The sequence below is a fragment of the Schwartzia succinivorans DSM 10502 genome, assembly GCF_900129225.1.
Taxonomy (GTDB): Bacteria; Bacillota; Negativicutes; order Selenomonadales; family Selenomonadaceae; genus Schwartzia; species Schwartzia succinivorans.
The window spans coordinates 1-57,671 of the sequence record NZ_FQUG01000003.1; the positions used below are offsets into that span (position 1 = coordinate 1).

Genomic DNA, 57,671 nt, shown 5'->3' on the forward strand with positions numbered 1-57,671 from the left:
TATGGAAATCGGCATTTTTGGTGTCGTGGGTATTATGTTGACACAGTTGGTAAATACGAAAACGCGATTAAAGAATATATACAGAACCAATTGCAGGATGATATTGCAAATGATCAATTAAGTTTATTTGAATCAGTGGACCCGTTTACGGGGAAGCGAGAGAAAAAAGGCTAAGAAAAAAGCCCCCGAGTAGGGGGCTGCCAGTGATAATAGTGTGATTGCCAGATTGTTTCGATGCGCCCTTTAGGGTGCTACCACAGGTAATTGGCCCTTATAGGGCCTGAGCAAACCACCCGTTTCACGGGTGGTTTTGATTATGCTATCCACAGTTGCTCAAAGTTGACGATGGTTTTTGCCTGCTGTAAGCTTTAGGAAAGAATAACTCGGAAAAGGTTGAGCATTATGAAGAAACTGGTCTATGTACATGGTAAGAACGGCAATGCCGCGGAAGCGGAGCACTACAAGTCCTTTTTTCCGGAGTATGATGTTATTGGTTTCGACTATAAGGCCGAAACACCCTGGGAGGCAAAGGAAGAATTCAGAGGTTTTTTCGATTCCTTGGACGCTGGATACACTGATATTGTGATAATCGCAAACAGCATCGGGGCTTTTTTTACTATGTGCGCGTTAGGTGACAAGCGAATGGAAAAGGCTTATTTTATTTCTCCGATTGTTAACATGGAGAGTCTTATTGCCGATATGATGAAGTGGTGCAGCATTTCCGAGGCTGAATTGATGGAAAAGGGAACTATAGAGACAAGCTTTGGAGAAAGGCTGTCGTGGGAGTATCTTTCATGGGTTAGGAGTAATCCTTTGTCATGGGTGACGCCGACGGCTATACTGTATGGTTCAAAGGATGAGCTGCAGTCCGTTGATACGATTCGGGCATTTGCTGAGAATATCGGGGCATCTGTTACTGTAATGGAAAATGGCGAGCATTGGTTTCATACTGACGGGCAGATGGAATTTTTGGACAGATGGATTCAGAAGAATTTCGAAGGAGATTCACACGAAGGCTGAGCTAATCGTATGAAAGTTGACGTTGTTTCGCGTGTGCTGTAAAATTTATAATGCCTTCAATCGAAGTTTGCCATAGGCAAACTTTCCTCTGCGGCATTTCAACGAGGTGGGAGATATATGCTTCTATCATATTATTTGTTACTAACCCCCACTTGCAGAAGTGGGGGACATCTTTTACCGAGTTATAGAAGTATTTTTTCGGAATAGTTGGGAGGACGGTCTTTTTTGCAGAATTTTTTTGAGGCTACTGTGGCGTTTGATAACCAGCAGGAGGCGTATGCACTCCTTGGCGGACATGATGAATTTCTGCATCTGCTTATGGAGGCGTTTGCGTGCAGATTTGTGAGCCGGGGAAATGAGCTCAGGATTCGTGGAGATGAGGATGAGGTGCGTGCGGCCTCCCTTGTTATTGGTGAGCTTCAAAATCTGTACCGTCAGGGTTCGCCTGTCACAATGCATGAGGTCCGATATAGTATCGGATTGGCAAAGGAAGGGCAGGGGGAAGCCCTTCGCGCAATGATGCGTGAGACGGTGCTGGTTACTGCGAAAGGGCGTGTGGTGCGTCCGAAGACCGTCGGACAGCAGAAGTATCTTGATGCAATACGCCATCATGCTGTGACCTTCGGTGTGGGGCCTGCAGGAACGGGAAAGACATATCTGGCGGTTGTAATGGCGGTAGCGGCTCTCAGAAATAAGCAGATAAGCCGTATTATACTTACGCGCCCCGCAGTAGAGGCAGGAGAGCGCCTTGGATTTCTGCCGGGTGATATGCAGGAAAAGGTTGATCCGTATCTGCGCCCTCTTTATGATGCGCTTGAGGATATTTTCGGGACGGAGACATATCAGCGCCTCGTTGCCAAGGGAACTATAGAAATAGCGCCCCTTGCTTATATGCGCGGACGTACTCTTGAGGACGCATTTATTATTCTTGATGAGGCGCAGAATACTACAACTAAACAGATGAAGATGTTTCTCACACGTCTTGGTATAGGTTCAAAGATGGTTGTTACCGGTGATATGAGTCAGATTGACTTGCCGCACGGTACTGCCAGCGGACTTCGCGAGGCGGTTGAGGCTCTTTCTGAGGTTCGGGATGTGGCAATATCTGTTTTTGACGGGACGGATATAATACGCCATGAGGTTGTATCGCGTATAGTTGCGGCCTATGACAGATACGAAGCAAAGAAGGCTTCAAAGCATACGCATGATGAAAGGAAGTAAAGCATGAACGTAATAATGAGCAATTATCCTGAGGAGCTGAGCTTTCCTGAGGAGATTGCAGCAACTGTTGAAGAAGCGGCAAGGAAGGTTGGGGAGCTGTATGACCTTCCTGATGCAGAGGTTAGCATCACACTGACGGACAATGAGTATATTCATACCTTGAATAAGGAATATCGTAAGATAGACCGTCCGACGGATGTCATTTCCTTCGCCCTTGACGAGAGTGAGGAGCCTGAGGTGGAGGGCGGCCCTGATGTTCATGTTCTTGGAGATATAATAATTTCTGTGGAGAGAGCAAAGGAGCAGGCTGCTGAGTACGGGCACAGTCTCCGTCGTGAAATGGCCTTTTTGACAGTGCACGGTATGCTGCATCTTTTGGGCTATGACCACATGGAGGAAGAGGAACGCGCTGAAATGGAAAATGAGCAGCGTGTTGTGATGGAAGCACTGGGGATTCCCAGAGAATAAATGAAGGAGAAATAACTTGGAAGCAAAGCATAAATCGGGATTTATCGCTGTCATTGGACGGCCTAATGTAGGAAAATCAACACTCATCAACAGTCTTATCGGGCAGAAGATTGCCATAATGTCCGATAAACCACAGACTACGCGTAATCGTATTCTGTGTATTTTGACGCAGCCTGACGCGCAGGTAGTATTTCTTGATACTCCCGGCGTACATAAGCCTATGAAAAAGCTGGGCGAGTATATGGAAAGCGCGGTAGAGGGAACTCTGCAGGAGGTTGATGCGGTCCTTTTCGTTGTAGACGCGGCAGAAAAGCCGGGACCGGGTGAGCGGTATATCGTCGAGCGTCTTTCGAAAACCAAGCAGCCTGTTATTCTTGTCGTTAATAAGATTGATACCCTTGAACGGGAGGCTGTGCTTCCTGCCATAGACGTATACAGCAAGCTTTACGATTTCGCGGGAGTTGTTCCTATTTCTGCGCGGGAAAAAATAAATCTTGATGACCTTCTTGGGGAAACAAAGAAATATCTTCCTGACGGGCCGCAGTATTATCCTGATGATATGGTTACGGATCAGCCTGAAAGACTCATCGCGGCGGAGCTGGTGCGTGAAAAGGTTCTCGGACTTACAAGGGATGAGGTGCCTCACGCTGTTGCCGTTGATGTTGACGAGATGAAGACACGCCCGAAAGGTGATGTTTATATCCGTGCGACGATATATGTTGAACGTGACTCTCAAAAGGGAATAATCATCGGAAGCAGGGGCGCTATGCTGAAAGAAATCGGCCGCCTTGCCCGCCATGATATAGAGGCTCTTTTGGGTTCTAAGGTTTATCTTGACCTTTGGGTTAAGGTAAGCAAGGACTGGAGAAACCGCGAGGCTGTATTAAAGAGCCTTGGCTTTGAAAAATAAGATTAAATTTGCACCTGTTCCTGATGAGCTGAAGGAGCGGGTGCTTTTTTGTGATATACTTATGTGAAAGGAGAGAAAAAGACGTGGCTCAGTACAAGACAGAGGCTTTTGTTCTTGGTTCAAGAAATTGGGGAGAGGCAGACAAAATAATACAGCTTTTTTCGCGGGAAAAAGGAAAGCTTCGGGCATCGGCTTTTGGCTGCAGACGCCCAAAGAGTCCTCTGGCAGGCGCGCTGCAGATGTTTCAGGTGCTTGATGTGACGCTTAATGAAGGCGAACGTGTCGATACCGTGAGACAGGCAGCGGTGAGGAAACGTTTTCCCATGCTTTCATCTGATTTGAACGCAATGGCATACGGCGCCTTCATTGCAGAGCTTACTCTTGAAATGATGCCGGAGGGCGAGCCGCAGGAGCAGGTATACGATTGGCTTATGAGTGTTTTCGATGTCTGCGGGGAAAGAAATCCGCGTGTTGTCGCATTGATTGCCGGATGGCAGATGCTTGAACTTTCAGGGGTCGGTCCTGCATACGATACATGCGCTCATTGCGGCACTCATATAGATGGAAATGCTTTTTTTGACGCGGTAGAGGGCGGAGCACTCTGTCCTCACTGTGCGGAAGGGATACCGACGGCAAAAGTATATCCTGATGCTGTGCGGGATTTTTTGAAAATGATTTCAAAGCTTGATTTTGCTTCGCTGCCATCTTTTCACGTCAAAAAGGAGGAGCTTCTTGGAGCGGAGGAGCTTCTTTTGTACACGCTTGATGAGCTTCTTGGCAAGCGTTTAAAGTCCGTAACATTTCTGTCCCAACTGGGTTAGGAGCTGTGGAAAATGTTTTTTCCATGGCTCTATTTTTTTTATGAAATACAATACGAGGACATAAGTTTTTTCTGATTGGATAAAATCCTGTTTCATAGAAAAATGGTCACGATTTAGTGGACAAAAAATAGGAACAAAAATAAAAATGTTACAAATAAATCTTATTTTCGCTCAAAAGTGTTGACAAATGATACAGAGAGTGACATAATAAGCACATGTTTACAACCGGACGCATTCCATATGCGGACGAAACCAAACAAAAAGCAGCAATGAACGGGATAAGGCCATTTTAAGCTCCACACAGAGAGCCGTCGGTTGGTGAAAGACGGCAGGAAGAGATGACCGAGATCACCCGGGAGCTTTCACGTCGATGAGTTATCGGAGGCGCGAACGTATCTCAGCGTTAATGAGGACCTGTCAGGTCATGAGTATAATGCAGGGTGGTACCGCGGACATTCCGCCCCTGCTGTCGGATTTTTCCGGCAGCAGGGGCTTTTCTTTTTACCCGGGTAGAGGAGCGGCACACCGTACGCTGCTGCAAGATGATGGAGGGATTTGTCATGCGGAATGTATTGTCCGTTTTTGTTCGGAATCAGCCCGGTGTGCTGGTCCGTGTTGCAAGCATGTTTTCCCGGCGGGAGTTCAACATCGACAGTTTGTCGGTCGGTGTGACACAATCGCCTGAATTTTCGAGGATCACGGTGGTCGTACAGGGGGATGAAGCCCTCGTAGACCAGATGATCAAGCAGCTTGAAAAGCTGCCGGATGTGACTGCGGTGCAGCGCCTGGACGCCGGGGCGGCTGTGTTTCGCGGTATGACGATGATTAAGGTCAGGGCAGACGACAAAAACCGTCTGGATGTGCTGAAGATGGCGGAGCTTTTTCGGGCACACGTTATTGATGTACAGTCCACTACCTTGATTTTCGAGATTACCGGTGATGACGAGAAGGTGACGGCTTTCCTTCAGCTTCTTTCACCGTACGGGGTTCTCGAAGTTATACGTACAGGTCTTATAGGCCTTGAACGCGGCGAGCATACAATCTATGAACATTGTGAGGAGAGAGAGTATTATGGCAAAAACTTATTATGATCAGGACGCAAGCTGGGACGTTATAAAGGATAAAACTGTTGCCATCATAGGCTATGGCAGCCAGGGTCATGCCCATGCGCTGAACCTTAAGGACAGCGGTGTAAATGTTGTGGTTGGTCTTTACGAGGGAAGTAAATCAAAGCCTGTCGCTGAGGCACACGGCCTTACGGTTCTTCCTGTAGCAGAGGCTGTTAAAAAAGCTGATGTAACGATGATCCTGATTCCGGATGAGAAGCAGGCTGATGTGTATAAGAACGAAATTGCTCCGAACCTCAAACCGGGCAGCGCACTTGCTTTCGCTCACGGCTTCAATGTACATTTCAAGCAGATCATCCCTCCTGCAGACGTGGATGTCTTCATGGTTGCTCCTAAAGGTCCGGGTCATCTTGTCCGCCGTACGTTTACGGAAGGCAGCGGTGTTCCTGATGTCTTTGCGGTGTATCAGAATGCTACAGGCAAGTGCTTTGACCTTGCTCTTGCTTATGCAAAGGGACTGGGCGGTACACGCGCAGGCGTTCTTGAGACTACGTTCCGTGATGAGACAGAGGAGGACCTCTTCGGTGAGCAGGCTGTCCTTTGCGGCGGTGTCTGCCAGCTCATGCAGACAGGCTTTGAGGTTCTCGTTGAAGCAGGTTATCCGCCTGAAATGGCATACTTCGAATGCTTCCATGAGATGAAGCTCATCATCGACCTCTGCTACGAGGGCGGCTTCACGAAGATGCGTCAGTCTATCTCCGATACGGCAGAATATGGCGACTACATGGTAGGACCGCGTATCATAACGGAAGAGACAAAGAAAGAGATGAAAAAGGTCCTCAAGGAAATTCAGGATGGTACCTTTGCACGCAACTGGCTGCTTGAGAACAGAGCTGCAGGCCGTGCTAACTTCATGATGCAGCGTCAGCTCCATTCCGAGCATCAGATTGAGAAGGTCGGTAAAGAGCTCCGTAACATGATGCCATGGCTCAGAGGCGCAGAGGATCTTTCCAAGGACTAAGCTGAGCATAACGCCGGAAAATAGGAGAGAAGGGCTGTTGCATTTATGTGACAGTCCTTTTCTGGCATAACATTAATTAGGAGGAAAAAGCTATGGGAATGAACATGACGGAGAAGATTCTCGCAAAGCACGCGGGACTCGCCTCGGTTGAACCCGGTCAGCTCATCACCTGCAAGCTGGATATGGTGCTGGCAAATGATATTACGGCTCCGCCTGCCATAAAGGAATTTGAGAAAATCGGACGGCCTGTATTTGATAACACAAAAATAGCGCTTGTTCCTGATCACTTCACCCCGAATAAGGACATGAAGACGGCAGGTCTTACGAAGGCAGTGCGTGACTTCGCTAATGCAAACAATATAGTCAATTACTTTGAGGTTGGGCACGACGCAGGTATAGAGCATGTTATCCTGCCGGAGAAGGGACTTGTTGGGCCAGGAAAGCTTACCATCGGTGCGGATTCCCATACCTGTACCTACGGTGCGGTGAATGGATTTGCAACGGGTGTAGGTACTACAGATTTGGCGGTTGCCCTTGCAACAGGTGAAGCATGGTTCAAGGTGCCTCAGAGCATAAAAGTAAATCTGACAGGAAAGAAGCCTAAAAATATCAATGGCAAGGATGTCATTCTGACACTTATAGGCATGATTGGTGTTGACGGCGCTCTTTATCAGTCCCTTGAATTTGCTGGGCCGGGAGTTGCCGAGCTTTCTATGACTGACCGCTTTACGATTGCGAATATGGCGATTGAAGCAGGCGGCAAGAACGGTATCTTCCCATTCGACGAAAAGACAAAGGAATATGTGGAGGGCCGCGTGAAGGATTATGAGCCTGTCGCTCCTGACGCTGATGCAAAATATGTACGCACGGTGGAAATCAATCTTTCCGAGCTGAAGCCTGTAGTAGCTTTCCCTCATCTTCCGGGCAATACAAAGCGCGTTGAAGATATCGGTGAAATAAAGATTCATCAGGTGGTTATCGGCTCCTGTACGAACGGACGCCTTGAGGATCTTGCGATTGCGGCTGAAATCATGAAGGGACATAAGGTACATAAGGATGTACGCTGCATCGTAATTCCCGGAAGTCAGCAGGTCTATATGGAGGCTCTTGAGGCAGGTTATCTCAAAACCTTTATCGAGAGCGGTGCTGCGGTATCCACACCTACCTGTGGTCCGTGCATGGGAGGACACATGGGAATCATGACTGCAGGAGAGCGCTGTGTATCCACGACAAACCGTAATTTCCGCGGACGTATGGGCCACGTGGACAGCGAGGTTTATCTTGCTGGTCCGCATGTCGCGGCGGCAAGCGCTATTCTCGGACGCATCGCAACACCGGAGGAGGTTGAGTAAGTATGGCATTGGAAGGAAAGGTATGGCGCTACGGCGACAATATAGATACGGATGTTATTATACCGGCACGTTATCTTAACAGCTTTGACCCGAAGGAGCTTGCGTCCCACTGCATGGTGGATATAGATACGACCTTTGCTGAAAAGGTTCAGGAAGGCGATATCATGGTGGGCGGAAAAAATTTCGGCTGTGGTTCGTCCCGTGAGCATGCGCCTATTGCAATCAAGGCGTCGGGTGTACCTGTCATAATAGCTGCCAGCTTCGCACGCATATTCTATCGCAACGGAATAAATATCGGTCTTCCGCTTCTTGAAATCGGAGACGACGTAGAGAAAATCCACGCAGATGACAGACTGCGTGTTGACCCCGAAAAGGGGACAATCGAAAATCTTACAACAGGCGATACCTTCAAGGCTCATCCTCTTCCGGGCTTTGTTCAGGATATAGCAAACGCAGGCGGACTTATAAATTACATTAAATCCAAGAAATAAAAATGACAGGGCAGGGGCTTCCTCTGCAGCCTGTTCAAAGGAGAATACCTATGGCAAAGAAAATCGTGGTCATCCCTGGCGATGGCATCGGTAAAGAAATAACGGATTCGGCAGTTGAAGTACTGAAAAAGGCAGATGCGAAGTTCGGACTTGGACTCAGCTATGATTATTATGATGCAGGCGGCACGGCGTATGACAAGTTCGGAACACCGCTTCCGCAGGAGACCATTGACGCGGCAAAGGCATCGGATGGTGTGCTTTTTGGCGCTGTTGGCGGAGATAAATGGGATAATGTAGAACCGACACTTCGCCCTGAAAAGGCAATTCTCGGTCTCAGAAAGCATCTTGGGCTCTATGCAAACCTTCGTCCTGTCAAGGTATCCGATACACTTGTGGAGTATTCTCCTCTGAAGCAGGAGGTTGTAAAAGGTGTAGACCTGGTAATAGTTCGTGAGCTTATTGGCGGTATTTATTTCGGAGACCGCTGTGAGTCGGAGCAGAAGGATGGGCATGAGCGCGCGTGGGATCTTGAAAATTATTCCGTTCCTGAGGTAGAGCGCATTGCGAAGCTCGCCTTTGAAACAGCAAAGCTGAGGCGTGGCAAGGTCACATCTGTTGATAAATCCAACGTCCTTGCTACATCAAGGCTCTGGCGCCGCACAGTAGCAGAGGTATCGAAGGGATACCCTGACGTAGAGCTTGACAATCTATATGTTGATAACTGCGCTATGCAGCTGGCACTTCGTCCGACACAGTTCGATGTAATCTGCACAGGCAACCTTTTCGGCGATATCCTTAGTGACGAGGCAGCAGTCCTGGGAGGCTCCATAGGCATGATGCCAAGCGCAAGCATAGGCGAGTGCACCAGTCTCTTCGAGCCTATTCATGGCTCCGCTCCGGATATTGCAGGGCAGGGAATTGCAAACCCGATCGGGACGATTCTTTCCGCGGCTATGCTGCTCCGCTACTCCCTCCATGAGGAGGCTGCGGCAAAGGCAATAGAGGATGCCTGCGACAAGGCGCTGGCTGACGGATACCGCACACCTGATCTTTGGAAGGAAGGCTTCAAAAAGGCAAATACAGACCTCATGACAGAGGTTATTGTTGAACGCGTATGATTTGAATCGGAATGAGAGGAGGGCCGGCGTATGAAGGGCGCAAAGGCTGTCGTCGAATGTCTTAAAGAGCAAGGGGTCGATACGATTTTCGGCTATCCCGGAGGAATGATCCTTCCTCTTTATGATGCGCTTTACGACGAAAAGAGTATCAAAAATATTCTCACTACCCATGAGCAGAGCGCGGCACATGCGGCAGACGGGTACGCACGTGCCAGCGGAAAGGTCGGCGTCTGCATGGCGACCTCAGGCCCCGGTGCCACAAACCTCGTTACCGGAATCGCTACAGCGTTTATGGATTCTATCCCTATGGTAGCAATAACAGGACAGGTCGATACAACTCTTCTTGGACGCGACGCGTTTCAGGAAACGGATATTGTCGGCGTGACTATGCCGATTACAAAGCATAATTACAAGGTCAAAAATCCGAAGCTTCTTGTGGAAACCATTCGTGAGGCCTTTGAACTGGCAAAAAAGGGCCGCCCGGGGCCGGTACTTATAGATATTCCGAGAAATGTTTTCTTTGCGGATGTGGAATATACGCCGCTCAGGAAAGAAAAAAAGGAAAAAGCACGTCCTGACGCGGATTTTCTTATATACGCGGCTGAGGCAGAGGAGGTAATGCTTCAGGCTAAGCGTCCTCTTGTAATCGCAGGCGGTGGAGTCATTTCGGCAGGAGCGGAGAAGGAGCTTGCGGCATTTGTGGAGAAATTCCATTTTCCTGTTGCCACTACACTTATGGGAATCGGAGCTATACCATGCTCCCATCCGCAGCTTCTCGGCTTTGCGGGAATGCACGGGAAAAAGGCCGCGAACAATGCTATTGCCGCAGCAGATTTGATTATTGCCATAGGAAGCCGTTTTGCCGACAGACAGACGGGAAGCATAGACAAATATACAACAGATACTAAATTTATCCACATCGACATAGACCCTGCGGAGATTGATAAAAATATCGCCAGTGCAATCGGACTTGCGGGAGATATGAAAACAATCCTAGAGATTTTGATGCAGCGTTCACCGCGGACGAATCTTGACGCGTGGTGGAAAAAAATCGGAGGTTGGCGTGAGGAATACGCTTACGATTACAGCGTTAAACGGCTGACACTTCCATGGGCGCTTCATCATGTAGCAGGCCGCACGGCGGGAAAGGCGTATGCTTTTACTACTGATGTTGGCCAGCATCAGATGTGGTCGGCGCTTCATCTTCATATCGAAGAGCCGCGTACATGGATTACCTCCGGAGGACTGGGGACTATGGGCTTTGGCCTTCCTGCGGCTGTCGGAGCACAGATGGCATTCGGAGATAAAAGACGTGTTATTCATGTGGCAGGAGACGGCGGAATAAAGATGACAGGAAGCGAATATTATACCATTGCCCGGTTCAATCTGCCTGTCATATCGCTGATTGTAAATAATACGAGCCTTGGCATGATACGTCAGCTTCAGAAGGTCATGTATAAAGAACGCTATACGGCCTGTGAGTTTGATTACGATATGGATTACGTGAAGTACGCCGAGAGCTTCGGAATTAAAGCAGAGGCAGTATCAACGCCTGATGAATTTGCGGAGGCATTTGACCGCGCGCTGGAGGAGAAAGGGCCACGCGTTCTGGTGCTGAACATTCACAGGAGCTTCGTTGAGCCGATGACAAAAGGCGGAGCAAGGATTAATGAGTTTGTAGATTTCAAATAAAAAATGGAGCTGTGAAAATCACAGCTCCATTTTTGGTTTATGCATTATCTTTTTGCAAACAGCTCATCCCAAAATGTGTATGCAATCATTAAAAGGGTTAAGAATACAACAAAGATATCACCCATACTGTATCGCCTCTGATGCCTAAAATTACAATACTTCCGTTTCATGATACAGGAAAAAATATTCCGGGGCAAGAAAAAAGATTTCAGGATTCAAAAAATTTTGCAGGAATTTTTTAATAAACAGCGAATAAATTATAAATAGAAAAATATTAGGAAAGGTAAGGCGATGGCAATGGCAAAAATCAGCATCAAAAACATGATGTGTTACGGATTCCATGGAATTTATGAGTATGAGCGTGAACAGGGACAGAAATTTTTCCTTGATATTGAGCTTGTAACGAAGGACAACAAGGCGGCTGAGACGGACAAGGCTGAGGATGGAGTTGACAGCGCTATCGTGTACGGCAAGGTCCGCGATATTTTTGAAAATGAGCGCTGCACACTCATGCAGACTGCGGCAACAAATATAAATAAAAAGCTGTTGGCTACATTCCCGCATGTTGCTGAGGTTACGACGACTATTCGCAAGCCGTCTGCTGTTATCGCAGGCCCGCTTGACTATGTTGAGGTCGAGGTAACATCCAAGCAGGGTGAATAAATCAAAATAAGAAACTCCGTATCTGCAGATTTATGCGGATACGGAGCTTTTTTATGCTTATTGTCAATCGTATATGAGACGAAGGGCATTGATGAGACATGCGAAGAAGCCCGGAATGGATGCGAGAAGCGCAATTGGCGGAGAAAGTACAGGGCCTCCGAAGCTGTAAGCTATGCCTGAAGCCACCGGAAGCGCAAGAACTGTTCCGATTGCGGCCCAGATATAGTTTTGGCGTGTGAGCTTCTCAACTTTTCTTCCAAGGGTGAAGAAGGGCGCGAGAGGAGCAAGCCCCGGATGAGAAAGTGTTATTTGGGCAGATTTTGCGGCTTCGGCGGATGTTCCGCCGGGGGCAATAACATAATCTGACTGGGCTGCGGCCGCATCGTTTTCATGCTTGAGTGTGTCCAAAAGTGCGACGTTTTTTCCCTGCGCCTGAAGAAGCTGAATCTCCTTTGCACGGTCATTGTGGTGGCAGGCAGCCTTGTATTCGGTGATTCCAAGCTCCTGCGCCAGTGCTTTCGCTGTGCGTGCGCTGTCGCTTGTCATGAGAACCGGTTCTATTCCCGCGTTTTGAAGCTTTTTTATCATCTTTTTTACTTCGGGCTGAGGTTCGTTTGCGAATGCGATGAGTCCCTTGGCAAACTGGTTGCTGCTTACAAATACTACCGTTTTGCCTTTGCTTTCAAGCTGATCCGCCCGTGTTTGAAGCTCCGCGCTGATACGGACTCCCTGCTTTTGAATCCAGTCCCCGCGCCCGACTCTGAGAGAGGCTCCGCCGGCAAGTGCTTCAACTCCGCAGCCCGGCACCTCTGTTCTTGCAGATGAGCGCAGCATACGCGCGTGAAGTCTCAGGGCACGGTCGTTTATAGCCAACGCAATAGGATGATAGGAATCAGCTTCTGCGGTTGCCGCGAGGGAAAAGAAGGTGGCATCAGTAAGTCCTTCGGCAAGAAAATCGGTAATGTGTATTTTTTTGCGGTCAAGGAGGATGCTGCGCCCGATGACAAGTGTATTTATTTCTGATGCTTTACGGATGGCATCCTGGCTGTTGATACGGATGCCGCTTGATAGAATCGTATTTGCGGCGATGCACTGCGGCAGAGTACGGCAGAGTGCAATCGCACCCGGGCAGGCTATGATTAAAATTCCCGAGGCAACAGCAAGAACATCAGAAACAGGCGCGCCGAGGAAATAAAGAACGAGGGCACCTGCAAGAGCGAGGAGCACAGCAGCTACGGCTGCCATACCTGTGACGGTAGAGGCAGGAGGCAGCGTTTCTTCGGGCTGCGGGATTTTTGATTCCTTTGGTGCGTCTTCAGTAGGAACTTGTTTTTCAACAGGCTCGTCAGTGTGTTTATCAGGTGCTGCGTTCGAAGGAGGCTCGAAGTGAAAGCCTTTTTCTGAGGAGGACTGATTTTTTCCCGCGGTGGAATCGGATACAGCTTTAACCGGGGCTGTCTGTGCCTGAAGCATGTCAAACTCAGCACGGGCTTCAGCATAAAGACCTAAGTCAGTAAGGGCAAGTGTGAAGCCGACAACAGGAAAAAACGAAAGCGAGTGCGCTGATGCAGTCTGTGACATGAGAACGAATAAGCTGTACGCAAAGCCTCCAAGGGTGCTTACAGATATAAGGGAGTCCATGTCGGGGGCTGAGCGTAAAAGCTGCCTGATACCTCTAAGATATATGTCGAGGTTCAGAAGAATTAAAAACCCGGTGAGCAGGGCACCCAGATAAGGAAATTCATTTGCAAAAGGGGTTCCTTCGGGAATAAGCTGTACTCCGAAGGAAATGCAGAGTACTGCGGCTGTATGGAGGCCGAGACCTGCGGTAAGAATAATGGCTGCCGCAAGTCTTGCACCGGCAAGCCCGGAGCGCCGCTGCGCTGTTACACGCGGATTCTCCGGTGAGTCATTTCTATCATGCAGTGTCATGATGTGAAATCTCCTTTATATAGTATACAGATTCATTATGTACCGATTTAAGGGGGGTTGTCAATGAAAGGAAAAAATACTAAAATTTATAGGAGAGAATTACGTGTCAGTATAAATTGCGGGACTTTGGACCGCTTTTTTGATTGACATATTGTTTGTTCTTTCATGATACTGATGCTGGCCGTTTGTCAGGAATTTCACAGCAGTGATGATTTTTTTCAGTCCATAAAAAGGAAGTGTGTAACATGATAACAGTGACGGCGAATGCTAAAATCAATCTTGCCTTGGATGTTCTCGGTAAACGCAAGGACGGATATCACGAGGTAAAGCTCGTGATGCAGAGTATTGGTCTTGCGGATACGATTTGGATGGAACCAAAGCCCTGTGGTATTGAACTTGAGGTTGATTCGCCGGAGCTGCCCGCGGATGAGTCGAATCTGGCGTATAAGGCTGCACGCATTTTTTTGGATGAACATAGCATGCAGCATGGTGTATCAATTGCTGTGAAGAAGAAAATTCCCATGGGAGCAGGGCTTGCGGGAGGTTCAGCTGACGCGGCCGCGGTCCTTTTGGGAATGGATAAGCTTTTCGGAACGCGTATGACGCAGGACGACTTTATGAGAATGGCAGCGAAGCTTGGCTCGGATGTGCCGTTTTGTGTTATCGGAGGGACTATGCTTGCGGAGGGCCGGGGCGAATGTCTGACAGAGCTTCCGGAGCTTCCTTCCTGCTGGGTTGTTCTTGCGAAGCCGGATGTCAGCGTTTCGACTGCATGGGCGTATAATGCCTTCGACGATGAAAAGGACGTTGTCCATCCGGATATTGATGGGCTGCAGCAGGCGCTGAAGGATGGCGATATGCAGAAGGTGCTTTCAAATATCGGGAATGTTCTGGAACCAATCGCAGTCAGAGAGTATCCGGTAATCGGTGATTATCTTGCACAGATGGAAAAGCATGGTGCACAGGCATGCCGTATGACCGGAAGCGGTTCTGCGGTATTCGGCATATTCAAATCGCAGGTGGAAGCCGAATCGGCTGCTGCGGCACTGAGAGGTCTGGCATCTGAGGTATTTGCAGTTCCGGTAAAGAGAAAAGCATGCATTATTGAATGCTGACAATATTCGAAGGTTTGAAAAAGTAAGTTGTTTTGAGTGGGGGAAGAATATGGAGCAGAAATTAGGTCCTATAAGGCTGGACAGCTATCAGCCGCTACGTGAGGTTGTGTGTGAGACACTGCGCGATGCGATAAGACGCGGAGTATTAAAGCCGGGGGAACGCCTGATGGAGATTCAGCTCGCGGAGGAGCTCGGTGTCAGCCGTACACCTGTCCGTGAGGCTATCAGAAAACTGGAGCTTGAGGGATATGTTATTATGATGCCGCGCCGCGGTACATATGTCGCAAATCTTTCAATACGTGATATTAACGAGGTTTTTGAGATTCGTACCTCCCTTGAATCACTCTCAAACGGACTTGCGGCGGAGCGTATAACTAATGAGGAGCTTGAGCAGCTCCAGCGTTTGCTTGTTGAAATCGGAAATGATATCGAGAAGAACGATATGGAAAAAATCGTCGAAGTCGATACGAAGTTCCATGACCTTTTATATCAGGCAAGCCGCAATCAGAGACTGATTGGTATTATTTCTAATCTTCGGGAGCAGCTCACGCGTTTCCGTACGACATCCATGTCGTTTCCGGGCCGTTTGAAGGAGACTCTCGGGGAACACCGTGAGATTGTTGAGGCAATTGCCCAGGGTGATGTGAAGGCTGCGCGCCGTGCTGCGGAAAAGCACATGGAAAAATCCGAACAGACCCTTTTGCGGGCGATTGACGCAGCCAAGAAAAAAGAACAGAAAAATAAATGACGAGAGCCAAAGAGTTGGAGGAATACACAGGAATGTCAGATTTAGTTACAGTCATCCTTGCGGCAGGAAAGGGAACCCGCATGAAGTCAGCACTGCCTAAGGTGCTGCATAAGGCAGGGGGAAAGCCCATGGTGCAGCATGTAATTGATGCTGCAAAGGAGGCAGGTGCAAAGCGCAACATCGTCGTCGTTGGATTTGGCGCAGAGCTGGTACAGAAAGCAGTAGGAAATCAGGCAGAGGTCGTTGTCCAGGCAGAGCAGCTTGGAACAGGTCATGCCGTTCTGCAGGCAGAACCGCTTTTGAATAATGAGCATGGTACTGTCATGGTTTTGTGCGGAGATACGCCGCTTTTGACAGGGGCACTTGTAAAGAAGCTTTATGATGCGCACAGGAATGCAGGCGCAAAGGCGACGGTTCTGACTGCCGTCATGCCTGATGCGACAGGCTACGGCCGTATTATTCGCACTCCGGAGGGTACTGTCGCGAAAATCGTGGAGCATAAGGATGCAACTGACGAGGAGCGCAGGGTAAATGAGGTTAACTCCGGTATTTACTGCTTTGAGAAGGATGATTTGTTTGAAGCGCTGAAGCAGGTAGGATGTGATAACGCCCAGGGCGAGTACTATCTTCCGGATGTTCTTTCAATCCTTCGTGAGAAGGGTGAGAAAATCTGGGCTGTAGCCGCGGATGACTACGAGGAAACGCTGGGTGTTAATTCACGGGTGCAGCTTGCCGGTGCTGAAAAGATTCTGCGCCGCAGGAAAAATATTTTGCTGATGGAAAGCGGAGTTACAATCATGGATCCGGATTCGACATTTGTTGATGCAGGCGTCGAGGTTGGAAAGGATACAATCATTTATCCGGGCACATGGCTGGAAGGAACGACCAAGGTCGGCGAAAACTGCGTGCTTGGTCCGTCAAGCCGTTTCACTGATACTTTTATAGGAAATAATGTGACGGCTCAGTTTACCTATGCTCATGAGTGTGAGATAGGCGATGGAGTCACGATGGGGCCGTATGTACATCTTCGCCCGAATACGAAGATTTCCGCGAATGTTAAAATCGGAAATTTTGTTGAGGTCAAAAATTCGAACATCGGCGAGGGTTCAAAGCTTCCGCATCTCCAATACATAGGAGACTGTGATATGGGCTCGGGAGTCAATATGGGCTGCGGAACCATTACTGTTAATTATGATGGGAAGAAAAAGTTCCGTACGACTATTGGGGATAATGCCTTCGTTGGCTGCAATTCCAATCTGGTAGCTCCTGTCACAATCGGAAACGGCGCATACGTAGGCGCAGGCTCCACGATTACAAAGGAAGTACCGGAAGACCAGCTGGCAGTGGCAAGAGCACGTCAGGTAAATATTCCGCATTGGAACGACAAGAGAAAAGAATAATTTTTTCCTGCTCCGTTTTATCGTTTTTATGTGAAAACACGTCGTTTGGACATTTATGGTTTTTCGTTCAAAAATAATTTTCTTAAATAGTACTGGCGGAAAAGAACCGTTCGGTCTATAATAATAATGCGTTAAGAATTTTGTATTCAAAAATTTTTTTTGAGATTTATGGAGGTTTTTTACAAAATGGCAGAAATGAAAGATCTTTGCATCCTGACAGGAAGCGCAAATCCTAAGCTTGCAGAGGATATTGCTAACCACATCGGCGTTAAACTGTGCGATGCATTGGTCAGCCGGTTCAACAACGGCGAAACACAGGTCATGATTGGCGAGAGTGTTCGTGGTCGTGACATATTTATCATTCAGCCGACAAGTCAGCCGGTCAATGATAATCTCATGGAGCTTCTTATTATGGTTGATGCCTGCAAGCGTGCGTCTGCACACAGTGTTACGGCAGTTGTTCCGTATTATGCTTATGCGCGTCAGGACCGCAAGACACGCGGCCGTGAGCCTATCTCTGCGAAGCTCGTTGCTAACCTTATGGAGACGGCAGGTGTTGACCGTGTTGTAACGGTTGACCTTCATGCAGGTCAGATTCAGGGATTCTTTGATATTCCGGTAGACCATCTGGCTGCTGCCCCGACTCTCGCAGAGTTCTTTGAGGAAGCAAAGCTTGAGGATCCTATTGTTGTTTCTCCTGACCTTGGCGGTGTAACACGGGCACGTATTCTTGCAGACCGTCTGCATACCTCCATTGCAATTATTGAAAAACGCCGTCCTGAGCCTGGCAAGGCTGAGGTCATGAACCTTATCGGAGATGTAAAGGGCAAATCCTGCATCATGATTGACGATATCGTCGATACCGCAGGTTCTCTCTGCGAGGGTGCGAAGGCCCTTCAGAAATTTGGCGCAAAGTCAGTCTATGCATGCTGCTCTCATGCTATCCTCAGCGATCCGGCTGTAAAGCGCATCAACAATTCCAATATCGAAAAGCTTGTCATCACGGATACGATTCCGCTTCCGCCGGATAAGCAGTCTGATAAGATTGTTGTCCGCTCGCTTGCAGATACAATCGGCGATGTAATTGTCCGCATCCAGTCCCATCGTTCGGTGAGCCAGCTTTTTAAGTAAGCTATAGTTTATTCACTGCCGTCGGCCGTATGCCGACGGCAGTTTCGTTATTTTCGGAAGGAAGAAAAATATGAAGAAGTGGTTCTGCTTCATTGGCTGTTTTTTTGCGCTTATCGCTGCCTGCCTTGTATCCTTTATGCCTGAGGCACAGGCAAGACTTCATGGCGCAGCGGCACATCAGAAACCTCCACAGAAGCCAAAGACGGAAGCATGGAGTCAGTTTTGGCCTGAGTCAATAGACGAGGGACTCGATATAGAGGAGACACAATATGTTTTTGACGGGCCGCTTCTGCCTCGTTCCTGGACTGATGCAATAGTAATACATCATGTTGGTGTGCCTTCGGGAGAGGTTTCTTCCGGTACGATTCACATGGCGCATATCGGAAACGGCTGGCTGGGCATCGGTTATCATTATGTAATTCATAAGGATGGGACAATCGAAAGAGGACGTCCGCTTCTGGCAGAAGGGGCACATGCTTACGGGCATAACAGTCACACTGTAGGGATAAATTTAACAGGAAATTTTGACTGGGAGGTACCGACTGATGAGCAGATTGAATCCCTGACGGACCTTTTGACTTCTCTGTGCCGCATTTTTCATCTTCCGGCAAATAGGTATTCTATTGTAGGTCATGAGGACCTGAATGCAACAGCGTGTCCCGGGTGGAATTTGTATATTCTTCTTCCGGAAATCCGCAGCAGGGTGAGCCAGCGCCTCGGACAGACAGAAACGGTGGAGGCAGGAACGATTGGGAATAAAATAACCGAGCGTCCGGTGAATCGCAGAAATTCTCTGCCCACAAACCGTCGTAACGGAAGATAAACAGTTTTAGTATACAAGATATTTGCTGACGTTATATGAGATTTATGGTATAACCGGGCGGTGAGCGCATATCTCCCGCCTGGTTGAAACGCTTGCAGATGAAGTTTTGCCTCTAGCAAAACTGGAATAAATGCGTTATAATACACTCTAGCTTTTTCAGCTGTATTTATATCTTTTACTAAAGGCAGGGTTATATTATGGCAGAAACCGTATGGGCTGTGTTTCCGCCGATGCTGACTATCGTGTTGGCGTTGGCAACAAAGGAAGTGTATATGTCGCTCCTGATTGGAATTTTTTCCGGAGCAATGCTTTACACGGACTTCAATGTATTGCAGACGATTTTGACAATGTTCGCCGTCATGGAGGAAAAGGTCGGCAAGAATGTCAATATCCTCGTTTTCCTCGTTATCCTTGGTATTATCGTTGCGGCGATTACGCGTTCAGGTGCTACGGCTGCGTACGGCTCCTGGGCTGCAAAGCACATAAAGGGTAAAAGAAGCTCGCTTCTTCTTACGGCACTGCTCGGACTTGTGATTTTCATTGATGATTATTTCAACTGTCTGACAGTCGGTACGGTTATGCGTCCGATTACTGATAAATTCAAGGTTTCCGGTGCAAAGCTGGCATATATAATTGATGCGACAGCTGCACCTGTATGTATTCTGGCACCTGTATCAAGCTGGGCTGCGGCGGTAGGTTCTTCCCTGCCTGAGGGAAGTACGATTGACGGTTTCGGTCTCTTTTTGCAGACGATTCCTATCAATCTCTATGCGATTCTTGCCATGGTGTTTATGGTGTTCATTGCATGGACCGGGCGTGACTTTGGAGCTATGGCGGCTGTTGTGCGTGAAGAAAGAACATCCTCTGCTGCTGACGAGTACAGCGGTGATGATGACGTAAAAGAGTCAAAAAAAGTCGGCAAGGGAACTATTGCTGACCTTATGCTCCCGATTTTCGTACTTATTGCTGCATGTGTTTTTGGGATGCTCTATACAGGTGGAATTATGGAAGGAAAGGGTATAGCTGATGCCTTTGCGGACTGCGATTCTTCCAAGTCTCTTGTACTCGGCTCGTTTATAGCATTTGTTTTCATGGCACTTCTTTATCTGCCTCGCAGGGTTATTTCCTTCAACCACTTCTGTGAGTGCTTTGGAATCGGATTCAAGGCTATGGTTCCGGCTATATTTATTCTCTGTCTTGCGTGGACAATGTCCGGAATTGTAAGCGATAAATATCTGAATCTTGGAGGATATGTTGGCGGAATAGTAAACGCAAATGCTTCCCTCGGTATTTTCCTTCCGGCAATCTTTTTTGTAGTTGCCATGTTTTTGGCATTTGCAACAGGAACCTCCTGGGGCACCTTCGGTATTTTGATTCCGATTGCAGTTGCCGTAGTGGGCGTTGAAAACTATCAGGGCCTTGTTCTTGCGGTCGCTTCTATTCTCTCAGGCGCGGTTGCAGGCGACCATGCGTCTCCGATTTCAGATACGACAATTCTTGCATCTGCCGGAGCGCAGTGCAATCACATTGAGCATGTCAATACGCAGCTCCCGTATGTGCTGCTTGTTGCTGCCTGCAGCTTTGTCGGTTATATTGTCGATGGAATTACACAGAACGGCTGGGCTGGACTCGGCGCAGGACTCATTTGCATGGCTGCTGTATGTGCTGGGATTTACACAAAGCTGCCTGTGGTTGAAAAAGATGACAAATAAATAAAATGATTTTAGGCGTGCTGCTTATGCGGCACGCTTTTTTGTGTGTAAAGGTGTTTAATTTTCTGCTTGCAATGTGCTGTAATAATGTGTATAATGACCATATTAACACTTTAATGGAGGAAAGGATTAATGCAGCTGCACTTCGTGAAAGCAAGTACATGCCGCAACACGACAGCGTTTATGGAAGGTGATATTCCGAAGACGAAATATGCTGCATTCGGAAAGCTGTCAATGGATGCGGATTATCTTGCGGCAGAACAGGCAGGCTTTCTGGTAAAGCCTGAGAATCCTGATTCGGTTCTGCGGCTTGAAATGGCAGGAAGTGAGTTCTGCGGAAACGCGACGCTTGCTCTTGGTGCATTGGCTGTTAACAGAGGCAAAGCAGAGATTGGCAGACAGTTCTTTGTTGAATGCTCAGGAGCTTCGAAGCCGCTTTCATGTGTGGTGAATAAATGCAGCGGCGGTCATTATGAGGTTTCCTCTGAAATGCCGAAGGAAGCGAAGGTAAGTCCTTTCAGCCTTGATGTGAACGGCAGGCATTTTTCAGGCGGACTGGTGGAACTTCCTGGCATAGCGCATTTCTGCATAGAGGAAGACATCCTTTCTCAGGAGATATATGACGCAGTGATGGATGAAATCATAAAAGTCTGCAGGAGTGAAGCCTTTGGCGTAATTGTCTACACGCGCAGAGGTGGCGCGAAGTATTCTATCCGTCCATATGTGTGTGTTCCTTCAGAGGCCAGTCGTGTGTTTGAGCAGGCATGCGGGACAGGAAGTCTTGCTCTGGGACTTTGGATGAAGGGGAGGAATGAAGCAAAGAAGCTTGAAATTCTTCAGCCAAGCAAAGGTGTTCTGCTTGTAGATGTTTCAGATGATGTGCCGAGGATATCGGCAGATGTGTATTTTCCCTGTGAAGGCAGTATTTGGGTTGATGATTCCTTGGCTGCCGGACGGGAAGAATAAATTAATGGAGGGGTTTTAATGAAAAGGATATTGGCAATTTGTATGATGCTCGCGCTTGCTGTCGGAATGCTGGCAGGTTGCGGCGGAGAGCAGAAGGCGGCTGCACCTGAGAAAAAGGACGGAGGCAAGAAAATTATTCTCGGTCTTGATGACAATTTCCCGCCGATGGGATTTGTTGATTCCAATAACAAGATTGTAGGCTTTGATATTGACCTTGCAACGGAAGCTGCGAAGCGTATCGGCGGACAGGTAGAGTTCAAGCCGATTGACTGGGCAAGCAAAGAGGCAGAGCTCAAGAGCGGACGTGTAGACATGCTTTGGAATGGACTCGATATTACACCGAAGCGCAAGGAAAATATTCTGTTCAGTGATCCGTATATGAACAACCGCTTCATCATTTTCCGTGCAGCAGGAAAGAATCAGGACATCAAGGACGAGGCAACATTGGCAGGGAAGGTTGTCGCAACACAGAGCGGCGGCGGTACTATTGAAGACTATCTGGACGGGAAACCCGAGGTCACAGGTAAGTTCAAGGAATTCAAGAAATACGCGGACTACATGTCTGCTTTCATGGATCTTGAGAACGGCCGTATTGATGCGGTTGTCTGCGATGAAATTATCGGACGCTACTATATGCAGAAGCACCCGAACAAGCTTGAGGCAATTGATGTTACGGTTGGACCGTCCGCTCAGTTTGGTGTAGGCTTCCGCAAGGACGACAAGGAGCTTCGCGACAAAGTTCAGAAGGCGCTTGACGAAATGCGCAAGGATGGTACAATGGCAAAAATCTCCGAAAAATGGTTCGGAGCCGATATCACAAAGATAGATAAGAAATAAGATGAGAGCATCAGGGCCGTCGGAGATACCGGCGGCCTTTTTCTTGTGGCATTTTTAATGATATTGGTATCTATGAGGAGGGTTTGCCCGTGGTAAAACCGGAACTAATGCGTTATAATAAAAACTAGCGCACTGTCGCAAAAATTGTGCGTGATGATTTGATAAAGGAGAATTTACGATGAATTTTATCGAGGAAATCAACGAAAAAGGCATTGCGTGTCTTATGACAGAAAATGAACTTAATATGCTTCGTATAACAGGTCATAGCGGATTAAAGCTCAGAGCAGCACAGAAAGCTGCGCGGGCAGCGCGTGATGAGCTTATGTTGATTTTCAATGCCAGCGGGTATTCGGTTGACCAGCTGGAAATGATGAAGGATGAGAACGGTTCGCATGTACTTACTTATGGCATTGCAGATATTATTCGTCAGGAGCAGTGAGGGAAAATATGAGAACAATACAGGTTTATAATACGCTTACACGTAAGAAAGAAGTTTTTAAGCCGATTGAAGATGGCAAGGTCGGTATATATGTCTGCGGAGTTACGCCGTACAATGACCCGCATATCGGAAATGCGCGTCCCTTTGTAACGTGGGACACTATCCGCCGCTTCTTCGCAAAGTGCGGTTATGAGGTACATTATATTCAGAACTTTACGGATGTGGACGATAAAATCATCCGTGTATCCCATGAGCAGGGAAAGACGTGGAAGGAAGTTGCCGACCATAATATTGATGTTTATTTCCAATCTATGGATGCACTGAACGTACGACGTGCCGATGTGTATCCCCGTGTTTCGGATACTATCCCGGAAATCATTGAGATGGTGCAGGGCCTTGTTGACAAAGGATATGCATATGTGGTTGACGGGGATGTTTTTTACAGTGTTGAAAAATTTAAGGGCTACGGAAAGCTGAGCGGACGCTCACTTGACGATATGATGGCCGGGGCGCGTGTTGAGGTGGATGAGCGCAAACAGAATCCTATGGATTTTGCTGTCTGGAAGTCCGCAAAGCCGGGTGAGCCGTTCTGGGAAAGCCCATGGGGCAATGGACGTCCGGGATGGCACATCGAGTGCTCGGCTATGTCACTTAAATATCTTGGACGCACATTCGATTTTCATGGCGGCGGAAGTGACCTGATTTTCCCGCATCATGAGAATGAGATTGCGCAGTCCCAGGCGTTCTGCGGAAGCGAGGACTGCTTCGCGCATTATTGGGTACATAACGGATTTATCACAATCCATGAGGAAAAGATGAGCAAGTCTCTTGGAAACTTCTTCACGGTAGCTGATATTCTGAAGAAATATCCTGGAGAGGTTCTGCGTTTCTTCATCCTGCAGACGCATTACAGAAGTCCGCTGGATTTCAGCGACGAACGTCTGAAGGACGCTCAGGCCGGTCTTATGCGTCTTGAGAACGCAAGGCGCAATGCTGAGGAGCTTTCGGCAAAGGATGGTGCAGCTGATACGGCGAAGGCACTTGCTGAGGCTGCTCTTTCCGCAAAAGAGAGCTTCTACACGGCCATGGCCGACGATTTCAATACAGCTCTTGCTGTAAGCTATCTATTCGCTGTCGCCAAGGATATCAATGTCTATTACAATGAGGTTGTTAATCAGGGCACAGCATTTGACAAAGAGAATTTCGGGAAGGCAAAGGACGCTTTCTATGATATGGCGGAAATCATCGGTATATTCGAGGCGAAGGCCGAGGAAAAATCTGATGAGGATGCTGAGATTGATGCTTTGGTTGAAGAGCGTCTTGCTGCACGAAAGGAAAAGAACTGGGCACGTGCTGATGAAATCCGTGATTTGCTTAAGGCGCGTGGCATAGTCCTGAAGGATACGGCGGAAGGAACACGGTGGGAACGCGCATGAAGTTTGAAATGCTGCAGAAGCTTACCGCTATGATGTTTGAGCCGGATGGCGCAGGCGGCATACGTCAGCGTTATGACAGTGTGGATGTACGTACGCTCAGTCCTCTTGTTGCGGCGTATGTGGGAGATGCGTATTTTCATCTTTTTGTACGCGGAAGGCTTCTTTCCTATGAACAGAATAAGGTACAGGTTCTCAATCGTTTCAGCGCGCAGATTGTATCAGCAGTCTGGCAGGCTAAGGCATATACTGCTATTGAGCCGATGCTGACTGATGAGGAAAAGGGTATATTTCGGCGCGGACGAAACGCGCACAGCCATGCCCCAAGGGCAGCCAGTGTTCGGGAATACCACATGAGTACAGGCTTTGAGGCACTTCTTGGGACGCTCTATCTTACTAAGCAGTTTGACCGTCTGGAAGAGGTGACAGAAGCATCTTTTCAGGCGATATCCATGGAGCTTATGCGATTGACAGATAAAGACAGGAAGTAAAGAGGGAAGTATTATGATAAAAGTAACACTGCTTGAACATACACCGAATCCTGAGCGCGTAGTCGCTATGGCGGCGCGTCTCTGCTATTCTCCGTCCGGGGCGGAGGAGCTGAAGGAAAAGATGTCTGACGAACAGATTGAAAAGCTTGTGAAGAAGCTTGCGGAAATGGGACATGCCTCGACCTTTGAGCATGTGTCCTTTACTTTCGGCATTGAGGGGATTTCCCGTGTCCTGACGCATCAGCTTGTCCGTCATCGTCTGGCGTCCTATTCCCAGCAGTCCCAGCGGTACGTGGCAGCCCATGATTTTGAATATATTGTGCCGCCCTCTATCGCAGAAAAGCCGGAGGCAAAGGCAAAGTTTGAGGAGCTCATGAAAACAATCCGTGAAGCTTATGACGAGTTTACTGAGCTTGGGGTTCCAAAAGAGGATGCACGCTATGTACTGGCAAATGCAACGGAGACGAAGATTGTTGTTACGATGAATGCCCGTTCTCTTATGCACTTCTTTAATTTGCGCTGCTGCAACCGCGCCCAGTGGGAAATCCGTGCGCTTGCATACAAGATGCTGGCAGAAGTCAAAAAAGTCGCTCCGCTTCTCTTCAAGAACGCGGGAGCGTCCTGCGTGCAGACCGGCGCATGCCCTGAGGGTAATATGACCTGCGGTAAATTCAATGAAATGATTCGTATGCGTGAAGAATAAAAGGAAGTAAGATGGAAAAGAAACAAAAAAAGAGAGTGGATAAGCCACGGGAAGAAAAAAATAAACCGGAGGAGCGAAGAACACGCCTGCCGAAGCACACCGGAGAGCGTAATTTGCGAGGGGAGGCGCGGCAGGAAAGAACGGCGGAGCTTCCTGAGGATGTTGTTGTCGGACGTAATGCCGTGACCGAGCTTTTGAAAAGCGGGCGTGGAGTCAATAAGCTTATGATAGCGGAAGGCGACCATTTGGGTTCTGTCCGTGAGATTATGGCTCTTGCCAGGGAACGTGGCATAATCGTTGAGACTGTAAGCCGTCAAAAGATTGAAGGAATCGCATTCGGGCACAGACACCAGGGCGTTCTGGCGTATGCTGCTCCTGTTCCTTACGCGGAGCTTGAGGATATTCTTGAGAAGGTAAAGGATAAGGAAGCTCCTTTCCTTGTCCTTCTTGATGAGCTTGAGGATCCGCATAATCTGGGAGCAATCCTCAGAACAGCGGACGCGGCAGGTGTTGACGGAGTGCTGATTCCAAAACGGAGAAGCTGTCCGCTTTCAGCGACTGTTGCAAAGACATCGGCAGGTGCTGTTGAATACGTTCCTGTCGCGCGTATAGGAAATGTTGTCCAAACACTAAAACAGCTCAAGGAAGCTGGTTTTTGGGCTGCCGCTGCAGATATGGACGGAACACCCTATGATGAGGCGGACCTTACAGTTCCGCTTGTTCTTGTTATAGGAGGAGAGGGACATGGAGTGGCCCGCCTTACAAGAGAAAACTGTGATTTTATTTTGAGTCTGCCTATGGCAGGACACATCAATTCGCTGAATGCATCTGTTGCGGGTGCGGTTTTGATGTATGAGGTGCTTCGTCAGCGGAGGAAAAAGAAGTAAAAGAAGGCGGAAAGCATGGGCCGTAAAAGAGAACATTATATAATCGACGGCTACAATGTAATCCATTCATGGCCGGAGCTGGAAAGGCTTTCCAAAGGAGAACTTGCCGAGGCCAGAGACCGCCTGATACACGTCATGCAGGAATACGGCGCATACGAAAATTTTGATGTGACGATTGTCTTTGATGCGTTGTTTACAACGGATGAAGCCCATGAAGAAAAACGGGGACGTCATCTTACGGTGATTTATACAGCACCGGGGGAAACAGCAGACAGCTATATAGAGCGGCTGGCCTATGAGTCGGTTCGTGAGGAGCGTGAGGTGCATGTCGTTACCTCTGACGGAGCAGAACAGAGTGTAATTCTTGGGGCGGGAGCGTACCGTCTGCCGTCACGTGAGCTTTTGAAGAATGTAAAAAGGGTAAAAAAGCTTTTACAGAAGGAATTTCTGCGCCCAATTGCTCAGGTTATTTCCCGGAATGAAATTGGCGGCCGTATCGACCAAGATACTGCTGCACTGCTTGATGCGATGAGAAAGAAAAGAAATTAAGATTTTATTCATTTTTAACATAGGATAAATGCTCTAAATATACATCCCAAATAGCCCAAACCTTGACTGACAAGGGTTCGTAGTTTATAATTCATGTTATAGCAAAGGTAGTGTGTGTTCAGTGCCGCATACCTGCTGGGAGGATATTCGGATGGAAATAGAAACGTCTACGGAGACAAACGAAGAGGTTTTAAGCGAGTTCGACAATCTGAGTGATGAAGATATCGTTTTTTCCATCAAGGATAATGACGACAAGCAGGCACTCGACTACATTATCAATAAGTACAAGAATTTTGTTCGTGCCAAGGCACGTTCTTATTTTCTGATTGGTGCAGACCGTGAGGATATCATTCAGGAAGGGATGATTGGCCTTTACAAGGCGATTCGTGATTTTCGTAATGACAAGCTGTCGTCCTTTCGAGCTTTTGCAGAGCTTTGCGTGACACGGCAGATCATTACGGCAATCAAGACGGCAACCCGTCAGAAGCACATTCCACTGAATTCGTACGTTTCGCTTAACAAGCCAATATATGATGAGGATTCGGACCGTACGCTGCTGGATGTCCTGTCAGGAGTACGTGTATCAGACCCTGAAGAGCTTATCATAAGCAGGGAAGAGTTTGTCGATATCGCTGAAAAGATGGAGAGCATATTGAGCGACCTTGAGTGGAAGGTGCTTATGAGCTATCTTGACGGGCATTCCTACCAGGAGATTGCTGTTGATCTGGACCGCCATGTAAAATCCATAGACAACGCCCTTCAGCGTGTTAAGCGTAAGATTGAGAAATATATGGAAGCGCGCGGAAATGATGTTGATTTGTCAATGATTTATAAAGGTCTTACGACAATAAACAGGCGGCTGAACAATAATGACGACGATTTGATTTGAGAAAGAACGCGGAAGCGTTCTTTTTTTATGCCCGGAATCAGCCTTTGGCTAATATTAAAATAAGAATAATTTATATAAAGGGAAAATAGAATAAAATACGTATATAATGTCCACGAAGTTTACAAAATAGTTTTTTAATAAAAGTGTTGCATTAAATAGTGTAAAGAGGTATACTATGTTTCGTAGTTATTTTGGATAACGAAACAAATTTGCTTCTTTGTATAACTATTGCGTAAACGAAAGGGGTCTGTATTGTGACGAGTGGCATACGTATATTCAGACCTGAGTAAAATATTTACGGTTATCGTGTGTTTTTGCACGCGATAGCCGTTATTTCATATTACAGAGAATGTATATTGTTTACTGTATACAGCAGGAAGGAATGAAAATTATGGGAGATTTTGGAGGACTTGGAATCTTTTTTGTCGTGACGCTGATTTTCCCGATTACGGCACTTATACCGGCGTTTCTGCTTCAGCCACGGCATCCGACCAAACAGAAGGGAATACCGTACGAATGTGGTGTGGATACCATAGGCAAAACGTATGTGCAGTATCGTATAGGGTATTTTCTCTACGCTTTGATTTTTCTTGTTTTCGATATCGAGACAGTTTTCCTTTATCCCTGGGCAGTTCGTTTCGGCGCACTTGGACTTTTTGCTTTGCTTGAAATGTTCCTTTTTCTGGGAATTTTAGGTCTTGGTCTCTGGTATGCATGGAAGAAAGGAGCATTGTCATGGAAATAGTCGATATCGTACCTCCTATTTTGAAAAATAATGTCATAGTAACAAAGGTTGACCAGCTTTTTAAGTGGGCTCACGGGAATTCCATCTGGCCGCTTTCATCAGGTCTTGCATGCTGTGCTATTGAAATGATGAGCTGTGCTGCGGCAAGATTTGACCTCTCACGTTTCGGCTATGAGGTATTCAGACCGTGCCCGCGTCAGGCAGATCTTTTGATTGTTGCGGGAACTTTGACGTGGAAAATGGCAACTCCTATTATCAGACTGTATGAGGAGATGCCCGAGCCGAAATACGTCATTGCAATGGGCAACTGCCCGATTGCGGGAGGACCGTTCGCTGATTCCTATGCTGTTGTTCCGGGTATTGATAAGCTGCTTCCTGTGGATGTGTACATTCCGGGATGTCCTCCGAGACCGGAGGCCCTTATAGAAGGCATGCTGAAGCTTCGTCAGCTTATTATGCATCCTGAGCTTGCAGAAAAGGGTACAGAGATTGAAAAGAAGGTGGCAGACGCATGAAAACGTATATAGGTGCGGATGCGCTCGCTCTTTTAAAAGAGAAGTTTCATTCTGTGGAATACAATACAGAGGAAGCAAAGCCGGCAGTGTATGTTCCGGCAGATGAGCTTTTGCAGCTGCTTTCTTTTTTGCGTGACGAAATGGGCTTTACGCGTATGGAAAATGTAACATCGGTTGATTACAAAACATATTTCGAGATGGTTTATCATCTGTTTGCGTGGAAGACCTTGGACACATGTCAGGACGTTCCTGACGAAAATGTTTGGATTACTGTCAAGGTGAAGCTTGACCATGAGCATCCCGTTATTCCGTCAGTGACATCTGTATTCAGCAGCGCTGAGTTTGAGGAGCGGGAGGTTTTTGACCTCATGGGAATAGATTTTACAGGGCATCCAGACCTTCGCCGCATACTTTTATGGGAAGGTTTTTCGGGGCATCCTCTTAGAAAAGATTACAAGCAGGCAGCGCCACCTTTTGTGGAGCGCATAACAAGGAGGGGACACTGAGATGGCGGGTACAGAAACCTATACACTTAATATGGGACCTCAGCATCCGAGTACACATGGTGTCCTGCGCGTACAGCTTGAGCTGGACGGCGAAAATATTTTGAGCGCAAAGCCGATTATGGGATATCTGCACCGCGGTATTGAAAAGCTTTTGGAAAGCCGTACCTATGTGCAGGGGGTTCCTTACACAGACCGTCTTGACTACGTGTCATCAATGAACAACAACTTCGGCTTCTGCCGCGCTGTGGAGGAGCTTGCAGGAATCGAGGTTCCTGAGAGAGCTGAATATATCCGCGTTATTGTTGCAGAGCTCAACCGCATAGCAAGTCATCTTGTTTTTATAGGCTCATTGGCAATAGACCTTGGTGCCAGTACAGGAATGCTGTATACATTCCGTGACCGCGAGGAGATTCTCGACCTTTTTAATCTCGTTTGCGGCGCCCGTATGACTTTTCATTACATACGTGTCGGCGGCGTAAACAGGGATGTGCAGCCGGAATTTATCGAGAAAACATATAAGTTCCTTGAGCATGTTCCTGTGTTCATGGAAGAATACAAGAAGATTCTTCTGGGAAATGAAATTTTTATGAGCCGCCTGAAAGGGATTTCAAAGATGTCGAAGGAAACGGCACTTTCCCATAATATGACGGGGCCGAATATCCGCGCTACAGGCATACCGTATGATATACGAAAGGTTGACGGCTACAGCGTTTATCCGCGGTTTGACTTTAATGTAGTGACAGGTAAAAACGGAGATAATTGGGACCGCTTTAACGTGCGCTACAATGAAATCTTTGAAAGTGCAAAAATTGTAAGACAGGCATTGGACGGACTTCCGGAGGGACCGTTCATGGCCAAGGTTCCAAAGGTTCTTCGCCCGCCTAAGGGTGAGGTTTTCAGCCGCACTGAAGGAACTCGCGGAGAGCTGGGATTCTATATCGTAAGTGATGGCTCTACTAAGCCTTACCGTGTCCATATCCGTCGTCCTTCGTTTGTTAATATGCAGGGACTTAACGATATGTGCAGGGGCTATCTTATCGGTGACTCTGTTGCCGCATTCTCGGCCATCGATCCGTTGATGGGCGAGGTAGACTGCTGAAGGGAGGAAGCGAAATGGAAAATCTTACCGTGGGAGCGGCTGCCGAATGGATTCGCAGCGTCATCCTGCTGATTTTGGGAAATGAGCTTCTGACTGATGTAGTTATGAAGTTTGTGGGGCTTGGTGCATGTATAGGTGTTATATTGACAGCGGCTATTGTGCTTACTTACGCCGAGCGAAAGGTCTGCGCATTTATGCAGGTTCGTCTGGGACCTAACCGTGTCGGCGGACGCTTCGGCCTTTTGCAGCCGATAGCGGATATGCTTAAGCTCATGAGCAAGGAGGATATTATACCTGATGGGTGTGACAGGATAGTTTGGGCGCTTTCGCCTATGCTTCTGTTTGTTCCTTCGGCACTGATATACGGACTTTTCCCTTTTGACGAGGGTGTGGTTTTTGCCGATGTCAATGTGGGTGTATTCCTTCTGCTGGCAATTTCATCACAGTCGGTGCTGCCTTTCCTGATGGGCGGCTACGCGTCAAACAGCAAATATGCTTTTATCGGAGGAATGCGTACAGTCGCACAGATGCTGAGCTATGAGGCACCGATGGTATTCTCTCTTCTCGGCGTTGTCATGATAACAGGCTCTATGCGTATGACTGATATAGTCGCGGCACAGGCGGAGAATGTCTGGTTCGTGCTTTTGCAGCCCATAGCGTTTATCATTTTCATTATTTCGGCTACAGCTGAAACCAACCGTACTCCTTTTGATTTGGTTGAGGATGAATCTGAAATTGTCGCGGGCCCGTTTGCTGAATACAGCGGAATGCGATGGGCACTCTTTTTCCTGGCGGAATATGCAAATCTTTTATCTATATCTATACTTACGACGACGTTCTTCCTTGGAGGCTGGCATGGCCCGTTCCTGCCGGGAGTTTTCTGGTTCTGGATGAAGGTTTTGTTTATGGTTTTTGTATTTATGTGGTTCCGCTGGACATTCCCGCGGACGAGAATCGACCAGATGCTTTCCTTCAGCTGGAAGGTGCTGCTGCCGTTGGCGCTTGTAAACATGATGTTCACCGGTATCGGCGTATACGTCTGGCGTTCGATGATGTAAGGGGGAACGACAATCTATGTTTGGAAAAGGTTTAATTACGGGCATGCGCGTCACCCTCAAGCATTTTTTCGGAAAGAAGGAGACGTTCTGCTACCCTGAGGAAAAGCTTCCTATGCCGGAGCGTTTTCGAGGGGGCCATCTTGTAATTGATTATAAAAAATGTATTGCGTGTCAGCTGTGCTCAATGGCATGCCCCAACCAGGCTATTGAGCTTAAGGTAGTCACAGATGCGCAGCGCAAGCGTCATCTGACAAGCTATATCCATCACATGGGCCGCTGCATGTTCTGTGACCTCTGCATAGAAAACTGTGCGATTCACGGTCTGCACTGGGATCAGAATTATGAGATTTCGGCTTATACGCGTGATGCTTTTGATTATGAGGTTTTGACCGATGATGACAGGCAGTATCTGAAAGAGGTTATGGAGGCAGCTGCGGCAAATCCTGCTCCTCCGATTGTACCCAAGAAGCCTGCTGCGCCAAAGCCAGCGGAAGCTCCAAAGCCTGAGCCGAAAAAGCCGGAGGAAAATAAGGAAACGGAGGTGAAGCCGAATGAATGAACTGCTGAAGCTTGTGCACGGTGTTGTGAACTGGGGAATGGACACAGCTGAATCAATGAATGCAGGAGTGCTTATTGACGCGAGTGTATTCTATGCATTGATGTGGGTATCTGTTTTGGCGGCTCTTGGTGTTGTGCTTTGCAGAAATGTTGTTCACAGCGCGCTTCTTCTTACAGCATCCTTTATCGGTGTCGGCTGCCTCTACATTTATATGGATTCACCCTTCATAGGGGCGGTACAGTTTCTCGTTTACGGCGGAGCTGTTGCGATTCTTATCGTTATGGCGCTGATGCTCACGAGAAGGGATGATATGGCACACTCAAATCTTTCCCGCAGTCTTTTCTGTCAGGCAGGGGCGGCTGTGATTTCGGGAGCATTTTTCCTCTGTATATCCGTGGCATCTTTGATGACACAGTTCAGGGAGATGTCTGCCGAGCTTGGCGACTCCGTTACAGGTCTTGCGGATATGATGCTGACGAAATATATTCTTCCGTTTGAGGTTGCAGCCGTGCTGCTTCTCATTGCCATGATAGGCGCTTTGGTCATAGCGAAGGGGGCGCATGAATCATGATGGATATATTTTCCCTTTCTGCCGTTGATATTCTGAACTGGTCTGTTCATATCGGACTGACGCACTTTTTACTTCTGGCGGCACTGCTTTTTTCGATAGGGCTTTACGGACTTCTGACGCGCAGGGGAATAATCCCGACGCTCATGTGTGTGGAGCTGATGCTGAACGCTGCAAATATAAATCTTGTGGCGTTTAATCACTATCGCCCGGTAACGGACTTTTCAGGGCAGCTGATGGCTGTTTTCTCAATTGCAGTCGCGGCCTCGGAGGTTGCCATAGGAATAGCGCTCGCCTTCAGGATTTATCGCGAACGCGGAAGCGTAAATATTGACGAACTTAATCACATGAAAGGGTAGGAGGGAGCTTACGGATGTCTGAATTTGCTTTAACGCATGCCTGGCTGATTCCATTGCTCCCAGCGCTTGCCTTTGTTGTTATCGGGCTTTTTACTCGTCTTAATAAAAAGCTTTCCGAAGCGATTGCTGTTTCAGCCATATCGCTTTCGTTTCTTGTTTCCCTTTGTGTACTTGCGGCTGTTATCGGAGGCCCCGTCACAATGGATAATCCCTTTATCCAGAAGGCATTATGGGCAAAGATGGGGACGCTTGAGCTTTCAATGGGAGTGCTCATTGACCCGATGACGGCGATGATGCTCATCGTAGTTACGACTGTGGCACTTCTGGTACAGGTCTATTCCATAGGATATATGGAGCATGACCCGGGTGCGGGACGTTTCTTTGCGTTTCTTTCGCTTTTCGCGTCCTCCATGCTTGGACTCGTAATATCTGTGAACTTCCTCCAGATGTACGCTTTTTGGGAGCTTGTAGGTGTATGCTCGTATCTTCTGATTGGTTTTTACTATTACAAAATTTCCGCGCGTGAGGCTGCAAAAAAAGCCTTCATAACAACGCGTATCGGTGATTTCGGAATGCTTCTGGGTATTCTTCTTTTGCAGATTACCTTCGGCACCCTTGATTTCATGGAATTAAAGGAGCTTGTTCCGGCTTATATTTGGATTTCGGGGACGGGATTCATGACGGTTGTGGGACTTCTGCTCTTTATTGGACCAATCGGTAAATCAGGACAGTTTCCTCTGCATGTCTGGCTTCCTGATGCAATGGAAGGCCCGACTCCTGTTTCTGCTTTGATTCATGCGGCAACGATGGTTGTTGCAGGCGTTTATTTGGTCGGACGCGCATATTTCATTTTCAGCGCACTTCCGACGGTGATGAATGTTATTGCATGGATTGGCGGATTTACTGCATTCTTCGCGGCTACGATTGCCGTTACCCAGCGTCCGTTTAAGCGGATTCTGGCATATTCAACAATCAGCCAGCTGGGATATATGATGCTTGCTCTTGGTGTCGGTTCTCTTACCGCATCAATGTTTCATCTCATGACGCACGCATTTTTCAAGGCATTGATGTTCCTGTGCGCAGGCGCAGTCATTGAGGCGATGAATGAAGAAGCGGACATTTTCAAAATGGGTGGATTAAGACACCGCATGCCGACGACCTTTAAGTGCATGACTATAGGTGTTCTGGCAATAGCCGGAGTGCCTCCCTTTGCAGGATTCTTTTCAAAGGATATGATTCTTGCTGCAGCTGCGGAGGTCAGCACACCGCTTTATCTTTTGGCGGCGGCTACCGCATTTATGACTGCGTTTTACATGGCACGGCTTCTTTTCGTCGCATTCTTCGGTGAAGTCAGGGAGGACTGTCCTGCACATGAAACAAATTCATACATGAAATGGCCGCTTGTTGTCCTTGCAGTGCTTGCTGTGCTGAGCGGTGCATGGGGACATTTCGCGGGCTTCGGTGAGTGGGTATATTACGGGACAGCCGCTGAAGAGCATATTGATTTCATGATTGCGGGATCATCTGTTGTGCTGACCTTCATCGCCTTTGCTCTTGCATACGAGATATATGTTGCAAAACGTTTTTCTTCCTATCTTATCAGCCAAAGATTTGGTATTCTTTACAAGCTTAGTTACAACAAATACTATGTGGATGAATTTTACACGATTGTCCGCAACACATTCGTTGACAAGCTGGGGGCGGCTCTTTACTGGTTTGACCTTCGTGTCATAGATGGCATGGTTAACGGGCTGGCAAAGGGCGTGGGCTGTCTCTCCTGCGTGTTCACAGTTCTGCAGAATGGACAGGCACAGCGCTATGCGGCGGTATTTTACTGCGGTGTGATAGCTTTGGTTGCATATAGTATTTTCTACGCGTTTCGTATTCTTCAACTGCTGGGAGGTGCATATTGATGGGATTTCCTATTTTATCCACAGTGCTCCTGGCACCGCTTTTGATGGCGTTGGTCATATGTTTTCTGCCACGTGAATCAAGGGAGCAGATACGTATGCTGGCGGCGGCTTCAATGGGTGTGGCGACCTGCCTGACCTTATATGCTTACGCGGCTTATGATACGGCAGCAGGCGGCATGCAGTTTACGGAACGTATTCCGTGGGTTACGGATCTTGGCGTTTCATATTCCCTTGGTGTGGACGGGATTTCGCTCCCGATGCTTCTCCTGACGGATGTAATCGGGCTTGCCTCTGTGTTCAGCTCATGGAATATTGAAAAGCGCGCGAAGGAATTTTTCATTCTTTTGCTTGTGCTTATTACAGGCGTAACAGGAACCTTTATAGCGTGTGATTTGTTTATTTTCCTGCTCTGCTATGAGGTTGTTGTCATTCCTATCTATATTATGGTGCTTATCTGGGGTTCGACGAAGCGTGTATCCAAGGAATACTCGGGCATGAAGCTCACAATCTTTCTTTTGATGGGTTCTGCCTTCATGCTTGTCGGAATCGTGTCCCTTTATCTCGGCGCATATCCTGCAGGACAGCGCACATTTGATATTGAGGCGCTTATCATGGCAAGTCAGATGGGGCATATGAGCATGGAGTTTCAGATACTTGTATTCTTGCTGCTTTTGGCAGGCTTTGGTTCGCTGCTCTCGATGTTCCCTTTCCACAGCTGGTCGCCTGATGGTTATGCGGGTGCTCCTACGGCAGTATCCATGATTCATGCCGGTGTTTTGAAGAAAATCGGAGGTTACGGTCTTATCCGTCTCGGCCTTATGGTGCTTCCTCTTGGCGCGAAATTCTGGGCGCCTCTTATTGCCGGACTTGCGATGATTAACGTCATGTACGCGGCATACTGCGCAATGGTGCAGAAGGATCTGAAGTATATCATAGGTTACTCATCAGTTTCGCACATGGGCTATGTTCTGCTGGGTTTTGCGGCGCTGAACGTCGTAAGCATAAGCGGTGCAATCGCGAACATGGTAGCTCACGGAATAATGGCATCGCTGTTCTTCTCGCAGATTGGCTACGTGTATGAAAAAACACATATGCGCAGCATTCCGGACCTCAAGGGCCTTGCTCATTATTTCCCGCGTGTGACTATCGGTTTTATGCTGGCGGGATTGGCATCCGTCGGACTTCCGGGACTCATTGAGTTTGTTCCGGAGGTGACAATATTCATGGGTACAATCGGCGTTTATCCTTTCTTTGCGGTGCTTGCCATCGCAGGTATCGTCTTTACCGCGCTCTATATACTCCGCATGCTGGCGAAGGTTCTCTTCGGACCGAAGGACGAGCATTTTGCACAGTATGAAGATCAGAAGGGTGTGGAGGTTCTTCCGCTGCTTCTGCTGGGGGTATTTCTAATCGGCTTTGGCGTATTCCCTGAGCTTTTGATGAGCGTTATTGATTCAGGCGTTCAGCCCTTGACGCCGCTTCTTGCTGCGCTTTCTGATGTACCTACACTGCTGGGAGGTGGATTATGATGAACTTCTGGGCAGTATCTACGGAGATTCTCATACTCGCATTGATGGTTGCAGCTCTTGCAATGGACCTGATTCTCCCCAAGGAGGGAACGCGGAGAGGTATTGCTTATGTAGTTATATCGGGGCTTTTGGCAACGCTGGTCTATACCTTCGGACTTTATCATACAGGCCCGAGTATGACATTCTTTGGCGGTCTTTTTATAGCTGACAACTACGCGCTTTTCTTTAAGCAGCTTTTCATTGTAGGGATGCTCTTCAGTGTACTTTTTTCTATGGATTATGTTGAGAAATACATTGAAAGCCCCGGTGAGTTCTATACGATTTTAATGTCGGCCCTCCTGGGAATGTGTGTCATGGCATCGGCAAATGATTTGCTGACTCTGTTCATAGGTCTTGAGCTCATGACGATATCCTTTTACGTTCTTGTGGGACAGCGCATGGACGACAAGGATTCCGGAGAAGCATCCGTCAAGTATCTCATAGTAGGCGCAGGTTCGACAGCAGTCATGCTGTACGGCATCAGCCTTGTCTACGGAGCATCTGGCAGCCTTGACTTTGTTGTTATCTGCAGAAGCCTCCAGATGTTTTTCTCCATCGGGCTTGCAGGCGTCGTTCTCGTGATGATTGGATTCTTCTTCAAGCTTTCAGTCATTCCGTTTCACATGTGGGCTCCTGATGTATATCAGGGTGCACCTACACCGATTACTGCGCTTCTCGCAATGGGTTCCAAGGCTGCGGGTATTGCGGTATTCATGCGCGTGCTTTACACGGCATTTCCTCTCCTTGGAGCATACTGGCTTCCTGTGCTTGCCGTATTCGCAGCTATATGTATGGTCGGCGGCAATATCATGGCAATCCGTCAGACGGATGTCAAACGCATGCTGGCGTACTCATCAATCGCTCAGGCAGGATACATGATGTGCGGAATAGTATCGGCAGATATTGCAGGCATGAAGGCGGTAATGTTCTATGCTATGCTTTATGTATTTGCAAATGTGGGCGCCTTTGCCGTCCTTACCTGTGTTGAAACAATGCGCGGAGGAACAACCCACAGGCACATGACAGGACTTGCCCAGTCAGCTCCGATACTTGCGGCGGTTATGACAATATCGCTTCTTTCCATGGCAGGTATACCACCGACAGCAGGCTTTTCGGGGAAGATATATATCTTCACTGCGGCAGTGGAGCGCGGATATTTGTGGCTTGCGTTCGTGGGCTTTGTAATGTCCATGATTTCCGTTTACTACTATCTTCTCGTTGCGAAAGCAATGTACCGCGACCTAACACCTGAGGAAGAAGCTGAGAACACTGCTGTTAAAATTCCCTTTGCGGTTCGTGCAACAGTACTTCTTTCAGTCATTGCCACAATCGGAACGGGTATTTATCCGGAGCTTTTGGCATCACTTACGAACCTCGCAAGTCAGACTTTTATGAGGTAAAAAATGTAATTACATTCGGCGAATCCAAAAATTATTTTGGGTTCGCCGTTTTGCGTTTATTTGGAAAATCCTCAAGTCACATGGTATGAAACAGTTCATCTCTTGAGACGATGTATTTATCCGGTTAAAACTGATATACTTGTATCAAAATAGTGTAATCACAAACGCGGAGGATATATGATTCTTGTAAGTGCCTGCCTTTTGGGGCAGAAGGTGAAATATGACGGGGGAGATAATCTGCAGGAGCTTTTGAAGGCGGCAGAGAAGGAAGGACACTTCGTGCCTGTGTGTCCGGAAACTGCAGGAGGTCTTCCGAGACCACGCGAGCCTGTAGAGATACAGAATGGAACAGGAGAGGATGTGCTTGAATCGCGCGCTGCTGTTCGGAGCCCTTCGGGAAAAGACTGTACAAAAGAGTTTCTTATGGGAGCACAGTCAGTTCTTGAGACAGCAAAGAGGCACCATGCGCGTGTAGCAATACTGAAGGAGAGCAGTCCCTCCTGCGGTTCGCATACGGTTTATGACGGCACATTCACGCACACGAAGATTGAAGGGCAGGGAGTATGTGCCGCGCTGCTGAAAAGAAACGGAATACGTCTTTATTCGGAGAAGGAAATGACTGCAGAGCTTTTGGAAAAGCTTATTGAAGAGGATGTATGAATTGACAGTGGGAAAAGTTCATGATAGAATTTCATCATTGTCGAGTGATACCTAGTGATGTAGATGTAAAGAACTATGGTATTCTCGATAACTTAATAGAATGCGGGCGTGGCGTATCGCAGGCACTTGACACTTTAGTGCCTTAGTGAATGCCTACTGGCCACGCTGTCGAGCGGTACTTAGTGATATAGAAGCATAAAACGATAGAATTTTCGATAATTTAATAGAATGCGGGCGTGGCGGAACTGGCAGACGCGCTGGACTTAGGATCCAGTGCCGCAAGGCATGGAGGTTCGACCCCTCTCGTCCGCACCAGAATTTATTCCCTGTCGTAAACCGGCAGGGTTTATTTGTATCATTGCAAACTGCACGTCAATATGCTAAGATAGCGTATATGAAGGCATATTAAGATGCAGGCTATGAAGAAGAGGAGTACGTGTTCAGGTACTTCAGAGAGGGAACGGCTGGTGTGAGTTCCTGTACTGAGATACGGAAGGTCGCTTCTGAGCTTCCTTTGCAGAACAGAGTAAGCAGAGGCGTTTGACAGCGTTATTGTCTTGAGCCGGAGAATCTCTCCGGGAATTTTGGTGGTACCACGAAAGCAGGCTCTTTCGTCCAGATGGACGAAAGAGCTTTTTTAGTTTCATGAAACAGGAGGAAGTAAGAATGTCAGAAGAAAGCAACATCCCTAAGGTCTATGACCCGAAATCCTTTGAGAAAAAATGGTATGAGTACTGGGAGAAAAATAATCTTTTCCACGCGGAAGTGGAGGAGGATAAGGACCCGTACAGTATTGTAATACCGCCACCGAATGTCACAGGTCAGCTGCACATGGGACATGCTATGGATAACACTCTGCAGGATATTTTGATTCGCTGGCGCCGTATGCAGGGCTACAATACGCTCTGGATGCCGGGCTGCGACCATGCAGGAATTGCAACACAGGCGAAGGTAGAGGAAGCGCTTCGCAAGGAAGGCAAGAGCCGCTATGACCTTGGACGTGAGAAGTTCCTTGAGCGTGTATGGGAATGGAAGGAAGAATACGGCAACCGTATCATGTTCCAGCTCCGTACCCTGGGGTCTTCCTGTGACTGGGAGCGTCAGCGTTTTACGATGGATGAAGGCTGCTCCCGTGCGGTACGTGAGGTTTTTGTAAGTCTCTATGAGAAGGGCCTCATCTATCAGGGAACACGTATCACAAACTGGTGCCCGCGCTGCAACACGGCTCTTTCGGATATTGAGGTCGAGCATGAGACGGAGCAGGGACATCTTTGGCATCTGCGCTATAAGTTCAAGGATTCGGACGAGTATGTTGAGATTGCGACGACACGTCCTGAGACGATGTTCGGTGATACAGGTGTCGCTGTACATCCTGATGATGAGCGCTACAAGAACCTCGTTGGAAAAACATTGATTCTTCCTATTGTCAACCGCGAAATTCCGCTCTTCGCCGATGAATACGTTGACCCGAAATTCGGAACAGGCGCGGTAAAGGTAACTCCTGCGCATGACCCGAATGACTTTGAGATGGGTGAACGTCATAATCTCGAGCAGATAAAGGTAATCAACAATGACGGTACTATGGGTGCCGGAGCAGGAAAATATGAGGGTCTTGACCGTTATGAATGCCGCAAGAAGCTCGTTAAGGAGCTTGAGGAGCTGGGCGTTCTTGTATCTACAGAGGAGCATGAGCATGCTGTAGGACATTGCTCGCGCTGCGATACTACAGTTGAACCGCTTGTTTCCAAGCAGTGGTTCGTAAAAATGGAATCCCTTGCAAAGCCGGCAATTGAGGCTGTTCAGAACGGACGGATTAAGTTTGTTCCTGAGCGTTTCACCAAAATATATATAAACTGGCTTGAAAATATCCGTGACTGGTGTATTTCCCGTCAGCTTTGGTGGGGTCACCGTATTCCTGCATGGTACTGCGATGATTGCGGTGAAACATCGGTTTCCCGTACAGACCTTACGGAATGCCCGCACTGCCACGGTACGCATATTCATCAGGATGAGGATGTACTTGATACATGGTTCAGCTCCGGACTCTGGCCTTTCGAGACTATGGGCTGGCCTGACGACACACCTGAGCTCAAGCAGTTCTATCCGACGGCAACTCTGGTCACGGGCTACGATATCATATTCTTCTGGGTTGCACGCATGGTTATGATGGGTCTCGAATTTGGCAAGGATATTCCTTTCCATCATGTGTTTATTCACGGTCTTGTGCGAGACAGCCAGGGACGAAAGATGTCGAAATCTCTCGGCAACGGCATTGACCCTGTTGAGGTTATTGACAAATACGGTGCGGATACACTGCGTTTTATGCTTATAACTGGAAATACTCCGGGTAACGATATGCGTTTCTATTGGGAGCGTGTGGAATCGGCACGTAATTTTGCAAATAAGCTGTGGAATGCTTCGCGCTTCATGCTCATGAACCTTGAAGGCTTTGACAACAGCTTTGTTCCTGAGGATTCTGACTACACTTTGGCTGACCGCTGGATTCTCAGCCGTTATGCCAAGACTGTTGCAGGGGTAACCGAGAATCTTGAAAAATTTGAGCTTGGTGAAGCTGCACGGTCTATTTATGAATTTATCTGGAGCGAGCTTTGCGACTGGTATATCGAGCTCGTAAAAGCACGTCTTTACGACAAGGATAACGCACGTCCCCGCCAGACTGCACAGTATGTCCTTGGCTATGTACTTGAGCACACGCTTCGTCTTCTGCATCCGTTTATGCCGTTTATTACAGAGGAAATCTGGCAGCATATTCCGCATGAAGGCAAGAGCATCATGGTATCCGAGTGGCCTAAAAATGAAGAGGGCAAGGTTGATGAAGCAGCCGAGGTTAATATGACTGCTGTAATGGATACTATCAAGGCTATCCGCAACATGCGTGCTGAGGTAAATGCGGTTCCGGGGCGTAAGAGTGAAGCTGTTCTTCATTTTGCGGATGATAAGCTTGCCGGAATATTTAAGGAAAATGAGGCGTATCTCCGTGTTCTGGCAGATGCTGAGCCTGTCGTTATTCTTTCGGCTGATGAGGCAAAACCGGAAAATGCCATGACGGCTGCGGTCAGCGGCGTAGAGATTTATCTGCCGCTGAAAGGTCTCATTGATGTTGAAAAGGAGACGGCTCGTCTTACAAAAGAGCTGGAAAATCTGGACAAGGAAATCAAACGCGCCGCAGGAAAGCTCTCCAATCAGGGATTTGTTGCGAAGGCCCCTGCGGATGTCGTCGAAAAGGAACGTGCAAAACAGAAGGAATACGAGGAAAAGAAGGCGGTTGTCGCAGAACGCCTTAAATATCTCGCAACACTGTGAGGCATCCCATGAACTATCAGGAATCTTTGGAATATCTTGAGGAGCTCAATACATTCGGCGTGAAGCTCGGACTTTCAAGAATCGAACGGCTTGCTGAACTTCTTGGGCATCCGGAACGTAAGTACGATACAATTCATATAACTGGGACGAATGGTAAGGGTTCGGTTTCATGTATGACTGCCGGAATCCTTACAGCCTCCGGTCTTCGCACAGGTCTTTATACATCGCCTCATCTCTTTTCCTATACGGAGAGGTGCAAGGTTGATGGAAAGGAAATTAGCGAAGAAGAATTTGCATCCTGCCTGACACGTGTGCGCGAGGCTGCAGAGAAAATGGTGCTGGAGGGTGAAGAGACACCAACCCAGTTTGAGGTTTTAACGGCACTGGCATTTCTCTGGTTTGCGGAGCAGAAGGTTAATTATGCGGTTATTGAGGTAGGTCTCGGAGGTCTGCTGGATTCGACGAACATAATTACCCCTGTATTATCTGTTATAACCAATGTTACCCTTGAGCATGCAGACCGCTGCGGCGGAACGCTGGAGGGCGTGGCACAGCATAAGGCTGGGATTATAAAAGAAGGTGTTCCTGTCATTACCGGAGCAGAAGGAATTCCGCTCCAAATTATTGAGAAAGTATCAGAAGAAAAAGATGCGGAGCTTATGGTTCTCGGCAGAGATTTTGCCGGCAGCTTTGAACGCTTCAGCGATGGTTGCCAGGAGCTTGTATTCTCTTCGGGAAAATTTGAAGTTCGTTCGCTTCATTATGCGCTTTCACTTTTGGGGGACTATCAGATCGCAAACAGTGCTTTGGCTGTTATGGCGGCTGTGTGGCTTTCGCAGAAAGAAAAAGCAATAACGCCGATGGCACTTCAGACGGCATTGAAAAAGGCGGTTTGGCCCGGACGCTTCGAGGATATGAGTATCGGGAAACAGCATATACGCGTGGACGGTGCTCATAATCCTGCGGGGATAAAGGCGCTCAGGGCATCACTTGACAGGTATTATCCTGACATGCCCCGTGTTTTCCTCCTTGGAATTTTGGCAGATAAGGCAATTGATGAAATGCTTCCTGCGCTTCTGCGCAAAGAGGATGTACTGGTTGCCACGCTTCCTGATTCTCCAAGGGCTGCGGAGCCTGAACTCCTTGTTGAAAAAGCCGATGTGCGGCACGCCGAGGCAGAGCAGGACAATGAAAAGGCACTCAACCGCGTTCTGGAGCTTGCAGATGAGGATTCGCTTATAGTATGTGCGGGATCGCTCTATCTTATTGGCGGACTTCGGCAAATGCTTTTGCAAAAGGAGCATTGAGTTATGAGAGACCTTAAAGCAATGCGCAGAAAACGAAATTTAATGTCAATAGAAGGACTGGCGTTCAAGGCTTTTCAGGCCGAGGCCTTTCTGGTGGCGCTTTCACCAACGGCGGCGACGATAGCAATGCTTATCAGTTTTCTCCTTTGGCTTATATGCTGGAAAATGGATGATGACGTTCATTTCCGCCATTTTTCCTTTGACAAACCCTTGCTCGTGTTTGTGATAATATCAGGTCTTTCTGTTCTGGTATCACCGGACAAGGCTTTTAGCTTTTACAATTATTACAACCTTGTAGGGGCTTATGCGATAACGTATATTGTGGCAGGACAGCTCGTGCGGACAGAGGAAAGACTAAGGAGTATTCTGGAAGCATTTGCTGTCAGCGCGGCAATTGTTGTGCTGTACGGTTTTTATCAGTTCATATTCGGAATTGATATCAGCGCGATGAAATGGGTGGACGGGAATGCATTCCCTGAACTCAGCAAGAGAATATTCTCGACATGGGAGAATCCGAATATATTGGCCGGATATCTGAATGAAGTAATATGCATGGTGTTTGCTTTCTTTGTGACACTGGAAGACAAAAAGGCAAAATGGATGACGGCAGGAATGATACTGTGCCTTGTCGCGTGCCTTGCCATGACTTACGCACGTGGTGCATGTCTGGCTATCGCTGTGGTCATTGGCCTGTACGGACTTGTTAAGGACCGCCGTATACTTGCCGGACTGTTTGGCGTAGGATTTTTGATGCTGCTTATAGATCCTATGCTTGCAGAAAGACTTTCATCTGTATTCACTCAGACGGATACGTCCTCAGAAATGCGTCTGGCACTCTGGGAAAGCTCTGTTGACATGATTTGTGATCATCCTATACTGGGAATAGGATGGGGTGCGTACTGGATGGTGTACCCTGAATATGATTTCTATATAAATGATGCAACGGTAAGAATTGTCCATGCCCACAATATGTATCTTAACTATGCTGTTGAGGTAGGTGTGTTTGGCGCGGCGGCTTTTCTGTGGTACTTCTTCGGCACAATGATTCAGGCGTTTTGGAAGGCTCCGAATTCGGATAATTCATCAATGCTTGTGGGGGCCTTTCGATTAGGAATCGGATTGGCACTTTTGTCTGTGGCTTTTGGCGGATTAACTGATGATGTGCTGTTCAATATACCGACTTCAATGCTGCTGTGGATGCTTTGCGGATTAGGGGCTGCGGCACGTGAAATAACACCTCAAAAAGTCTAGGACGTAAGTACCTATATGGATTTCGATATGAAAGAAAAAAGCGGAAAGATATGTAAAAGTGCATGTCTATTCGCTTTTTTTATTTACCTATATATAGTGCTTGCTGTATAGAAAATTGGATAAAACCACAATATGTTGTAAAAACTATATGTAAGTAAATACTTTCGATATAAATGTGCAAATTGTCGAAAAAAAATACGAAATAATGGCCAAAAACTTGACTCTGATAGGATACAGTGGTATCCTTAGTCGTGGGTAAAGATGATATGAAACGTTGCAACGCCGGATGTGAAGATCATAGGCTGATGCGAGCGGCCTGGAAGGTCTGAACTGCCGGATGCCAGCGAGTCATATCGAAAAAAGACCAAATCGGTCTCTATATTAAAGGAGGTTTTTTGATGATTGACATTACTGATCGCGTACGCAACAAAGCCCTGCGTGATAAAATCGTATCGGCTGAAGAAGCTGCTGCATTTATTAAGCCGGGCATGAGCATCGGTACCAGCGGATTCACACCGTCCGGCTATCCGAAGGCTGTTCCTCTTGCTCTTGCTAAACGCATCGAGAAAGAGCACTTCAAAATTAACCTTTGGACTGGCGCGTCCGTCGGACCTGAGCTTGATGGTGAGCTCACGAAGGTCGATGGTATCGACTTCCGTATGCCTTATCAGACGAATAAGGATATACAGAAGGCGATCAACACAGGCAAGGTTTCCTATTGCGACCTTGATCTGAGTTCTTCTGCGCAGATGGCTCGCTATGGCTTCATGAAGGGCAACAAAATCGATGTTGCTATCGTTGAGGCTGCTGCAATCACGGAAGAGGGCAACATCATTCCGACAACTTCTGTTGGTAATGCACCGTCCTATGTCCAGACTGCAGACGTAGTCATCGTCGAGGTCAACACCTCCCAACCGCTGGCTCTTGAAGGAATGCATGATATCTACGTTCCTCTTGATCCTCCTTATCGTCTCCCGATCCCGGTTGTACGCCCCGACACTCGCATCGGTACTCCGTTCATTCCGTGTGATCCGGCAAAAATCAAATTCATCGTTGGCACGGACATCACCGATAAGGTTCGTCCGCTGGCACCGGTGGACGACGTCGCTAAGAAGATGGCAGGAAACCTCATCGACTTCCTGGATGGTGAGGTTAAGGCAGGCCGTATGCCGCAGAACCTGCTTCCGCTTCAGTCCGGCGTCGGTAACGTCGCGAACGCAGCTCTCTCCGGCTTCATAAATTCGAAGTACGAACACCTGACGGTCTACACAGAGGTCATTCAGGATGGTATCTTCGACATGATCGATGCAGGAAAGCTTGATTTCGCTTCCGGTACGTCGCTGACCCCGTCCCCTGATGGACAGAAACGTTTCTACGAGAATATCGAAACGTACAAGAAAAAGATCATGCTTCGTCCGGAGGAAATCTCGAACAACCCGGAGGTTGTCCGCCGTCTGGGTGTAATCGCGATGAACACGGCTATCGAAGCCGATATCTACGGCAACATCAACTCCACGCTTGTCAACGGTACCCGCATGATGAACGGTATCGGCGGCTCGGGCGACTTTGCTCGCAACGGCTATCTGACAATCTTCCTGACACAGTCCACTGCAAAGAACGGCGACATCTCTTCGATCGTTCCGATGGTATCGCATGTTGACCATGGCCAGCAGGTTGTCGATGCTATCGTTACTGAGCAGGGCGTTGCGGATCTCCGTGGCGTATGCCCGCGTGAACGCGCGAAACTCATCATCAACAACTGCGCAAATCCGGAGTATCGTCCGCTTCTTATGGACTACTACGAGCGCGCACTCAAAGCTACCATGGAGAAAGGCGTTGCACATACGCCGCATCTTCTCAAGGAAGCTTTGTCGTTCCATGTAAGGCTCGCTGAAACCGGCACGATGAAGGTAAAATAATAAAGGGAATTTCCCGTATATAAAATTTCATCGGTCAATATTGGCGAACAAATAAAATAGGAGGGTAAACCCATTATGAGCAATGAAAAAATCCAAGCTGAGCTGGAAAAGTATGAAGCTACAGTAGCAAAAGCAATCGCTAAATTCCCGGAGCGTCCGAACCTTCCGGAAAAACGTCTCTACACACCGCTGGATGTCAAAGGTCCTGAGGCGTATGTTGACGAACTGAGCTTCCCTGGCGAATATCCGTTCACACGCGGTGTTCAGCCGACAATGTATCGTGGTCGTCTCTGGACGATGCGTATGTATGCTGGTTTCTCCACTGCAAAAGCATCCAACGAGCGTTATCGTTATCTGATCGCTAACGGCGGTACAGGCCTGTCCTGCGCATTCGACCTTCCGACTCAGATCGGTTATGACTCCGATGATCCGATTTCCGAAGGTGAAGTTGGTAAAGTCGGTGTTGCTATCGACTCCCTCGCTGATATGGAAGTTCTGTTCGATCAGATCGATCTTGGCAAAGTTTCCACATCCATGACAATCAACGCTCCGGCTTCCGTACTTCTTGCAATGTACATTGCAGTTGGTGAGGAGCAGGGTGTACCGGCTTCCGAGCTCAAAGGTACGATTCAGAACGATATTCTGAAAGAGTATGCTGCTCGCGGAACATACATCTTCCCGCCGAAGCCGTCCATGCGTTTGATCACGAATATCTTCCAGTATTGCTCACAGAATGTACCGAAATGGAACACAATCTCCATCTCCGGTTACCATATCCGTGAGGCTGGTTCCACGGCTTCCCAGGAAATCGCATTCACGATCTCCGATGGTATCGCATACGTCAACGCAGCTATCAAAGCTGGCATGGACGTCGATGCTTTCGCAGGCCGTCTCTCCTTCTTCTGGAACGCACACAACAACGTTCTCGAGGAAGTTGCTAAATTCCGTGCTTCCCGCCGCGTCTGGGCTAAAGTCATGAAAGAGCGTTTCCATGCTCAGAAGGCTAAGTCCATGATGCTCCGCGTTCACACGCAGACAGCTGGTTCCATGCTGACAGCTCAGCAGCCGAACAACAACATCATCCGTGTTGCTCTGCAGACTGCAGCTGCTGTTATGGGTGGCACACAGTCCCTCCACACGAACTCCCGCGATGAGGCTCTGGCTCTGCCGACACAGGAATCCGTTACGATTGCTCTTCGTACGCAGCAGATTGTTGCATACGAGTCCGGTCTGGCTGACGTCATCGATCCGCTCGCAGGCTCCTACTATGTAGAGGCTATGACGGACCGCATCGAGAAAGAAGCTTGGGAATACATCAACAAGATTGATGAACTCGGCGGTGCTGTTGAGGCTATCGAGAAAGGCTATATCCAGAAAGAGATCCAGGATTCCGCTTACAAATGGCAGATGGATGTTGAGTCCGGCGCTCGTACGATCGTTGGTGTCAACAAGTTCACGATTGAGGAAGAGCCTCCTAAGGGCCTCCTGAAGGTTGATGCTTCTGTCGGCGTTGAGCAGTGCAAGAAACTGGCTGATCTGAAAGCTGGTAAGCCAATCAACAAGATGACAAAAGGCCGCGACAACGCAGCTGTTAAAGCAGCTCTCGATGAACTCGAAGCAGCTTGCAAAGACGAGAACGAAAACCTCATGCCGCATATCCTCAAAGCAGTTAAGACGTATGCAACACTCGGCGAAATCTGCAACGTTATGCGCGGTGTATTCGGTCTCTATGAGGCACATGTCAGCCTTTAATTAGTGAGAGTTGGAGGGAATATTTAAAATGGATAAACGTATTAAAGTATTAGTTGCTAAACCGGGTCTGGATGGTCATGACCGCGGTGCAAAAGTTGTCGCTCGTGCTCTTCGCGATGCTGGCTTTGAGGTCGTTTACACTGGCCTCCGTCAGACTCCGGAGCAGATTGCAGAAGCTGCTATGCAGGAAGACGTTGACGTTGTTGCAATGTCTCTTCTCTCTGGTGCTCATCCGCACCTTTTCCCGAAAGTTGTCGAACTCGTTCGTGGCAAGGGCATGAAAGATGCTCTTATCATCGGCGGCGGCGTTATCCCTGAGACGGATATCCCGGCTCTGAAAGAAGCTGGTGTTTCTGAGGTATTCACACCGGGCACACCGACCACGAAAGTTGTCGATTACATCAAAGCTAACGTAAAATAATTTTGTTGGTATAAAAAGTTTGCCCTCTTTGAATGCAAGTTCTTAGAGGGCAACCTTTATACTATCAAAGGTGGTGCGGTTATGGAGAACATAGCAGAAGAAGTTCTGAAAGGTAACCGTTTTGCATTGTCAAAAGCCATTACGGCAATCGAGAACGAATATGACAATGCTACGGAAATCATGCAGAAGCTTTATCCGCATACTGGCCATGCGTATGTTCTTGGCGTTACTGGTCCTCCAGGCGCCGGAAAAAGTACGTTGACTGATAAGCTTGCGAAGGAATATCGTAAGCGTGGAAAGACTGTAGGAATTATAGCAATTGACCCGACAAGTCCGTTCTCGGGCGGTGCAATCCTCGGTGACCGTATTCGTATGAATGAGCTTACCCTTGATCCGGGGGTTTTCATTCGCAGTATGGGCACCCGCGGAAGTTTGGGCGGCCTGTCTCATAAGACGGCCGATGCTGTTAAAGCAATGGATGCTTTCGGTGTAGACGTTATTTTCGTCGAGACCGTTGGTGTTGGACAGTCCGAAGTCGATATCGTTAAAGCAGCTGATACGACTATGGTTGTTCTCATCCCCGGAATGGGCGATGACATTCAGGCTATTAAAGCCGGTATCCTTGAAATCGGTGATATTTTCACGATTAACAAGGCTGACCATGACGGCGCAGACAAGCTTGCAACCGAATTGAACATGATGCTTGATCTCGATGGTGAAACGAAGGATTGGCGTCCGCCTATCCTGAAGGCTATCGCAAATCAGAACATCGGCATCAAAGAAGTTGTCGATACGTTCCATAAACATCATGACCACATTGAAGGCAATGGGCAATTGACTGTACGTCGCACGGAACGTGCAAAAAATGAAATGCTAGACCTGCTTGATGCCCGTATCGGAGCATACGTCCGCCACAATATCGTTGATAACGGTAAACTGGATGAATATGTCCAGGATATTAAAGCGCGGAAAACAGATCCATATACGGTCGTTAATTCGGTCTTGCAGGATATGCTCAAATAAGCAAGTATCTTTCTAGGAGGTTTTTCACAATGAAATTCAGAGTTCTTGGTGTAGATCATCTTGGTATCGCTTGCGGCAACCTCGAAGAGGGCAGCAAGTTCTGGGAAGAAATGCTCGGAGTTAAAAAGACAGGCGAAGAGACAGTTGCATCCCAGCGCGTTACGACAGTTTTCCATCCGATGTGGAACGGCAGCCAGGTTGAGCTTCTCGTTGCAACGGACGAAGAGAGCCCAATCGCTAAATGGATGGCTTCCAACGGTGGCAAAGGCGGAATTCAGCATGTTGCTCTCCGTGTCGACAACCTGAAGGCAGCTATCGATGAGCTCCAGGAAAAGGGCGTAAAGATGATCGACAAGGCTCCTCGTCGCGGTGCTGGCGGCGCTGATATCGCATTCATCCATCCGAAATCCACGGGTGGCGTTCTTCTTGAACTTTGCGAACTCTGCGATCCGGAATAAGTTGAATTTTCAAAAAACACTTGCAAAATTTGGCTTTTTCGTGCAAAATAGACATGTGCTGATTGCACGATTAAACTTATTTTGATCCATTAGGAGGTAGAGTATGGCTACTGTTCAGGAAAAAATCAAGTTAATGAAAGACAAACTGGAGCACGTCCGTCAGGGCGGTGGTCCAAAACGCATCGAGAGCCAGCATTCCAAAGGCAAACTCACAGCACGTGAGCGTCTTGATCTGCTCTTCGATGAGGGCACATTCGTAGAGCTCGATGCTCTCGTACATCATCGCTGCACAAACTTCGGCCAGGACAAGAAAGAGCTCCCGGGCGAGGGCGTTGTCTGCGGTTACGGTACTGTTGACGGCCGTCTGGTCTATGCATTCGCACAGGACTTCACGGTTGAAGGCGGTTCCCTCGGTGAGAAACATGCTCACAAAATCTGGAAGGTACAGGATCTCTCCATGAAGATGGGTGCTCCTTGCGTCGGCCTGAACGACTCCGGCGGAGCTCGTATTCAGGAGGCTGTTGATGCTCTTTCCGGTTACGGCGGCATCTTCTTCCGCAACACGGCTGCTTCCGGTGTTATCCCGCAGATTTCTGCAATCATGGGACCGAGCGCCGGCGGTGCAGTTTACTCCCCGGCTATCACGGACTTTATCTACATGGTAAAGAACACGAGCCAGATGTTCATCACGGGCCCGGCTGTTATCAAATCCGTAACGGGTGAGGACGTTACTGCTGAGAACCTCGGCGGTGCTATGCGTCACAACTCCACATCCGGTGTTGCTCACTTCGCTTGTGAGAACGACGAAGACTGCATTAAGCAGATCCGTTATCTGCTCAGCTTCCTGCCGAGCAACAACATGGAGGAGACTCCGTTTGTTGAGACGCAGGATTCCCCGACACGTATGGATGAAGCCCTCAATACGATCATTCCTGACAACCCGAATGCTCCGTATGATATGAAGGACGTTATCCGCATGATCGTTGATGACGGCGAGTTCTATGAAGTTCATCAGTACTTCGCTAAGAACATCATCACATGCTTTGCTCGTTTCGATGGCCGCACGGTTGGTATCATTGCTAACGAGCCGAATCAGATGGCAGGCTGCCTGGATTGCGACGCTTCCGATAAATCGGCACGTTTCATCCGCTTCTGCGATGCGTTCAACATTCCTCTTGTAAACCTCGTTGATGTCCCGGGCTTCCTCCCAGGTGTTAACCAGGAATACTCCGGTATCATTCGTCATGGTGCTAAAATGCTGTATGCTTACAGCGAGGCAACTGTTCCTAAGATTACGGTTATCCTCCGTAAATCCTACGGCGGTTCCTACATCGCTATGTGCTCCCGCGAAGTCGGCGCTGACCAGGTTATCGCTTGGCCGTCCTCCGAAATCGCAGTTATGGGTCCGGCAGGCGCTGCAAACATCATCTTCAAGAAAGATGAGCCGGAACTCAAGAAGCAGCACACAGATGACTATGTTGCTGAGTTCGCTACGCCGTACAAAGCAGCAGAGCGCGGCTATGTTGACTATGTCATTGAGCCGAAAGAAACTAGACCTCGTATCATTCAGTCTCTGAATATGCTGGCTACGAAACGCGAAGTTGGTCCGGCACGTAAACACGGTAACATTCCGTTGTAATTGGAGGCTTGGACAATGCAGACGACGGGTACCCAGAAAGTCGAGTCTCAAGTCGTTGCTGCGATTACCGCAGCCGTCCAGAGCATGACTGGAAAGCAGTATGTTGCGGTACACATCGAACGCAATAGCCTGTGGACGATTGCAGGCCGTATGCGCCGATAAGGCGTTGTGACGGTCCGCGTTCAAAAATATATGATGTTTTGGAGGAATCTCAAGTGAAAAAGTTCAACATTACCGTAAATGGAACATCTTATGCTGTAGAGGTTGAGGAAGCTGGCGGCGCTGTTTCTGCACCGAAGGCTGCTGCACCGAAAGCTGCTGCTCCGGCACCGGCTCCGGCTGCTCCGGCACCGGCTCCTGCTGCTGCTCCTGCTGCACCGGCTGCTAAAGCTGCTGCAGGCGAGACAGAGATCACGGCTCCAATGCCGGGCAAGATCCTCAAAGTTCTTGCTAAACCGGGCGATGCTGTTAACTCCGGCACGAACCTCATGATGCTCGAAGCTATGAAGATGCAGAACGAAATCCTCGCTGGCGTCGATGGCACAGTCAAAGCTATCAACGTTTCTGAGGGCCAGACTGTTAAAGTCGGCGAAGTTCTCGCTATTGTTGGCTAATCGGACTTATAAAAAGCACCTCTTCGGAGGTGCTTTTTTTGTGCCTTTTTTTAGAAGGATTTTGGGACAGTAATATCGAACATAACTAATTAGGTTTTATTTTTGTCATATGGAAATTGTAGTAGAAAATTCTGCGGTGCAATACGTAACGTAATGTTTGATAAAGAACTTGCAAAAAAGCAAAAAGTCAAATATAATATAGAAAAGTCAAATGGTCAATTAAGAATGTGAAGGTGATCGTATGAGCAACATTGCAGATTTGATTGAAAGCTATATTTTGCAGCAGCTGGCGGCGCAGGAAGACGGTCAGGTTGAGCTTAGGCGTACTGACATTGCAGATAAAATATCATGCGCGCCGTCGCAGATTAGTTACGTTCTGAGCACAAGGTTTACTCCTGCCAAGGGGTTTGTCGTAGAATCACGCCGCGGACTCGGTGGATTTATACGTATAGAGCATGTTCCTGTTCAGAATCTTGTGTATCAGGATATGCGCAGCAAAATAGACGAGGAAACGCCCTTTGAAACGGTCCAGTCGATGATAGAATATCTTTTTAAGCATCAGATGATTACAAATAGAGAAGCGTCTATTCTCATGCCTGTTGTTACCTCGGCGTATGAGACGATGGAACCGGAGGAAAGAGTGCAGCTTCTGCATACGCTTCTGTTGACGCTTGAGAGAATGGCATAGGAGGGATATTATGCTTTGTGATGATTGCCATAAAAATGAAGCCTGCATCCATATCACGCAAATCAGTCCGGAGGGAAAGATTGATAAAAACCTCTGCGAAAAATGTGCCTCCAGATATGGGAACTTTATGCAGGAACCGCAATCCGAAGATTATACAGTCAATGATTTTTTGAAGGGGATTTTCAGTAAGCCATCCAAAGAGGAAGCGGCTGATGTCCCTCATGGTCTTGTATGTTCAAATTGCGGTATGACATATCAGGATTTTATGCATTCAGGCAAAATAGGGTGCAGCTCCTGTTATTCTACATTCCGTAAACAGCTTATACCGCTTTTGAAGCGTATTCATGGTGCGGTTCTTCACAACGGAAAAATTCCGAAACGAACCGGCGGAACACTTGTGGTAAAGCAGGAAATCAGTGTATTAAAGGATAAGCTTCAGATGGCTGTCAAGTCTGAGGAATATGAGAAAGCTGCCGAGTACCGTGACAGGATTCGTGCTTTGGAGCAAAAGCTCGCAGCAGAGGGAGAGGGGGCAGCAGTCGATGGCAGTAAATGATTTGTACAGAGATTATCTTCTGTCCTGGTTTGGAACTGAAGGGGAAGATAGCGATGTTGTACTTTCAAGCCGCGTCAGGCTGGCAAGAAACTTTGAGAGTATCCCTTTCCCAAACCGTGCTAATCAAAAGCAGCTTGCACAGGTGCAAAGTCTTATGTCCTCAGTTTTTTCGGACATTGAGACTGTCTGCGGACAGCCCTTTGATGTTGTTGGCATGGAAGGTATTACCGAGGTAGAGCGTAATATACTTGCAGAAAAGCAGCTTATTACGACACGCATGGCAAAAACTCCGGAGTACCGCAGCGCATATATAAGCGAAGACCGTACTGTAAGCATTCTTGTAAATGAGGAGGATCATTTACGGATACAGTGCATGGCACCGGGACTCAATGTAGCAGGTACTTTTGCTGCTGCGTCAAAAATAGATGATGCGGTTGAGGAAAAGCTGAATATTGCTTTTGATGAAAAGATGGGTTATCTTACATCCTGCCCGACAAATCTCGGAACGGGGCTTCGTGCGTCTGTTATTTTGCATCTGCCGGGCCTTGTATATACGCGCAACATGCACAATATAACGAATATTGCCCAGCAGCTTGGTATTTCGGTTCGCGGCCTGTACGGAGAGGGCAGTGAGACTGTCGGAAATATGTTTGCTGTTTCAAATCAGCTGACACTGGGTTTTTCCGAAAAGAGTCTGATTGAGAATCTTACAAGTGCTGTGGCTGAGATTGTTGCCCATGAGCGCCGCGCAAGAAAAGCTTTTGTCGCGTATTCAAAGACTCGGCTTGAGGATGCGGTATGGCGCGCGTACGGTATTTTGAAATATGCACGTTCCCTTGGAGAAAGTGAAGTTTTGGAGCTGATAAGCAAGGTGCGTATGGGTGTTGATATGGAGCTTTTGCATGGCGCACCATCAGAGCTGTTTTCAGAGATTCTGATTGCAAGCCGCCCGAGCTATATCAGGAATCTTGTTGGAAACGATAATCTTTCAGATGGCGAACTTGACAGGAAACGTGCGGAAATGGTTCGGCGTATACTGGCAGGTGGCTGAACACAGATTTAGGAGTGATGTCTATGAATACCAGGCTGACAGCAAGAGCCATCAAGGTATTAAAATATGCGCAGTATGAAGCGCAGGATATGGAACGAAATTATATAGGAACAGAGCATCTTCTTCTTGGGCTTCTGCATGAGAGCGACGGTCTCGCCGCGCAGGCTCTTATGGCGCTTGGTATAGACCTGGATATGGTACATGAGCGTGTCGAGAGTGTACTTGGAGCTGATGATGATTCAACCTCTGATAATCCGTATTATACGCCGCGGGCGAAGCGTGTTATGGAGCTGGCAGTAGATGAGGCACGCCGTCTTGGACACAACTATCTTGGGACGGAGCATATTCTTCTCGGACTGATTCGTGAAAATGACAGTGCTGCGGCCCGTGTGCTGCGTTCGCTTGGCGCGGAGCTTGAGCATGTGCGCAGACAGGTTATGGATATGCTGGGCGGGGACTATGATGATGTTGAAGACGACGAGATGGAGGAAGGCCGTGGGCGCGCGGAAGGCGCACGCAGCGAATCCAAGACGCCTCTTCTTGACCGTTATGGGCGTTCACTGAATGACATGGCGGCACAGGATAAGATGGACCCTGTAATAGGCCGTGAAAAGGAAATTCAGAGAGTAGTACAGATTCTTTCACGCAGGACGAAGAACAATCCTATTCTGCTTGGTGAGCCGGGCGTTGGAAAGACTGCTATTGTGGAGGGACTTGCGCAATGTATTGTCGAAGGGGCAGTACCCCACATGCTTTCTGACAAGCGTGTAATGTCGCTCTCTATGGCTTCTATGGTAGCGGGAGCAAAATACCGCGGAGAGTTTGAGGAGCGTCTGAAGGGTGTCATTGATGAGATAAGGCGTGCCGGAAATATCATATTGTTCATTGATGAGCTTCACACGCTGGTGGGAGCAGGAGCATCGGAAGGCTCGATTGATGCCGCAAATATCCTGAAGCCTGCGCTTTCACGCGGTGAGATACAGATTATAGGCGCAACCACGCTGAAGGAATATAAGAAGTATTTCGAAAAGGATGCGGCTCTTGCACGGCGTTTCCAGACGATAATGGTGGATGAACCGGGTGTCGGGGACGCGATTAAGATTTTGAACGGCCTGAGGGATAAATATGAGGCATTCCATCGTGCAAAGATAACAGATGAAGCTATTTCTGCCGCGGTTAAGTTCTCACACCGGTATATAACTGACCGTTTCCTTCCTGACAAGGCCATTGACCTTATGGATGAAGCTGCCTCGAAGGTTCGCCTTAAGGCTGTTGCTCAGCCTGAGGAAGTGAGAAAAGCTAAGGAGCGGCTGGAAGAGGTACGCTGTGAGAAGGAAGCGGCTATTCATGCCCAGGAATATGAGCGTGCCGCAAAATTCCGCGACCAGGAGGGTGTTCTCAAGCAGGAGCTTGCAAGGGTGAAGGATGCCTGGAAGAAGGAAGAGGACAAGCACATTGTTGTAACGGCTGATGATATTGCCGAGGTCGTTGGCCTTTGGACAGGAATCCCTGTGCAGAGACTTGCGGCAAAGGAATCGGAGCGCCTTCTCCACATGGAGAAGCTTCTGACAAAACGTGTTATCGGTCAGCAGGAGGCTGTGATTGCTGTTTCAAAGGCAATCAGGCGAGCACGTGCAGGACTCAAGGACCCGAAGCGTCCGATTGGTTCGTTCCTGTTTCTGGGACCGACCGGTGTCGGAAAGACGGAGCTTGCAAGAGCTCTTGCGGAGGTTTTGTTCGGAAGCGAAGATGCTATAGTACGTTTCGACATGTCGGAGTACATGGAAAAGTTCACCGTATCAAGACTTGTGGGGGCGCCTCCGGGATATGTGGGCTATGAGGAAGGCGGACAGCTTACGGATGCCGTAAGAAGAAAGCCATATTCCATTCTTCTTCTTGACGAAATCGAGAAAGCACATTATGATGTTTTCAACATACTTCTGCAGGTACTTGAAGACGGAAGACTGACGGACAGTCAGGGTAGAACCGTTGACTTCAAAAATACTGTAATAATCATGACCTCCAACGTCGGAGCAAATTTCCTCCGTGAAGAAGCACCGACAATGGGCTTCATGACGAAGGAGGATTCTCCTGATGACCAGGCAGCGAAGCAGAAGAAGCGTGTGCTGTCCGAGGTCAGAAAGGTCTTCAAGCCTGAGTTTTTGAACCGCGTTGATGAGACTCTGGTATTCCGTCCGCTGGGCAAAAATGAGCTGGCAGCCATAGTGGATATACAGCTTGGAAACGTGAGAGCAAGACTTTCGGAGAAGAAGATTGGTCTTGAAATAAGTCCTGCAGCAAAGGCAAAGCTTATTGAGCAGGGTTCGGATTTCAAATACGGAGCACGTCCGCTGAAGCGCGCAATCAGGAAATATATCGAGGATGCTATCGCGGAGCAGCTGCTCGCAAAGAAGTTCAAGGCCGGCGATACCATATATGTCAAGAAGGTAAATGGCGAACTGGATTTTGTAAAGAAGACGGAGCATGCAGACAGTACGAGAGAAAAGACGACAGAAAAGAGATAGGCTTGCAGAAAAAAGCCTAGGACGGCGTATCGTTAATTTTTTTATGAATTTCGGCGTGGCTGTTGTTTGGCTTTTCCGCTGGTGCATACGTCTTTTGAGAAGATAAGAAAAAGAACACGGGTGAATTCTGTTCATCCGTGTTTTTTCATGAGAGAGGGAAATGATGTGAAGGCGAAGTCCAAGACAAAGACAATGTACGTATGTCAGGAATGCGGCTATGATTCCGCAAAGTGGCTTGGGAGATGTCCGGGCTGCGGTGCATGGAATACTATGGTTGAGGAAAAAGTTGCTCCA

General features: G+C 48.1%; 57 protein-coding genes, 1 tRNA gene and 2 other annotated features (1 of these 60 running past the window's edge). Of the genes, 57 read left to right on the forward strand and 1 reads right to left on the reverse strand.

The features are described 5' to 3' along the window. The 13 genes from BUA83_RS02875 to folB form a co-directional block, all read left to right on the forward strand. Nucleotides 1-174: transposase (locus BUA83_RS02875; RefSeq protein ID WP_200795947.1), on the forward strand; the 174-nt coding region annotated here is incomplete at its 5' end. A 228-nt stretch (nt 175-402) separates the two neighbouring features. Then, on the forward strand, nt 403-1,020 hold the full coding sequence (locus BUA83_RS12795) for an alpha/beta hydrolase (protein WP_234988224.1): 618 nt from the start codon (nt 403-405) through the stop codon (nt 1,018-1,020). A 225-nt stretch (nt 1,021-1,245) separates the two neighbouring features. Further along, nucleotides 1,246-2,241 (forward strand): PhoH family protein, encoded by a 996-nt coding sequence (locus BUA83_RS02885; RefSeq protein ID WP_072934710.1) that lies wholly within the window; start codon nt 1,246-1,248, stop codon nt 2,239-2,241. A 3-nt stretch (nt 2,242-2,244) separates the two neighbouring features. Continuing rightward, complete coding sequence (gene ybeY / locus BUA83_RS02890) at nt 2,245-2,709, forward strand: rRNA maturation RNase YbeY (RefSeq protein WP_072934711.1); 465 nt, start codon at nt 2,245-2,247, stop codon at nt 2,707-2,709. A 16-nt stretch (nt 2,710-2,725) separates the two neighbouring features. Beyond that, the gene (gene era, locus BUA83_RS02895; RefSeq protein WP_072934712.1) at nt 2,726-3,619 is read left to right on the forward strand and encodes a GTPase Era; all 894 of its coding nucleotides are present in this window, start codon (nt 2,726-2,728) and stop codon (nt 3,617-3,619) included. Between the two features lie 83 nt (nt 3,620-3,702). Continuing rightward, entirely contained in the window at nt 3,703-4,440 is a 738-nt protein-coding gene (gene recO / locus BUA83_RS02900) for a DNA repair protein RecO (protein WP_072934713.1), read from the forward strand. A 260-nt stretch (nt 4,441-4,700) separates the two neighbouring features. Then, nucleotides 4,701-4,908 (forward strand) — a binding site (T-box leader). Between the two features lie 92 nt (nt 4,909-5,000). Further along, nucleotides 5,001-5,531 (forward strand): acetolactate synthase small subunit, encoded by a 531-nt coding sequence (ilvN, locus tag BUA83_RS02905; protein WP_072934714.1) that lies wholly within the window; start codon nt 5,001-5,003, stop codon nt 5,529-5,531. Further along, on the forward strand, nt 5,512-6,528 hold the full coding sequence (gene ilvC / locus BUA83_RS02910) for a ketol-acid reductoisomerase (protein WP_072934715.1): 1,017 nt from the start codon (nt 5,512-5,514) through the stop codon (nt 6,526-6,528). Before ilvN ends, ilvC begins: the two co-directional genes overlap by 20 nt. 92 nt (nt 6,529-6,620) lie before the next feature. Continuing rightward, on the forward strand, nt 6,621-7,880 hold the full coding sequence (gene leuC, locus BUA83_RS02915) for a 3-isopropylmalate dehydratase large subunit (protein WP_072934716.1): 1,260 nt from the start codon (nt 6,621-6,623) through the stop codon (nt 7,878-7,880). 2 nt (nt 7,881-7,882) lie between these two features. Further along, entirely contained in the window at nt 7,883-8,371 is a 489-nt protein-coding gene (locus BUA83_RS02920; RefSeq protein ID WP_072934717.1) for a 3-isopropylmalate dehydratase small subunit, read from the forward strand. Nucleotides 8,372-8,421: 50 nt separating this feature from the next. Further along, nucleotides 8,422-9,489 carry a 3-isopropylmalate dehydrogenase gene (gene leuB, locus BUA83_RS02925; protein ID WP_072934718.1) on the forward strand — a complete coding sequence of 356 codons (1,068 nt, stop codon included), beginning with the start codon at nt 8,422-8,424 and terminating at the stop codon, nt 9,487-9,489. 30 nt (nt 9,490-9,519) lie between these two features. Then, nucleotides 9,520-11,181, forward strand: coding sequence for a biosynthetic-type acetolactate synthase large subunit (gene ilvB, locus BUA83_RS02930; protein WP_072934719.1), 1,662 nt, complete (start codon nt 9,520-9,522; stop codon nt 11,179-11,181). A 291-nt stretch (nt 11,182-11,472) separates the two neighbouring features. After that, nucleotides 11,473-11,844 (forward strand): dihydroneopterin aldolase, encoded by a 372-nt coding sequence (folB, locus tag BUA83_RS02935; RefSeq protein WP_234988225.1) that lies wholly within the window; start codon nt 11,473-11,475, stop codon nt 11,842-11,844. Between the two features lie 63 nt (nt 11,845-11,907). Here the strand turns inward: folB and BUA83_RS02940 are convergent, their stop codons facing one another. Continuing rightward, a complete protein-coding gene (locus tag BUA83_RS02940) occupies nt 11,908-13,776 on the reverse strand; it encodes an HAD family hydrolase (RefSeq protein WP_072934720.1) in 1,869 nt (622 codons plus the stop codon). A 245-nt stretch (nt 13,777-14,021) separates the two neighbouring features. Between BUA83_RS02940 and ispE the strand changes: the two genes are divergently transcribed. The 44 genes from ispE to radA form a co-directional block, all read left to right on the forward strand. Beyond that, entirely contained in the window at nt 14,022-14,891 is an 870-nt protein-coding gene (gene ispE / locus BUA83_RS02945) for a 4-(cytidine 5'-diphospho)-2-C-methyl-D-erythritol kinase (protein ID WP_072934721.1), read from the forward strand. 49 nt (nt 14,892-14,940) lie between these two features. Then, nucleotides 14,941-15,639 (forward strand): GntR family transcriptional regulator, encoded by a 699-nt coding sequence (locus BUA83_RS02950; RefSeq protein ID WP_072934722.1) that lies wholly within the window; start codon nt 14,941-14,943, stop codon nt 15,637-15,639. A gap of 32 nt (nt 15,640-15,671) precedes the next feature. Next, nucleotides 15,672-17,039 carry a bifunctional UDP-N-acetylglucosamine diphosphorylase/glucosamine-1-phosphate N-acetyltransferase GlmU gene (gene glmU, locus BUA83_RS02955; RefSeq protein WP_072934723.1) on the forward strand — a complete coding sequence of 456 codons (1,368 nt, stop codon included), beginning with the start codon at nt 15,672-15,674 and terminating at the stop codon, nt 17,037-17,039. A gap of 186 nt (nt 17,040-17,225) precedes the next feature. After that, nucleotides 17,226-18,170, forward strand: coding sequence for a ribose-phosphate diphosphokinase (locus BUA83_RS02960; RefSeq protein ID WP_072934724.1), 945 nt, complete (start codon nt 17,226-17,228; stop codon nt 18,168-18,170). 70 nt (nt 18,171-18,240) lie between these two features. Further along, nucleotides 18,241-18,993 carry an N-acetylmuramoyl-L-alanine amidase gene (locus BUA83_RS02965; protein ID WP_072934725.1) on the forward strand — a complete coding sequence of 251 codons (753 nt, stop codon included), beginning with the start codon at nt 18,241-18,243 and terminating at the stop codon, nt 18,991-18,993. Between the two features lie 197 nt (nt 18,994-19,190). After that, nucleotides 19,191-20,705 carry a Na+/H+ antiporter NhaC family protein gene (locus BUA83_RS02970; RefSeq protein ID WP_072934726.1) on the forward strand — a complete coding sequence of 505 codons (1,515 nt, stop codon included), beginning with the start codon at nt 19,191-19,193 and terminating at the stop codon, nt 20,703-20,705. Nucleotides 20,706-20,837: 132 nt separating this feature from the next. Continuing rightward, complete coding sequence (locus tag BUA83_RS02975; protein ID WP_072934727.1) at nt 20,838-21,671, forward strand: histidine racemase CntK family protein; 834 nt, start codon at nt 20,838-20,840, stop codon at nt 21,669-21,671. Between the two features lie 18 nt (nt 21,672-21,689). After that, nucleotides 21,690-22,508, forward strand: coding sequence for an amino acid ABC transporter substrate-binding protein (locus BUA83_RS02980; protein ID WP_072934728.1), 819 nt, complete (start codon nt 21,690-21,692; stop codon nt 22,506-22,508). A 178-nt stretch (nt 22,509-22,686) separates the two neighbouring features. Beyond that, nucleotides 22,687-22,947 carry a hypothetical protein gene (locus BUA83_RS02985; RefSeq protein WP_072934729.1) on the forward strand — a complete coding sequence of 87 codons (261 nt, stop codon included), beginning with the start codon at nt 22,687-22,689 and terminating at the stop codon, nt 22,945-22,947. Between the two features lie 8 nt (nt 22,948-22,955). Beyond that, entirely contained in the window at nt 22,956-24,383 is a 1,428-nt protein-coding gene (gene cysS / locus BUA83_RS02990; RefSeq protein ID WP_072934730.1) for a cysteine--tRNA ligase, read from the forward strand. Then, entirely contained in the window at nt 24,380-24,871 is a 492-nt protein-coding gene (locus BUA83_RS02995) for a Mini-ribonuclease 3 (RefSeq protein ID WP_072934731.1), read from the forward strand. The genes cysS and BUA83_RS02995 overlap by 4 nt, the downstream gene beginning before the upstream one ends. 13 nt (nt 24,872-24,884) lie before the next feature. Continuing rightward, nucleotides 24,885-25,574, forward strand: coding sequence for an FAD-dependent thymidylate synthase (gene thyX, locus BUA83_RS03000; RefSeq protein WP_072934732.1), 690 nt, complete (start codon nt 24,885-24,887; stop codon nt 25,572-25,574). Nucleotides 25,575-25,585: 11 nt separating this feature from the next. Then, complete coding sequence (gene rlmB / locus BUA83_RS03005; protein WP_094756435.1) at nt 25,586-26,461, forward strand: 23S rRNA (guanosine(2251)-2'-O)-methyltransferase RlmB; 876 nt, start codon at nt 25,586-25,588, stop codon at nt 26,459-26,461. Between the two features lie 15 nt (nt 26,462-26,476). After that, nucleotides 26,477-27,010: an NYN domain-containing protein gene (locus tag BUA83_RS03010; RefSeq protein ID WP_072934733.1), complete on the forward strand. Its 534-nt coding sequence runs from the start codon at nt 26,477-26,479 to the stop codon at nt 27,008-27,010. Between the two features lie 151 nt (nt 27,011-27,161). Beyond that, the gene (sigH, locus tag BUA83_RS03015) at nt 27,162-27,899 is read left to right on the forward strand and encodes an RNA polymerase sporulation sigma factor SigH (protein WP_072934734.1); all 738 of its coding nucleotides are present in this window, start codon (nt 27,162-27,164) and stop codon (nt 27,897-27,899) included. A gap of 391 nt (nt 27,900-28,290) precedes the next feature. Further along, nucleotides 28,291-28,644 (forward strand): NADH-quinone oxidoreductase subunit A, encoded by a 354-nt coding sequence (locus tag BUA83_RS03020; RefSeq protein ID WP_072934735.1) that lies wholly within the window; start codon nt 28,291-28,293, stop codon nt 28,642-28,644. After that, a complete protein-coding gene (locus BUA83_RS03025; RefSeq protein WP_072934736.1) occupies nt 28,635-29,159 on the forward strand; it encodes an NADH-quinone oxidoreductase subunit B in 525 nt (174 codons plus the stop codon). Before BUA83_RS03020 ends, BUA83_RS03025 begins: the two co-directional genes overlap by 10 nt. After that, the gene (locus BUA83_RS03030; protein WP_072934737.1) at nt 29,156-29,665 is read left to right on the forward strand and encodes an NADH-quinone oxidoreductase subunit C; all 510 of its coding nucleotides are present in this window, start codon (nt 29,156-29,158) and stop codon (nt 29,663-29,665) included. The genes BUA83_RS03025 and BUA83_RS03030 overlap by 4 nt, the downstream gene beginning before the upstream one ends. A gap of 1 nt (nt 29,666) precedes the next feature. Then, nucleotides 29,667-30,764 (forward strand): NADH-quinone oxidoreductase subunit D, encoded by a 1,098-nt coding sequence (locus BUA83_RS03035; RefSeq protein ID WP_072934738.1) that lies wholly within the window; start codon nt 29,667-29,669, stop codon nt 30,762-30,764. Between the two features lie 14 nt (nt 30,765-30,778). Further along, nucleotides 30,779-31,822 (forward strand): NADH-quinone oxidoreductase subunit NuoH, encoded by a 1,044-nt coding sequence (gene nuoH, locus BUA83_RS03040; protein ID WP_072934739.1) that lies wholly within the window; start codon nt 30,779-30,781, stop codon nt 31,820-31,822. A 16-nt stretch (nt 31,823-31,838) separates the two neighbouring features. Further along, nucleotides 31,839-32,381, forward strand: coding sequence for a NuoI/complex I 23 kDa subunit family protein (locus BUA83_RS03045; protein ID WP_072934740.1), 543 nt, complete (start codon nt 31,839-31,841; stop codon nt 32,379-32,381). Further along, nucleotides 32,374-32,952 carry an NADH-quinone oxidoreductase subunit J family protein gene (locus BUA83_RS03050; RefSeq protein WP_234988226.1) on the forward strand — a complete coding sequence of 193 codons (579 nt, stop codon included), beginning with the start codon at nt 32,374-32,376 and terminating at the stop codon, nt 32,950-32,952. The genes BUA83_RS03045 and BUA83_RS03050 overlap by 8 nt, the downstream gene beginning before the upstream one ends. Continuing rightward, nucleotides 32,949-33,308: an NADH-quinone oxidoreductase subunit NuoK gene (nuoK, locus tag BUA83_RS03055; RefSeq protein ID WP_234988227.1), complete on the forward strand. Its 360-nt coding sequence runs from the start codon at nt 32,949-32,951 to the stop codon at nt 33,306-33,308. Before BUA83_RS03050 ends, nuoK begins: the two co-directional genes overlap by 4 nt. A gap of 14 nt (nt 33,309-33,322) precedes the next feature. After that, nucleotides 33,323-35,221 (forward strand): NADH-quinone oxidoreductase subunit L, encoded by a 1,899-nt coding sequence (gene nuoL / locus BUA83_RS03060; protein ID WP_072934741.1) that lies wholly within the window; start codon nt 33,323-33,325, stop codon nt 35,219-35,221. After that, entirely contained in the window at nt 35,218-36,750 is a 1,533-nt protein-coding gene (locus BUA83_RS03065; RefSeq protein ID WP_200795961.1) for a complex I subunit 4 family protein, read from the forward strand. The genes nuoL and BUA83_RS03065 overlap by 4 nt, the downstream gene beginning before the upstream one ends. Then, nucleotides 36,750-38,189, forward strand: a complete 1,440-nt coding sequence (locus tag BUA83_RS03070; RefSeq protein WP_072935056.1) for an NADH-quinone oxidoreductase subunit N — start codon at nt 36,750-36,752, stop codon at nt 38,187-38,189. Before BUA83_RS03065 ends, BUA83_RS03070 begins: the two co-directional genes overlap by 1 nt. A gap of 177 nt (nt 38,190-38,366) precedes the next feature. Beyond that, a complete protein-coding gene (locus BUA83_RS03075; protein ID WP_072934743.1) occupies nt 38,367-38,849 on the forward strand; it encodes a 2-thiouracil desulfurase family protein in 483 nt (160 codons plus the stop codon). Nucleotides 38,850-39,079: 230 nt separating this feature from the next. Then, nucleotides 39,080-39,164 (forward strand) — tRNA-Leu (locus BUA83_RS03080). A 95-nt stretch (nt 39,165-39,259) separates the two neighbouring features. Beyond that, nucleotides 39,260-39,471, forward strand: a binding site (T-box leader). Nucleotides 39,472-39,515: 44 nt separating this feature from the next. Then, nucleotides 39,516-42,173: a valine--tRNA ligase gene (locus BUA83_RS03085; RefSeq protein WP_072934744.1), complete on the forward strand. Its 2,658-nt coding sequence runs from the start codon at nt 39,516-39,518 to the stop codon at nt 42,171-42,173. An 8-nt stretch (nt 42,174-42,181) separates the two neighbouring features. After that, nucleotides 42,182-43,480: a bifunctional folylpolyglutamate synthase/dihydrofolate synthase gene (locus tag BUA83_RS03090; RefSeq protein ID WP_072934745.1), complete on the forward strand. Its 1,299-nt coding sequence runs from the start codon at nt 42,182-42,184 to the stop codon at nt 43,478-43,480. A 3-nt stretch (nt 43,481-43,483) separates the two neighbouring features. Next, nucleotides 43,484-44,731, forward strand: a complete 1,248-nt coding sequence (locus BUA83_RS03095) for an O-antigen ligase family protein (protein WP_094756436.1) — start codon at nt 43,484-43,486, stop codon at nt 44,729-44,731. A gap of 398 nt (nt 44,732-45,129) precedes the next feature. Further along, a complete protein-coding gene (locus tag BUA83_RS03100; protein WP_072934746.1) occupies nt 45,130-46,650 on the forward strand; it encodes an acetyl-CoA hydrolase/transferase family protein in 1,521 nt (506 codons plus the stop codon). 75 nt (nt 46,651-46,725) lie between these two features. Further along, a complete protein-coding gene (locus BUA83_RS03105) occupies nt 46,726-48,402 on the forward strand; it encodes an acyl-CoA mutase large subunit family protein (RefSeq protein WP_072934747.1) in 1,677 nt (558 codons plus the stop codon). A 28-nt stretch (nt 48,403-48,430) separates the two neighbouring features. Then, entirely contained in the window at nt 48,431-48,823 is a 393-nt protein-coding gene (locus BUA83_RS03110) for a cobalamin B12-binding domain-containing protein (RefSeq protein WP_072934748.1), read from the forward strand. 81 nt (nt 48,824-48,904) lie between these two features. Continuing rightward, a complete protein-coding gene (gene meaB / locus BUA83_RS03115) occupies nt 48,905-49,846 on the forward strand; it encodes a methylmalonyl Co-A mutase-associated GTPase MeaB (protein WP_072934749.1) in 942 nt (313 codons plus the stop codon). A 29-nt stretch (nt 49,847-49,875) separates the two neighbouring features. After that, a complete protein-coding gene (gene mce, locus BUA83_RS03120; RefSeq protein WP_072934750.1) occupies nt 49,876-50,304 on the forward strand; it encodes a methylmalonyl-CoA epimerase in 429 nt (142 codons plus the stop codon). A gap of 103 nt (nt 50,305-50,407) precedes the next feature. Then, nucleotides 50,408-51,943 carry a methylmalonyl-CoA decarboxylase subunit alpha gene (gene mmdA, locus BUA83_RS03125; RefSeq protein WP_072934751.1) on the forward strand — a complete coding sequence of 512 codons (1,536 nt, stop codon included), beginning with the start codon at nt 50,408-50,410 and terminating at the stop codon, nt 51,941-51,943. A 15-nt stretch (nt 51,944-51,958) separates the two neighbouring features. After that, nucleotides 51,959-52,105, forward strand: a complete 147-nt coding sequence (locus BUA83_RS12710; RefSeq protein ID WP_200795963.1) for a hypothetical protein — start codon at nt 51,959-51,961, stop codon at nt 52,103-52,105. 53 nt (nt 52,106-52,158) lie between these two features. Further along, a complete protein-coding gene (locus tag BUA83_RS03130; protein WP_072934752.1) occupies nt 52,159-52,557 on the forward strand; it encodes a biotin/lipoyl-containing protein in 399 nt (132 codons plus the stop codon). Between the two features lie 241 nt (nt 52,558-52,798). Next, on the forward strand, nt 52,799-53,245 hold the full coding sequence (locus tag BUA83_RS03135; RefSeq protein ID WP_072934753.1) for a CtsR family transcriptional regulator: 447 nt from the start codon (nt 52,799-52,801) through the stop codon (nt 53,243-53,245). A gap of 10 nt (nt 53,246-53,255) precedes the next feature. Continuing rightward, nucleotides 53,256-53,801 carry a UvrB/UvrC motif-containing protein gene (locus tag BUA83_RS03140; RefSeq protein ID WP_072934754.1) on the forward strand — a complete coding sequence of 182 codons (546 nt, stop codon included), beginning with the start codon at nt 53,256-53,258 and terminating at the stop codon, nt 53,799-53,801. Beyond that, a complete protein-coding gene (locus tag BUA83_RS03145; RefSeq protein ID WP_072934755.1) occupies nt 53,788-54,852 on the forward strand; it encodes a protein arginine kinase in 1,065 nt (354 codons plus the stop codon). Before BUA83_RS03140 ends, BUA83_RS03145 begins: the two co-directional genes overlap by 14 nt. A gap of 23 nt (nt 54,853-54,875) precedes the next feature. Beyond that, nucleotides 54,876-57,377 carry an ATP-dependent Clp protease ATP-binding subunit gene (locus tag BUA83_RS03150; RefSeq protein ID WP_072934756.1) on the forward strand — a complete coding sequence of 834 codons (2,502 nt, stop codon included), beginning with the start codon at nt 54,876-54,878 and terminating at the stop codon, nt 57,375-57,377. Between the two features lie 165 nt (nt 57,378-57,542). After that, nucleotides 57,543-57,671, forward strand: partial view of a DNA repair protein RadA gene (gene radA, locus BUA83_RS03155; RefSeq protein ID WP_268793923.1) — the 5' portion only. The gene runs 1,251 nt beyond the window's last position; the window shows 129 of its 1,380 coding nt (coding positions 1-129); the start codon lies at nt 57,543-57,545; its stop codon lies beyond the right edge, outside the window.

Excerpts from the sequence above, each read along its gene's own strand:
- BUA83_RS03025 (WP_072934736.1), top strand. The coding sequence starts at position 28,635 with ATGGAAATAGTCGATATCGTACCTCCTATTTTGAAAAATAATGTCATA.
- BUA83_RS03020 (WP_072934735.1), top strand. The coding sequence starts at position 28,291 with ATGGGAGATTTTGGAGGACTTGGAATCTTTTTTGTCGTGACGCTGATT.
- BUA83_RS12795 (WP_234988224.1), top strand. The coding sequence starts at position 403 with ATGAAGAAACTGGTCTATGTACATGGTAAGAACGGCAATGCCGCGGAA.
- BUA83_RS03045 (WP_072934740.1), top strand. The coding sequence starts at position 31,839 with ATGTTTGGAAAAGGTTTAATTACGGGCATGCGCGTCACCCTCAAGCAT.
- glmU (WP_072934723.1), top strand. The coding sequence starts at position 15,672 with ATGTCAGATTTAGTTACAGTCATCCTTGCGGCAGGAAAGGGAACCCGC.
- BUA83_RS02995 (WP_072934731.1), top strand. The coding sequence starts at position 24,380 with ATGAAGTTTGAAATGCTGCAGAAGCTTACCGCTATGATGTTTGAGCCG.
- BUA83_RS03070 (WP_072935056.1), top strand. The coding sequence starts at position 36,750 with ATGAACTTCTGGGCAGTATCTACGGAGATTCTCATACTCGCATTGATG.
- mce (WP_072934750.1), top strand. The coding sequence starts at position 49,876 with ATGAAATTCAGAGTTCTTGGTGTAGATCATCTTGGTATCGCTTGCGGC.
- BUA83_RS03095 (WP_094756436.1), top strand. The coding sequence starts at position 43,484 with ATGAGAGACCTTAAAGCAATGCGCAGAAAACGAAATTTAATGTCAATA.
- BUA83_RS03100 (WP_072934746.1), top strand. The coding sequence starts at position 45,130 with ATGATTGACATTACTGATCGCGTACGCAACAAAGCCCTGCGTGATAAA.
- BUA83_RS03150 (WP_072934756.1), top strand. The coding sequence starts at position 54,876 with ATGAATACCAGGCTGACAGCAAGAGCCATCAAGGTATTAAAATATGCG.
- ilvN (WP_072934714.1), top strand. The coding sequence starts at position 5,001 with ATGCGGAATGTATTGTCCGTTTTTGTTCGGAATCAGCCCGGTGTGCTG.
- BUA83_RS02965 (WP_072934725.1), top strand. The coding sequence starts at position 18,241 with ATGAAGAAGTGGTTCTGCTTCATTGGCTGTTTTTTTGCGCTTATCGCT.
- folB (WP_234988225.1), top strand. The coding sequence starts at position 11,473 with ATGGCAATGGCAAAAATCAGCATCAAAAACATGATGTGTTACGGATTC.
- BUA83_RS03030 (WP_072934737.1), top strand. The coding sequence starts at position 29,156 with ATGAAAACGTATATAGGTGCGGATGCGCTCGCTCTTTTAAAAGAGAAG.
- BUA83_RS02985 (WP_072934729.1), top strand. The coding sequence starts at position 22,687 with ATGAATTTTATCGAGGAAATCAACGAAAAAGGCATTGCGTGTCTTATG.
- BUA83_RS03035 (WP_072934738.1), top strand. The coding sequence starts at position 29,667 with ATGGCGGGTACAGAAACCTATACACTTAATATGGGACCTCAGCATCCG.
- BUA83_RS03085 (WP_072934744.1), top strand. The coding sequence starts at position 39,516 with ATGTCAGAAGAAAGCAACATCCCTAAGGTCTATGACCCGAAATCCTTT.
- ispE (WP_072934721.1), top strand. The coding sequence starts at position 14,022 with ATGATAACAGTGACGGCGAATGCTAAAATCAATCTTGCCTTGGATGTT.
- ilvB (WP_072934719.1), top strand. The coding sequence starts at position 9,520 with ATGAAGGGCGCAAAGGCTGTCGTCGAATGTCTTAAAGAGCAAGGGGTC.
- BUA83_RS02940 (WP_072934720.1), bottom strand. The coding sequence starts at position 13,776 with ATGACACTGCATGATAGAAATGACTCACCGGAGAATCCGCGTGTAACA.
- BUA83_RS03140 (WP_072934754.1), top strand. The coding sequence starts at position 53,256 with ATGCTTTGTGATGATTGCCATAAAAATGAAGCCTGCATCCATATCACG.
- BUA83_RS02950 (WP_072934722.1), top strand. The coding sequence starts at position 14,941 with ATGGAGCAGAAATTAGGTCCTATAAGGCTGGACAGCTATCAGCCGCTA.
- mmdA (WP_072934751.1), top strand. The coding sequence starts at position 50,408 with ATGGCTACTGTTCAGGAAAAAATCAAGTTAATGAAAGACAAACTGGAG.
- BUA83_RS02960 (WP_072934724.1), top strand. The coding sequence starts at position 17,226 with ATGGCAGAAATGAAAGATCTTTGCATCCTGACAGGAAGCGCAAATCCT.
- meaB (WP_072934749.1), top strand. The coding sequence starts at position 48,905 with ATGGAGAACATAGCAGAAGAAGTTCTGAAAGGTAACCGTTTTGCATTG.
- leuC (WP_072934716.1), top strand. The coding sequence starts at position 6,621 with ATGGGAATGAACATGACGGAGAAGATTCTCGCAAAGCACGCGGGACTC.
- BUA83_RS02920 (WP_072934717.1), top strand. The coding sequence starts at position 7,883 with ATGGCATTGGAAGGAAAGGTATGGCGCTACGGCGACAATATAGATACG.
- BUA83_RS03075 (WP_072934743.1), top strand. The coding sequence starts at position 38,367 with ATGATTCTTGTAAGTGCCTGCCTTTTGGGGCAGAAGGTGAAATATGAC.
- BUA83_RS12710 (WP_200795963.1), top strand. The coding sequence starts at position 51,959 with ATGCAGACGACGGGTACCCAGAAAGTCGAGTCTCAAGTCGTTGCTGCG.
- BUA83_RS02980 (WP_072934728.1), top strand. The coding sequence starts at position 21,690 with ATGAAAAGGATATTGGCAATTTGTATGATGCTCGCGCTTGCTGTCGGA.
- ybeY (WP_072934711.1), top strand. The coding sequence starts at position 2,245 with ATGAACGTAATAATGAGCAATTATCCTGAGGAGCTGAGCTTTCCTGAG.
- BUA83_RS03105 (WP_072934747.1), top strand. The coding sequence starts at position 46,726 with ATGAGCAATGAAAAAATCCAAGCTGAGCTGGAAAAGTATGAAGCTACA.
- BUA83_RS03145 (WP_072934755.1), top strand. The coding sequence starts at position 53,788 with ATGGCAGTAAATGATTTGTACAGAGATTATCTTCTGTCCTGGTTTGGA.
- ilvC (WP_072934715.1), top strand. The coding sequence starts at position 5,512 with ATGGCAAAAACTTATTATGATCAGGACGCAAGCTGGGACGTTATAAAG.
- leuB (WP_072934718.1), top strand. The coding sequence starts at position 8,422 with ATGGCAAAGAAAATCGTGGTCATCCCTGGCGATGGCATCGGTAAAGAA.
- BUA83_RS03050 (WP_234988226.1), top strand. The coding sequence starts at position 32,374 with ATGAATGAACTGCTGAAGCTTGTGCACGGTGTTGTGAACTGGGGAATG.
- BUA83_RS03010 (WP_072934733.1), top strand. The coding sequence starts at position 26,477 with ATGGGCCGTAAAAGAGAACATTATATAATCGACGGCTACAATGTAATC.
- BUA83_RS02970 (WP_072934726.1), top strand. The coding sequence starts at position 19,191 with ATGGCAGAAACCGTATGGGCTGTGTTTCCGCCGATGCTGACTATCGTG.
- thyX (WP_072934732.1), top strand. The coding sequence starts at position 24,885 with ATGATAAAAGTAACACTGCTTGAACATACACCGAATCCTGAGCGCGTA.
- BUA83_RS02975 (WP_072934727.1), top strand. The coding sequence starts at position 20,838 with ATGCAGCTGCACTTCGTGAAAGCAAGTACATGCCGCAACACGACAGCG.
- rlmB (WP_094756435.1), top strand. The coding sequence starts at position 25,586 with ATGGAAAAGAAACAAAAAAAGAGAGTGGATAAGCCACGGGAAGAAAAA.
- BUA83_RS03135 (WP_072934753.1), top strand. The coding sequence starts at position 52,799 with ATGAGCAACATTGCAGATTTGATTGAAAGCTATATTTTGCAGCAGCTG.
- cysS (WP_072934730.1), top strand. The coding sequence starts at position 22,956 with ATGAGAACAATACAGGTTTATAATACGCTTACACGTAAGAAAGAAGTT.
- sigH (WP_072934734.1), top strand. The coding sequence starts at position 27,162 with ATGGAAATAGAAACGTCTACGGAGACAAACGAAGAGGTTTTAAGCGAG.
- BUA83_RS03110 (WP_072934748.1), top strand. The coding sequence starts at position 48,431 with ATGGATAAACGTATTAAAGTATTAGTTGCTAAACCGGGTCTGGATGGT.
- nuoL (WP_072934741.1), top strand. The coding sequence starts at position 33,323 with ATGTCTGAATTTGCTTTAACGCATGCCTGGCTGATTCCATTGCTCCCA.
- nuoH (WP_072934739.1), top strand. The coding sequence starts at position 30,779 with ATGGAAAATCTTACCGTGGGAGCGGCTGCCGAATGGATTCGCAGCGTC.
- BUA83_RS03090 (WP_072934745.1), top strand. The coding sequence starts at position 42,182 with ATGAACTATCAGGAATCTTTGGAATATCTTGAGGAGCTCAATACATTC.
- nuoK (WP_234988227.1), top strand. The coding sequence starts at position 32,949 with ATGATGGATATATTTTCCCTTTCTGCCGTTGATATTCTGAACTGGTCT.